Genomic DNA, 53040 nt, shown 5'->3' on the forward strand with positions numbered 1-53040 from the left:
AACCGATTGGCAAATCACGCTCCAAGACCCAAACTCGGGGAAAGCTGGGCAACACCAGCCAGTTTCCACACAGCCTCTCCTCGGGGCTGCCGCGATAGGGGATGTAGCTGTCCCGGTGCCGCCAGAAGGTGCTGTCGCCCGCGTTGAAGCCGACCCGCCAGACCGCGCAGCCCGCCGCGCGCAGCATCTTGCCCAGGCCATTGAAGAACGGCCCATGCGGCCCCTGCAGGAACAGGAAGCGGCGGTTCGGCTCCGGGCGGGCCTTTGCACTGGCCTTTACACTGGCCGGTGCGCTGGCCTTTGAGCTGGGGTCTGGGCGGGTCTCGGGCATGAGAAGTCTCTGGTTTTCCGCGATACTACTGCCAATTGGTTAACCAATGACTGGGGCGAAACTATGACCTGCCCGCGCCGCAGGCAATCCGCTTTGCCGCGACAGGTATTCGCCCCTTGCAGCGGGGGAGGGACTTGTGAAGCCGCAGGCCAGGCGCTACCTCTGGGCGTCAGGAACGACAGGAACAACTGGCACGGAGCATCCCCCATGTTCACAGGTATCATCACCGACGTTGGCACCATTGCCGAGCTGGACCAGCAGGGCGATCTGCGGGCGCGGATCAAGACTGCCTATGATACCTCGGGGATCGACCTTGGTGCCTCCATCGCCTCGGATGGGGTGTGCCTGACGGTGATCGAACTGGGGCCGGACTGGTATGATGTGCAGATCTCGGCAGAAACCGTCTCCAAGACCAATATCGACGCCTGGACCCTGGGCAAGCGGGTCAACCTGGAGCGCGCCCTGAAGGTGGGCGACGAACTGGGCGGCCATATCGTGTCGGGCCATGTGGACGGCGTGGCCGAGGTGGTGGAGATCCGGGACGAGGGCGACAGCACCCGCGTGACCCTGCGCGCACCGAAAGAGCTGGCCCGTTTCATCGCGCCGAAAGGATCGGTTGCCCTCAACGGCACCTCCCTCACGGTGAATGATGTGCAGGGCTGCGATTTCGGCATCAACTTCATCCCGCACACCAAGGAGGTGACCACCTGGGGCGATGTGAAACTGGGCGACCGGGTGAACCTCGAGATCGACACCCTGGCCCGCTACGTGGCGCGGCTGGCAGAGGCCGGGTGATGAGTGGCGCGGGGATCGCCGGGATCGGTCACAACAACGGGCCCAGCATGGAGGCCGGGCGCGTCTGGCGCATCCATGCCTGGAAGAAGGCTCAGAAAAAGCTGATGCCCAACACCATCCCGAAGCTGGTCCTGCAGATGCGGATCCGCCGGGCGGCCGAGCTGGGCATGGATTACAAGACCTATGCCCGCGTGCGGCAGACTTCGGGGCAGGACATCACCGGGCTGCTGTTTTCCTCTAACGCGCTGCGCATAATTTCCTACGGCGCCCATATGCCCGAGGCAGAGCGCCGCGCGCTGAAAATGGTACGGAATTCCAGCAAGCTTGCCCTGGTGCATAGGCCGAACAGCCCCGAGGCGGTTCTGGCCGCGCATCCGGTGCTGGATGCAGCAGGGCCTGCGCCGAAGTTCAATGAAAGCTGGTCGCAGATGCGCGCTCGCGTGCAGGATCTGATCAAGAGCCAGGGTCTGCCGGGGTCCTCCGTGGTGGTGATCGGCGATGCGCCCTTGGAAAGCGAGTGGAGCACGGCCGCCCGCGCCGCCGCCTATCTGTCCGCAGCGGAGTATTTCCGACATACTGCGGTCTGAGGCGGTTTCTTTTCGAACAGCGGGGCTCTCCCGCCCCCTGAACCTGCATCGAAGATGCAGGCCCGAGGCGTTGGGCAGGGCGCGCCGCTGGCGCGGCGCGGATCACCACATGTCGCCGACGGTGTAGCCCTTGGGAAAGGGATCGCTTGGATCCAGCGTGTAGCTGGAGAGCCCGTAGATCCAGCCCTGACCGGAGAGTGTCGGTACGATGGCCGGGTAGGGGCCGACCTTGGTTTCCTCGACAATGCGACCGGTGAATGTGGTGCCGAGGGGGCCTGCATTCACGTAGTCCTGACCCAGGCCAAGCTGCCCCTTTGCATGCAGGACCGCCATCTTGGCACAGGTGCCGGTGCCACAGGGGGAGCGGTCGAGGATGCCGCTGGCCTCCTGCGGGCGGGCGGGATCAAAGGCGCCGGTTGAGATCGTGATCGCACCGCGTCCCTGGGTTCCTGCGGCAATGGGCGCGCCCCAGAGATTGGTGATCGTGGGGCCGGTGATCGAAGGGTTTTCCGGGTGGCTGACGGGCAGCTGTTCGACCGTGGCGTGGCGGATGGCTTCGCTCACGCGGGTGATCTCCTTGCCGTTCTCTGCCGCAAGATTCACGCCCAGCCGGTCCGCATCGGCCAGAACGAAGAACATGCCGCCCCAGGCCACATCGACGGTGACGGTGCCGAGGCCCGCGACCTCGACATTTGCGTCCAGATGCATGGCAAAGGCGGGCACATTGCGAAAGCTGACCTTCGTCACCTTGCCATCGCGGCAGTTGGCCCGCACGCGGATCAGCCCGGCGGGGGCCTCCAGTGTCAGCTCGGTCACCGGTTCCACCATCGGCAGGATCCCGGTTTCAAGCAGCACGGTGACCACGCAGATGGTGTTTGACCCTGACATGGGCGGGTATTCGGTCTGCTCGAAGATGATGAAGCCCGCGTCGGCCTCCGGGTGGCAGGGGGGCACCAGCGCATTGCCGCAGAGGCCGGGATTGCCACGCGGTTCGCGCAGCATCATCAGGCGGATCTCGTCGTGGTTGGTGGCCATGTCCTGCATTTTCTCAAACACGCTGGCCCCCTTCAGCAGCGGCATGCCGCCGGTGATGACACGGCCGGGTTCGCCCTCGGCGTGGACCTCATAGGTTTGCAGGATACGGGAGGCACGCATGGGCTTGGCTTTCACTGATGTCAGGTAACGGGACGCTAGCAGCCTTCTGCGCATCTGCAAACGTCGCGTCCCGAATTTCAAGAGAGCCAAGCGGGCTGGCCTTTGGCGCGCGGCTGGGCTATCCCGGCTGGCAACGCGGCAGCGCCATTCGAGGGCCTGCGACACGGATCATGAAAGGCCATGACATGAGCTTTGAAACACCGGGGCCGGTCGAAGCCCGTCTGCGCGACGCGATCAGCCCGATCGAAGAGATCATCGAAGAAGCCCGCCAGGGGCGCATGTTCATCCTGGTGGATCACGAGGACCGCGAGAACGAGGGCGATCTGGTGATCCCGGCCCAGTTTGCCGATGCCGAGGCGATCAACTTCATGGCGACCCACGGGCGCGGGCTGATCTGCCTGCCGATGACCGCCGAGCGGATCGACAGCCTTGGCCTGCCGATGATGGCGGTGAACAACTCCTCGCGGCACGAGACCGCCTTTACCGTCTCGATCGAGGCGCGCGAAGGCGTGTCCACGGGCATCTCTGCCGCCGACCGGGCGCTGACCGTGGCGACCGCGATCAACGATCAGAACTCGATGGCGGCGATTGCCACGCCGGGGCATGTCTTCCCGCTGCGGGCCAAACGCGGCGGTGTCTTGGTGCGCGCGGGTCATACCGAGGCGGCGGTGGATATCTCGCGCCTGGCGGGGCTGCATCCGTCGGGCGTGATCTGCGAGATCATGAAGGAAGACGGCACCATGGCGCGGCTGCCCGATCTGGTGGAGTTCGCCGCCAAGCACGGCCAGAAGATCGGCACCATCAGCGACCTGATCGCCTACCGCGCGCGCAACGACAACCTGGTGACCGAAACCTCGCGCGAGACGGTGACCTCGGAATTCGGTGGCGAATGGGAGATGCGCCTGTTCACCGACCAGACCCATGGCGTCGAACATGTGGTGATGATCAAGGGCGATATCACCACGCCCGAGCCGGTTCTGGCCCGCACCCATGCGCTGCATGAGGCGACCGATATTCTGGGCCTTGGTCCCAAATCGGCGCGCCAGCTGCCCCGCGCGATGGAGGTCATCGCCGCCGAAGGGCGTGGTGTGGTCACCCTGTTCCGCCAGCCGCGCAATGCGCTTTATGCCCATGAGGATGACGGGGCGCGCACCGTGACCATCAAGCAGACCGGGATCGGTGCGCAGATCCTGTCGAACCTGGGGCTGAAGGATCTTATCCTGCTGACGGATTCGCCCTCGACCAAATATGTGGGCCTTGATGCCTATGGGCTGTCGATTGTCGGCACCCGTCCCATTCTGAAGGAAGAGTGATATGGCCGGACATGAAAGCCACTACATCCTGCCGCGTCCCAGCTTTGACAAGCCGGTCAAGCTGCTGATCGTGGTCGCGCCTTACTACAAGGACATTGCCGACAATATGGTCGCCGGTGCCAAGGCCGAGATCGAAGCGGCGGGCGGCACCTGGGATCTGGTCGAGGTGCCCGGCGCGTTGGAGGTGCCCACGGCGATCTCCATCGCGGACCGGACCTCGAACTTTGACGGCTACGTGGCGCTGGGCTGCGTGATCCGCGGCGAGACCACCCATTATGATACGGTCTGCAACGACAGCAGCCGCGCGATTCAGCTGATGGGGCTGCAGGGGCTGTGCATCGGCAATGGCATCCTGACGGTGGAAAACCGCCCCCAGGCCGAGGTGCGCGCGGATCCTGCGGATCAGAACAAGGGCGGTGGTGCTGCCGCTGCGGCCTTGCATCTGATCGCGCTGACGCGTAAGTGGGGCGCCCAGACCAAGGGAGTCGGCTTCAAGGCGCCTTCCGACGCCATCCAGCTGGCTGGCACAGACCTGGCGATCACAGACAACGGACCCACCACGGCATGAGCACCTCAGGCGGCGCCCGCAAGGGCAATGGCAAGACCCAGATGAAATCGGCAGCGCGGCTTTATGCGGTGCAGGCGCTGTTCCAGATGGAACACAGCGGGCAGACCTTTGACCAGGTGATCGTCGAATTCGAGGATCACCGGTTCGGAGCCGTCTACGATGGTGATGAATTCGCCGAAGGCGACCCCAAGCTCTTTCGCAAACTGGTCGAGGATGCCGTGAACTACCAGGCGAAGATCGACCAGATGACCGACCGCGCCCTGGTGGCGAAATGGCCGATTGCCCGCATCGACCCGACCCTGCGCGCCCTGTTTCGTGCGGCCGGTGCCGAAATGGTGCAATCCGACACGCCGGTGAAGGTGGTGATCAACGAATTCGTCGATGTGGCCCGCGCCTTCTTCCCGGAAGGCAAGGAGCCGAAATTCGTCAATGCGGTGCTGGATCACATGGCCCGCGAGGCGCGCCCCGAGGCCTTCTGACCGGGCAAGCCCCATTGCGACATCCATGGACCAAGGCGCGCCGCTGGCGCGTCTTTGCCGTTTTTGCGGGCACAGTCTGGCAATGGCTGGGGGCGGGCCGGTCGAATTCCGCCGATTGCATGTATTTTTGCTATTCGGCGCTGGACGATCGGGATTTCGCTGATACCATCCCCTTGCATCCTACCGGAGGGGGAATCCGATGCCCAAGCTCGTTCGTCTCTATATCCGCAATGTGGCCCTGGGCTTTGCGATTGCGGCGGTCTTTGTCGGGCTGCTTCTGTGGTTCAACGTGATGAACCTGTGGGGGCTGATCAGCACCTCTGACGTGGGCCTTCTGGCGGTGGGCATCCTGTGGTTCATGAACGGGATCGTCTTTGCCGGGGTGCAATTTGCCTTTGCGGTGATGTCCCTGGCCGACAAGGACGACGGCCCGCGCCGCGGCACCCCCGTCGTGAACCTGTTCAAACCCGTCCCGGTGGAAGCGGTTGCGCGCAAGAAGCAGCGCCGCCCGGGTGCACCGCGCGATTGAGCTGCGCCGCGCGATCGAGTTTTGCCGCCTGGCTGGGGCGGTTTCCCTTGTCGGTATTGCACTGGGCCGAAACTGGCCCGAAACTGGCCTGAATACATCGGCCCCAACGCGCTGGGGCGCTGGAATCTGACCCAGATCAAGGCGGTACATTCCGAATCCAAGATATATGGTCGCTGACCGTTTTATGGTATTTGGAGAGATTGCCACATGTATCGTCTAGCCTTCATCCTGCACCTGTTCATCGGCTCGACTCTTGCGGGCAGCGCGGTCGTTGCCGCCCTTGCCATGGGGCAGGACACCCTGCAGCCAATCCTGATTGCCGCCCTGGTCGGTTTCCTGGCCGCCTTTCCGGTGACATGGCTGGTGGCGCGTAAGCTCTACACTCTGCGCTGAGACCACCAGCCGGTTGTTCCGATTACAGCTTTTTCTGAACGTCAGAAGCCGCCTGTTCGATGGCGGTGCCTGCCTTGTTGATGTCGCGTCCCGCGCCTTTTGCGGTTTCGCAGGCGGCAAGGCCCAAGAGGGCAATGCCGATCAGGATGTGTTTGGTCATGCTATTCTCCGTTGTCCTGTTCTATACAGGGGCAGGGCTGGGTTTAGCACCCTGCACCGGCCACAGCCAGAGGCCAGGGGCGCTCCGGCAATACATCGCCATTTCCTGCGAGTTTGTTGATAAAGGTCAATGTCCTATCCTCGGATCCAAGGCAAAAGCCTTCGAATACGCAGTGGGAGGAAACACGCGATGACATTTGAGAACCGCAAACTGGCGCTTGAAGCGCGGCGCAAGGCCTTGTCCGGTCATCTGGTCGAGGTTGAACACGCGTTGGATGAGCCGATGCCCAAGGATTGGGAGGATCGCTCCTCTGAACGCCAGGGAGATGAGGTTCTGGAAAGCCTTGGAAAGGCCGAGCTGGACGAGCTGCGCCAGATCGATGCGGCGCTGGCGCGCTTGCAGGAGGGGACCTACGGGTTCTGCCAGATCTGTGGCGATGAGATTTCGTCCGAGCGGCTGGACCTGCTCCCGGCGACCCCGTTCTGCAAGGCATGCGCCAAATAACCGGATGATCCGGCGCCCCGGATCGCTCTGCCTGCTTGCCGGGCGGCATGGGGCGCTCTAAAGGCTTGGTCGACCATTTCTTGTCGGAGACCTCACCCATGCCCTGCGCCCTCTGTTCGGCCGATGCGCCGCTTGCCTTTTATGACGTCACGGGTGGGCCGGAAGGTGCCGGGGCCGAGATCTGCGCGGCCTGCGCGGATCAGATCGCCGGGGAGCTGGATCCGAACCATTGGCGCTGCCTGTCGTCCTCGATGTGGTCGGAAAATCCAGGCGTGCAGGTTCTGGCCGCGCGCCTGCTGAAACGGCTGGCGGATCAGGACTGGGCGCGTGACCTGGCCGATCAGCTGTGGCTCGACGATGAGACCCGCGCCTGGGCGGAGAACACCGCGGAGGCGAGCGCGCATAAGGACAGCAATGGTGCGCCGCTGGCCCAGGGGGATACGGTGGTATTGATCAAGGATCTGCCGGTCAAAGGGGCCGGGTTCACCGCCAAGCGGGGCACTGCCGTACGGGGCATTTCGCTGGTTCAGGACAACCCCGAGCACATCGAAGGGCGGGTGGAAGGCCAGCGCATAGTCATCCTTACTAAATACGTGAAGAAGAAGTAGCCGCATCCCCACATATGCCGCGCAATTTCACAAAGCGACCGTTGCCGCGCCTGATCTGATGTGTCACAACCGATAGCAACAGACTGAACAGACGAGTTTAGCATATGACTGACTTCGCCGAACGCCGCCGCATGATGGTCGATACCCAGATCCGCCCCTCGGATGTGACGAAATACCCAATCATCGAAGCCATGCTTGCGGTGCCCCGCGAAAGCTTTGTGCCGGATGCGCAGCGCGAGGCTGCCTATGCGGATCAGAACCTGGATCTGGACACTGGCCGCGTGCTTTTGGAGCCGCGCACCCTGGCGAAAATCCTTGATGCGCTGGATATCCAGAACGACGAGCTGGTGCTCGATGTGGCCTGTGGGCTTGGCTATTCCACTGCGGTGACAGCCCGCATGGCGCAGATGGTGATCGGCGTCGAAGAGGATGAAACCATGGGCGGCGATGCCCAGGCGCAGCTCTCTGAAGCGGGCGCCGACAATGCCATCGTGCATATCGGTCCCATGGCCGATGGCGCCGCCGAACACGGCCCCTATGACGTGATCCTTGTGCAGGGCGGCGTGGAAGAGGTGCCCGCGGCCCTGTTGGAACAACTGCGTGACGGTGGCCGCATTGCGGCGATCTTCATGTCCGGTGCGCTGGGCGAGGTGAAGATCGGCTACAAGACCGGCGATCAGCTGTCCTGGCGATTCGCCTTCAATGCTGGTGCGCCGGTCCTGCCCGGCTTTGCCGCAGCGCGGGAGTTCGCGCTCTGACCCCCTGATGAGGGAGAAAGACCCCTGCGTCCGATTGGGCGGGCGCGGGCCAAAAAACCAACCGCGGCTGGCGGCGCGGCAAACGATAAGGCAACCGATGCGAAAGAATTCCCCGGTGAAGTTTCTGAAAACGTTTGTATGTGCTGGCGCGATGATGATGGCCCTCACAGCGCCGAAGACCGCTGCGGCGGACAACCTGTCTGACGCCATGATCGGCGCCTATAAGACCAGCGGACTTCTTGAACAGAACAGGGCGCTGTTGCGGGCGACGGATGAAGGGGTTGCGGTTGCGGTCGCGCGCCTGCGCCCGATCGTCGATTTTGCGATGACGGCAAGCCATCGATACAACCGGGGGCTCGGGACCTTCGGTTTTCGCGATCACGACACCAATACACTGGAAACGGGCATCAGCCTGGAATGGTTGCTGTATGATAGCGGCGCATCGCGGCTGAGCCAGATGGCGGCTCAGGAAACCGTTCTGGCCACCCGTCAAAGCCTGCTCGACATCGAGCAGCAGGTGCTGTTTTCCGCCGTGCAGGCCTATGTGAATGTGCTGTTGCAGCAGGACACGGTGCGCCTGCGCGGCAATAACCTGCGGCTCTTGCGGGAAGAGCTGCGCGCTGCTCAGGACCGGTTCGAAGTGGGCGAGGTCACCCGGACCGATGTCGCCCTGGCCGAAAGCCGGGTCGCCGGTGCCCAGGCCAGCCTGACCCAAAGCCAGGGTGATCTGCTGGAAGCCAAGGCGACATATATTCAGGTCGTCGGTCGCCCCATCACGGTGGTCGCCGGGCAGCCGCCGCTGCCGCAGCGCGTGGCATCCCTGAACGCGGCTGAGGCGGTCGCCATGCGCAACCACCCCAGCCTGTTGGCGCGTCAGCATGCGGTGAAGGCCGCTGAACATACCGCGGCAAGCACCGACAGAAACCTGGGCCCCAGTCTGCGGCTGCGCGCCGATGCGGGCCATTCGATCGATCTGAACAGCAGCAGCTCTGATTCCGATACCTCCGGAGTGAGCCTCACCCTGTCGCAGCGGCTTTACAGCGGCGGGTCCCTGGCTGCGGCGCGGCGCGCCGACATTGCCCGGATGGACGCCGAGAAGGGCGCCTTGATTTCGACCCAGCGGGCGGTGTCACAGTCCGTTGCGGCCGCCTATGTCTCGCTGGAGGCGGCGCGGGCCAGCCTTGTGTCCTCGGGCGAACAGGTGCGCGCGGCGCAGGTTGCCTTTGACGGCATCCGCGAGGAGGCCACCTTGGGGGCGCGCACCACGCTGGACGTGTTGCAGGCCGAACAGGAGCTGCTGAATGCCCAGACCGGCCGGGTGCAGGCGCGGGCCAATCAGGCGCTGGCCGCCTATCAGTTGCTGCAGGCGCAGGGGCTGCTGACAGCCGAGCATCTGGGCCTTGCGGTCGAGATCTACGATCCGACCCTGTACTACAATCTGGTCAAGGATGCGCCTGCCGCGCTGAGCAAGCGCAGCAGGGACTTGGACCGGGTGATGAAGGCTCTGGGCCGCAACTGAGCGCCTCGGCAAAGGCCAGTCGCGCCAGGGAAGAACCGGTGAACAGCCGGGGAAGAACTGAAAATTTACCCTAATTGTTGTGCGGCAGCCGCCGTGCGGCTACACTTGCGCCATTGGGAAGAGTGGTACTGAAGAAATGTCCGAACCGGTGACACAGGCAGAAATCGAAGACGTGCTGTCCTCCATTCGCCGTCTGGTGAGCGAAGACGCCCGAGAGGCCCGTGGAGAACCCGTGGCTGAAAGCGCCCCTGCCGAACCGGAGGCGACAGCAGCCTCTGCAGCTGTTGAGGCCGCGCCAAGCCCGAAATCCGTGACACGTCTCGTGCTGACGCCTGCGCTGCGGGTGAATGACGCAGAGGCGCAGCCCGAGCCAATCCAGCCGCCTGTCAGTACTGCTGCCGCCGAGGCGGCTGAAGACGCTGTCGCGCCGTCTGTCCTCACGGAGGAAGCGCTGGAATACCCGGTCCAGGAGGAGGATTCGGTCCAGTCCTTTTCGGAAACCGACGCTATCCCTGAGCCGGAGACTGATCTGGAAGACGCAGCACCCTGGAAGGACCCCTGGGCGACACTCTACCAGGCGGCAGGCGTGTCCGGGGCAGAGGAAGCAGATGCAGAGCTGATTGATGTGCCGGATGGGGAGGCTGCGCCGAGCGAGGCGTTTCAGGAGCCTTCGGATCGCGTCTCTGCGGTGGTTCAGAAGATCACCGAGCTGGAGGTCAAGGTTGCCCGCTCTCAGGAGCAATGGGAGCCCGACGGGCGCACGGCAGATCCCTTTGCGGGCAGCAATATCGAGACCTTGCAATGGCATGATCATTGTGAGGAGGAGGAGGTCGAGGAGGCCCATCTGACGCAGCAGGAGCCGCAGACAGAGGTGCAGTTCCACCATCATGAGCCTCAGCAGCATGAGCCGTCACAGAGCCCTTCGCAGAGTGGAGAGGATCTGCTGGAGGCGGCGCTGGCGGGCAGCGAAGAAGAGATCACCGCTCAGGCCTTGGAAGCCCTTGCGGGTGAGGAGGCCTTCATCGACGAGGAGAGCCTGCGGGAGCTGGTCGCCGATATCGTGCGCGAGGAGCTTCAGGGCGCCTTGGGGGAGCGGATCACCCGCAATGTGCGCAAACTGGTCCGCCGCGAAATCCATCGCGCCCTGGCGGCGCAGGATCTGCTCTGACCGGGTGCCTGGGAGTGCGCCCGGGGGTGCGGTGGCGCTCCCGCCCGGATCGGGCATTTGTTAAAATCCCCTCTCCCGTTGGGCCTGGCGCCGCGCGATGCGCGGCGCGGTCGCGCCTGGTCAATTGTCCGGTTCCTATTTCGGCGGGCTGACCGGCTGTGACAGGGCCAGCAATTGGTCGAGATCCATGTAGCGCTCCAGATGCGCAGCAAGATCGTCCAGCGTGGCATCGACGCCCTCCTCATAAGAGGTGCGGCTGTCATGGCCCAATCCGGCGAGGAAGGAGGCGCGGAAGGCATCGGAGCTGAACAGCCCGTGCAGATAGGAGCCGCGCACGCGCCCATCGGGCGAGGCGGCGCCTTCGGACCTGCCATCGACGCTGAGCCAGGCCTGGGCGCAATCGGGCCCTGAGGTGCGGCCCATGTGGATTTCATAGCCAGAGACGGGCAGGGCGCCCTCCAGCGTTTCGGCTTCGGTCAGGGTGACGCGCTTGTCGCCTGCCATCGTGGTGTGTACGTCCAAGAGCCCCAGGCCTGCGACCTTGCCGGGGCGCCCGTCGACCCCTTCCGGATCGTCGATGGTCTTGCCCAGAATCTGATAGCCGCCGCACAGGCCCAGCACATGGCCGCCGCGCCGATGATGCGCCAGGATGTCGATATCCCAGCCTTGGGCGCGCAGAAAGCTGAGATCCGCGATGGTTGACTTGCTGCCGGGGATGAGGACCAGATCCGCATCGCCGGGCAGGGCGCGGCCGGGTGGCACGATCTCAACCGTGACATCGGGTTCGGCGGCCAGCGGATCGAGATCGTCGAAATTGGCCATCCGTTCCAGCTGTGGTACCACAACCTTGCAGGCGCCGCCCTTGCGCGATGCGATATCCATCATGTCCTCGGCCGGCAATTTCCAGGCCTCCCAGAACCAGGGGATCACGCCCAGCGACGGCCAGCCGGTGCGTGCCGCGATATCGTCACGTCCGGCATCAAACAGGCTGAGATCGCCCCGAAAACGGTTCACCGCAAAACCGACGATATGGCGCTGATCCTGCGCATCAAGCACCGCCTTGGTGCCGACGATCTGCGCGATGACACCGCCGCGGTGGATATCGCCGACCAGGACCACCGGCACATCGGCGGCGCAGGCAAACCCCATGTTGGCAATGTCGCCCTTGCGCAGGTTGGTTTCTGCCGGAGAGCCTGCGCCTTCGATCAGCACAAGGTCGGCATCTAGGGCAAGGCGATGGTAGCTTTCCAGCGCAGCCTCCAAGAGACCGGATTTGTCGCGCATGAAAGAGGCTGCCGCACGGGTGCCGCGCCGCTTGCCCTGGACGATGACCTGGGCGCCGGTGTCGGTTTCGGGCTTCAGCAGCACCGGGTTCATATCGGTATGGGGGGGGCGCAGGGCGGCGCGGGCCTGCAGGGCCTGGGCGCGGCCGATCTCGCCGCCCTCGGGGGTGACAGCCGCGTTGTTGGACATGTTCTGCGGCTTGAAGGGGGCCACCCGCAGACCGCGCCGCGTATAGGCACGGGCGAGCCCCGCTACCAGAAGGGATTTGCCGACATTGCTGCCGGTGCCCTGGATCATGAGTGCCCGTGCCGTCATGCGCTATGTCCTGCTGTTCGCCGCGGTTGGGGCCGACAGTTGCAATGGGGGCGGGCAGAGGTCAACGGCAATCGCAGGGTTTGCCGGATAGGATGGGACCAGGCCTCAGGGGCGTGCATCGGGCGGTGCACAGGGGGTGTACGGGTGGTGTACGGATGGCACCGGCAGAAAACACGTCTCTGAAAAAGAAAAACGCGCCCCCCAGGACGCGCTTTTCTCTACCTCACAGGCAGCTTTTTGGCAGGCAGCTATGCTCAGGCAGCCTCGGCCTGGGCTGCATTGCGGCGTTCGCTTTCCTCGCGCGACAGCGCAACGGATGTGCGTACACCACGACCAACGAATTCCATCAGACCGGAGACCACACGCTCGTTCGGGTCGATCCCGGCGCAGGAGAGAACCTCACGCCCGTCACGCGACCGTGCCCAGCGGGCGATCTGCTCGGGGCCGTTTCCATATTTCTTGTCGTCGGCGATGGCGTCATCCAGCGCTGCCAGGACCACTGCGGCAAAAAGCTTGCGTGCGCGGTTGCCCTGTTCGTTGTTGTAAGCTGTGCCGTCAACGAAATCTCGCATCCCGTTTCCTTTGTTGTTCTTGCTATTGCAGTTTCGGCGTGGCGCTCCTTATGACGGAAGTGTGACGATTCGGGTAGCCCACAATTGCATAGCTTTCATGCAAATTGTGCATAGCTTTCCGGTCTTGCACACGACATATCGTTGTCTTGCCAGCCGACTCATCGCCAGATATAGGGGCGCTTAAGAGTTCATCAACCACCCGAGAGGGAATTTTCCGATGCCCAAGATCAACGGTAACGAAATCCGCCCTGGCAATGTTCTGGAGCACAATGGCGGTCTGTGGGCCGCTGTGAAGGTCGATCACGTGAAGCCCGGCAAGGGCGGCGCCTTTGCCCAGGTTGAGATGCGCAACCTGCGCAACGGTTCCAAGCTGAACGAACGCTTTCGCAGCGCCGACAAGGTGGAACGCGTGCGCCTGGAGCAAAAGGACCAGCAGTTCCTTTATGAAAGCGATGGCATGCTGGTCTTCATGGATGCCGAAACCTACGAGCAGATCGAACTGCCCGCGGATCTTCTGGGGGATCGCCGCCCCTTCCTGCAGGATGGTATGACCATCGTGGTGGAATTCTACGAATCCGAAGCGCTGAACGCGACCCTGCCGCAGAAGGTCACGTGCCAGATCGTCGAGACAGAGCCGGTGGTCAAAGGCCAGACAGCAGCCAATTCCTTCAAACCGGCGATTCTGGACAATGGGGTCAAGGTGATGGTGCCGCCCTTCGTCGGTCAGGACGAGATGATCGTGGTCAACACCGAGACCATGGAATATTCCGAGCGCGCCTAAGGTCGCCGCTGATCCAAAGACAGACCCCGCGCTGCCCGGCGCGGGGTTTTTCGTGTCTCAGTCCAGGGACAGGCTGAAGCCGCAGCTGTCCATCATCTTGCCATAGGCGGCGGTGAAACCGGCCAAAGAGGCACGAAAGACCATGTTACCCCCGGTGCGGATCTCCATGTGGCTGCCCTGTTTCATGGCCTGCAGGGTTGGCAGGTTATCGGTGAGATTGAGCACGGCATGGGCTTCGAACAGGCCTTCCTCGTTGAACCGTGCCTCCGCCGTGGTCGAGAAGACCGCGCCCGTATCGGTCACGAACTGAACGTGCTGACCATCCTGCATCTGCGTTTTGTAGTGCCGTGGCGCGGTCTCGCTGAGGCTGGGATAGGGGTAGACATAGGGAGGCCCCGCATCGCCATTGGAGATTTCGAGGCGCAGCACCGGCTCTCCGTCGCCGCCGGTCCAGGCGGTGCAACTGCGGCGCAGGTCCTCTCCGGTGTCAGTCTCTTCGACCCAGACCTGCCAATCATCGTATTCCCAGTAAAACTGCGCCTGGGCCTGCAGGGGGAGGGTTGCAAGTGCCAGAATGAGAAGCCTGAGCATTCCAGGATCCTTTCAGGATGTCTGCCGACCGTAGTGGTGCGGCTTGGAGGCGTTCTAAGCGTCAGAGGTTAAGGGTATATTGCCTCATTTTTGTGCGCTTGTCTCCTCCATTGGTTGTGAAGGCGCCGCCCAGGGCCGCATTGTCTGGCCTGGCACTGGGGTCATCCCTGCCAGGTGAGCCGGGCTTCTCCGGCCTGCATCTGCTTGTCCTTGGCCCGATCATAGCGCAGGTAGGCAATCGCCTGGGAGCCGCTCTGTGTGAACAGGGTGCCCACGGGCTTGCCGTCTACGGTGATATCGCTGCCTGCCGGGGCCGTGCCTTCGATCGCGACCACCTGCAGCCCCTTGCGCAGCTCGGTCTTGTGCTTCATCCGGGCGGTAACCTCCTGGCCCACATAGCAGCCCTTTCGGAAATCGACGCCATTCAGGGCCTCAAAGCCGGCCTCCAGGATGTAGCTGTCGGGGGATAGTTCTCGGCCGGTTTCGGGGATGCAATGGGCAACGCGCAGGGCGTCCCAGTCGCTGCCATCGTCGCCCTCTTCGCTTCCATAAAGGCGCCAACCCATATCCGCATGGCGCGGATCGGCAAAGGCACCTTCCGGGGCCTCACCGGTGCCGCGCCGCAGCTTCAGGTCGCTGACCGCGATCTGCACATCGGCGCGCAGCCGGTACATGGTCAACCGTTTCATCAATCCGTCAGCCAGATCTGCCGCCACATCGAGCAGCACCTCCTCGCCCCAGGGAACCAGGAAGAAATCGGCGAGATACTTGCCCTGCGGCGTCAGCAGGGCGGCATAGACCAGCCCGCCCTGATCCAGTTTCCGCACATCATTGGTCACCAGCCCTTGCAGAAAGTCACGGGTATCGGGGCCGGACAGGGAAAGGATCGTGCGGGTGCTCATGTCTGTTCTCCTCTGGATGCGGCGGATGCGCTCTGGGCCATGTTCTTGGACGGCCAAGTGATATAGGCCTGCACGTGATATAGGAATGACAGCCGAGTTGAACAGGAAACTGCCCATGCCAGCGCCGATCAGTATCGTGATCCCCACACTGAATTGCGAAGGCGAGCTGCCGAAATGCCTTGAGGCCCTGATGGAGGGGCTTTCTGCCGGGCTGATCCGCGAGTTGATCGTCACCGATGGCGGGTCAACGGACCAGACATGCGCCATGGCCAGGCAGGTTGGCGCCGAAGTGCTGACCGGGCCGCCCTCGCGGGGCGGGCAGCTGCGGCGTGGCTGTCAAGCGGCTGCGGGAGAGTGGCTGTTGATCCTGCATGCGGACAGCCGCCTGATGCCGGGCTGGAGCGAGGTGGTGGCACAGCATCTGGAAGAGGGGCAGGGCAGGCCTGCCTATTTCCGCCTGGCATTTCGGGCGCTGGGCATTCGCCCCGCTCTGGTGGCCGGATGGGCCAATCTGCGTTCGCGCCTGTTCGGGCTGCCTTACGGCGATCAGGGTCTGCTGATCCGCCGGGGGGACTACGATGCGTCGGGTGGCTATCCCGATCAGCCGCTGATGGAGGATGTCGCGCTGGTGCGCCGCCTCAAGGGGCTGGTGGAGCTGCCCGCTACGGCGGGCACCTCTGCCCTGCGGTATCAGCATCAGGGTTGGCTGCGGCGCGGTGCCCGCAATCTGCTGTTGTTGACCCGCTACGCCTTGGGCGCCGATCCGGAACGACTGGCGCGGGCCTATCGGAAATAGGCGCCGTCAGCCCTTGTTGGCGGTCGATCCGACGAAGATGCGCCGCAAGAGGCGGCGGAACGGCCCGCTGTCGTCCTCGGTCTGGTCGGCCGAGGCCGGAACTTTGGTGGCGACTTCTTTCCGTTCCACCAGGGTTTTGCCGTCCTGGAACTGCAGCCGGTAGAGATCGGCGTAGATGCCGCCGCGCTCCAGCAGTTCGGCATGGGTGCCCTGGTCCATCACCTCGCCGCGTTCCATCACCACGATCTTGTCGGCGTTGCGGATGGTGGAGAGGCGGTGGGCGATGACCAGCGTGGTGCGCCCACCCGACAGCCGGTCCAGCGCCTGCTGGACCACCTTCTCAGACTGTGCATCCAACGCCGATGTCGCCTCGTCCAGAAGCAGGATGGGGGTGTCACGCAGCAGGGCGCGGGCAATCACCACCCGCTGACGCTGCCCACCCGAAAGGGCCGAGCCGCGCGGACCCACCAGCGTGTCCAGACCATTGGCCAGTTTCGGCAGGAAGTCCGACACATGCGCCGCATCCAGCACCTCTTTCAGACGCTCCTCACTGACATCGGTGCGGCCCAGCAGGATGTTTTCCCGCAGGGTTTCATCGAACAAAAGCGCCTCTTGCGTCACCACAGAGAAGAGACCGCGCAGACCGTCAAAGCTGAGGTCTGAGACGGGAACGCCTCCGATGCTGACACGTCCGGCACCGGGATCGACCAGCCGGGTCAAAAGGTTGAAGATGGTGGATTTCCCCGCTCCTGACGCGCCGACAAGGGCAATGGTCTTTCCGGCCTCGGCGGTCAGCGACAGATTCTTCAGGATGGTGGTCTCGCCATAGTTCAGCGTCACATTCTCCAGCCGCACCTCGGGCAGACCCTTCGGCGGCTGCACCGGTTTTGCGGGTGGCTGCAGCTTGATCGGCGCATCCATCAGCTCCTTGATGCGCTCCATCGCGGCGGCGGCGCTTTGCCAGATGCCGCTGATCGAGGCCAGACGCCGCATCGGATCGAAGGCCAGGCCGATGGCGGTGAAGAAGCTCATGAACTCGCCCACGGTCTTTTCGCCGGTGATGATCTCCTGGCCGCCATAAAGCACCACCCCCATGACCCCGAGACCGGCCATGATATCGATCATGCCGGTGATCGAGGCGGTGCCGAAGGAGGCGCGCACTTCGGAGCGTACGAACTGGTCCATATGGGTGCCGAAGCGCTGGGTCTGATAGCTTTCCAGGCTGTTCAGCTTGATCGGCACGATGCCGTGGAAAATCTCATCCAGCCGGGTGGCCAGGGAGGCGCCCAGGTCCCGCGCGGCAGCGGCTTTCTTGCGCACATAGCGTTGCAGGGCGGAAATCGGCAGCAGCAGCAGCGGCAGGCCGATCAGCATGATCAGCGTCCAGCGCCAATCGACGCTGATGGCGACCCCCAGAACCGCGATCATCTGCGCCATGTCGCGCCCGGCGCCGGTGATCACGGCCTGCCAGACCTGGTTGATGGCCATGACGTCGCTTTGCACCCGTTGGATCAGGAAACCGGGGGGGTGCACCTGGTGAAAGGCCGGATCCTGCCGGATCAGCCGGTCAAGCATATCCTTGCGCATATGCGCCGCCGAGGTCTGGGAGATCTTCGACAGGATCACCTTCTGGCAGACGCTGGCGATGCCGCGCATCGAGAAGATGATCAGAAAGGCGAGGCTGACCCAGAACAGCGCATCGGTGTTGCCGGCCACGAAGACCAGATCGAACATCGGCTGCATCATGTAGCTGAGCGCCCCGACCGTGCCGCCCTCGATCAGCATGAAGATCAGCGCAAGCCCCAACAGGCCCATGTAGTGGCGCAGATAGCCCCGCCACAGCCAAACAATCAACTCGCGTGAGGAGGTGTGCTCTTTTTTCATGCGGGGAGGTTCCGGCTGTAACATCTGCAGGGCATTTGAGAACCGGATTCGATTTCCGGAATTGACCTTCCATAACCGAATTGTAGGGTGACGGCAATTTCGAGAGCAGACCGCCGCACGGGTGGTCCCGATTTGCAAGGATACCACGACATGAGCGGTACAGAGCTATCCAAGGGCACTCTGGCAGCGGGCCGATCCTATCTGGCCATACCCGGACCTTCGGTTATTCCGGATCGCGTCTTGCAGGCGATGCACCGCCCGTCGCCGAACATTTACGCGGGCGAATTGGTGGATATGACCGCGACCTTGATCCCGGATCTGAGAAAGGTGGCGCGCACGGCCCATCACGCGGCGATCTATATCTCCAACGGCCATGGCGCCTGGGAGGCGGCGCTTTCGAACACGCTGGCGCCGGGCGACAGGGTGCTGGTGCCCTCTTCGGGGCGGTTTGCGATCGGTTGGGCGGAGATGGCCGAGGGGCTGGGCATCGATGTCGAGGTGATCGATTTCGGCAACCACGCGCCCTGGGATCTGGCCCGCGTGGCCGAGCGGCTGCAGGCCGACAATGCCCATCAGATCAAGGCGGTGCTGGCGGTGCATGTGGATACCTCCAGTTCGATCCGCAACGATGTCCCGGCGCTGCGGGCCCTGCTGGATGAGGCCGGACATCCGGCGCTGTTGATGGCCGATTGCATCGCCTCGCTGGGCTGTGACCGTTTCGAGATGGACGATTGGGGCGTCGATGTCATGGTCACCGGGTGCCAGAAGGGGCTGATGGTGCCCGCGGGGATTTCCTTTGTCTTTTTCAACGATAAGGCGGCAGAGGCGCGCGCGGCTGTGCCGCGTGTCAGCCGCTACTGGGACTGGACACCGCGCGCCAACCCGCAGGAGTTCTACCAGTATTTCGGGGGCACCGCGCCGACCCACCATCTTTATGGGCTGCGGGCGGCCCTCGACATTCTGAACGAGGAGGGGATTGAGAACACCTGGGCGCGCCACGCACGCCTTGCCCGTGCAATCTGGGCGGCCTGCGAGGCCTGGGGGCAGGGCGGTCCATTGGCGATGAATGTCAGCGATCCGAGCCTGCGCTCCCATGCGGTGACGGCGCTGCGCCTTGGGGACTCCCGTGCAACTGAACTCCGGACCTGGCTGGAGCAGAATCTGGGCCTGACGCTTGGGATCGGTCTTGGCATGGCGCCGCCGAACAGCCCCGAATGGCATGGTTTCTTCCGCCTTGGCCATATGGGGCATCTGAACGGTCATATGGTGATGGGCCTGCTGGGCGGCATCGAGGCAGGCCTGCGGGCGCTGAAGATCCCCCACGGCGAAGGCGCGTTGGATGCGGCCGCTGCGGTGATCGCCGAGGCAGGCACCCCCTCTTCCTGACAGGCAGGCGGGATCAGCAGGTAGGCGGGGTCAGGCCGGGCGCTGGCCCAGCTTGATCTCGAGCCGTGTGATCAGGTGGTTGATGAAAAGCGCCAGCAGCAGCACCGGCACCATTCCGTATAGAACCCAGATGGCAAAGAAGACCCACATCAGGTTGATGCCGATGAAACTCAGCACCGTTTCCAACAGGTCGGGGGTTGTCTTCTGCTCGTGGAAGTCGGGGTCGTCGTAGTCCTTGAACTCTCGCATGACGCAGCTCCTCGGTCGCTATCCGAAGGAGCCTAGCGAAAAGCGGTGAATTTCGGGTAAAGCGCCCCGCGTGGGCCCTGAGCCTAGCTGCTGCGCGCCTGCTCCAGGGCGATCGGTAGGGCCTTGGCAAAGGCTTCCAGATCCTGCGGGCGGCCGCAGCTGACGCGGATGCAGCGGTTCTGCGGCGCCGCAAAGGGCATCCGCACAAAGACGCCCTGAGCCACCAGCCCGTCCAGCACGGCCTTGGCAAAGGCGCCGTCCTGACCGCAGTCGATGGCGACGAAATTGGTGGCCGAGGGCAGGGGGGTGAGGCCGTTCTCCGCAGCGATCTCGGCAATGCGTGCCCGTGCGGTGGTGATCTCAGCCTTGATGTGATCCAGCCAGTCCTGATCCAGCAGCGCCGCAAGGGCGCCTGCCTGGGCGGCGCGGTTCATGCCGAAGTGGTTGCGCACCTTGTTGAAGGCCGAGATCAGCCTGGCCTCGGCCATGGCATAGCCCACGCGGGCGCCGGCCATGCCGTAGGCCTTGGAGAAGGTGCGCATGCGGATGACGCGGGTGTCGTGGATGTCTACCGGGGCGGCGGTGCCTTCCGGGGCGCATTCCACATAGGCCTCGTCCAGCAACAGCAGGCAGCCCTCGGGCAGGTGATCCAGTGCGGCCACAATGTCTGCGCCCCGGTGCCAGCTGCCCATGGGGTTGTCGGGATTGGCAAGATAGACCAGTTTCGCGCCCACTTCGGCTGCCTTGGCAAACAGGCTCGCGGGATCTTCGTGGTCGTCCTTGTAGGGCACTGTATGCAGCGTGCCGCCAAAACCCGCCACGTGGTAGTTGAAGGTGGGATAGGCGCCAAGCGAGGTCACCACGTGATCGCCACTCGTGATCAGCAGGCGCACCAGGTAACCCAGCAGACCGTCGATGCCTTCCCCCACCATGATATTGTCGGCCGAGACCCCGTGATGCGCCGCAAGCGCCATGCGCAGGTCGTGGCTTTGGGCATCGCCGTATTTCCAGATCTCCGCCGCTTCGGCCTGCATCGCGGCAATCGCCTTGGGCGAGGGGCCAAAGACGTTCTCATTGGCACCAAGCCGTGCGATGAACGGCGCGCCACGTTCGCGCTCCTGCGTTTCGGGGCCGACGAAAGGCACGGTTGCGGGCAGGGATTGGGCAAGCGGGGTGTAGCGAGGTGTGGTCATGGAAGGGAAATAGCGTGAAGCGGCCCCTGCCATCAAGAGTTCAGGTAAGGCTTGCAGGCAGGTCATGCTGGGCGCAGACTGCCGACCATTAAGGGAGAGATACTGATGCGTATTGTTCTGGGGGTGCTGGCGCTGGGGCTGGCTTATCTGTTGTTCTGGCCGGTGCCGGTGGATCCGGTGGCCTATCATCCGCCCAAGGGGCCGGGCTTCACCGGGGAGTTCGAGGAAAACAACGCATTACAGGCGGCGCAGAAGGTGGTGCTGCCCGATGGGGCCATCGGCCCCGAGGATCTGGCGGTGATGCCGGATGGGACGGTTTACACCACGGATCTGGCGGGTACCCTCTATCGTATCGATGGCGAGGTGCCGGAACGGGTAGAGGCGCTGGGCGGGCGGCCACTGGGGTTGAAGGCGGGACCGGATGGCGCGCTTTATATTGCTGACAGTTTCCGCGGGATCCTGCGCTGGAATGGGCCGGGGACATTGGAAACCCTGGTAAGCGAAATAGATGGCGGGCCGGTGATCTATGCCAATCAGCTGGATGTGGCGCGCGATGGCACCATCTATTTCTCCAACTCCTCGGATCGGTTCGATCCCGAAACCATGGGCGGTACCAAGCCCACCTCGGTGCTGACCATCTGGGAGCAGTCCGATACCGGCTATGTGGCGCGGCGAACGCCGGATGGCAAGGTCGAGAAGATCGCCACCGGCTTTGTCTATACCAATGGCGTGGCCCTGTCGCAGGACGAGGATTTCCTGCTGATCAATGAAACGGGGCGTGCGCGGGTGCATCGCCTGTGGCTCAAAGGGCCGGAGGCTGGCAAGCAGGAGCTGTTCCTGGGCAACCTGCCGGGCTATCCCGATAACCTGGAGGCGCAGGGCGATGGCACCTTCTGGCTGGCCTTCGCCAGCCCGCGTGTCCCGTCCGAGGTGCTGATGCCCTATCCCTTCCTGCGCAAGGTGCTGTGGCGGCTGGGTCCAAAGGTGCGTCCGGCGCCGATCCATCGCGGCATGGTCATGCAGTTCGATCAGGATGGAAACATCCTGCGCACGCTGCAGGATCCGGCCGGGGGGCTCGGCATCACCACGGGCGCGCGCCTCGTTGGCGATCAGCTCTATGTGATGACGCTGGACAGTGACGGCTTTGCCCGGTTGCCACGCGCCTATATGCCGCCCATCCGGCGCTAGGCCAATCTGCCCCGGCGTTAGTCTGGATCACCGGGGCGTTCCGGGGCAGTCTGGCGCAAACGGGATTTCAGGAGGAGCCGCAGATGGCACGGGTATCCGTCGAATATAAGGATCACATCGCCCATGTGACGCTGACGCGCGGGGACAAGATGAACGCGCTGGATGACGAGATGATCAAGGGGATCGTCGCGGCCGGACAGGAGGTTGCCGCCTCCAAGGCGCGCGCGGTTGTGCTGACGGGAGAGGGCAAGGGCTTTTGCGCCGGTCTCGACCTGATGAGCTTTGCCAAGATGGGACAGATGGACCCCGAAGAGTGGCTGATGACCCGCAGCCATGAGGATGCCAACGAGGTACAAGAGGTCGCCATGGCCTGGCGCCGCGTCCCTGTGCCGGTGATCGCGGCGGTCAACGGTGTCTGTTTCGGGGGGGGGCTGCAACTGGCGCTGGGCGCCGATATCCGAATTGCGGCACCGGATGCGCGGTTTTCCGTGATGGAGATGAAATGGGGCATCGTTCCCGACATGGGTGGCATGGCGTTGCTGCCGCGCCTCCTGCGCTCCGACGTGCTGCGCCGCCTGACCTATACGGCTGAAATCTTCGAGGCGCCGCAGGCGCTGGACTGGGGATTGGTGACTGAAGTGACCGAGGATCCCCTGGCGCGGGCGCAGGCCCTTGCGGCAGAAATCGCAGGCAAGAACCCCGAAGGCATCCGCGCGGCCAAGCGGCTGATCGAAGTGGCCGAGTCATCGGATCGTGCCACCGTGCTGATGCAGGAAAGCCGCGAGCAGGTTGGCCTGATCGGCAGACCCAACCAGATGGAGGCCATCGCCGCCCAGATGCAAAAGCGCGCGCCTCAGTTCAAGGATTGAGACGGCGTCATTCGATCCGTTTGGGCCAGATCGCCTGACCGGCGGTCTGGTCCTGCACACCAGGCCAAACCGGCAGATCGGTTCAGCTGCTGGCAGCTGGTGGCGCCACAAGCGCGCCGTTTCCGACGAAAGAGACTTCTCCGGTGACGGTGACACGGGTGATCCCCGCCGCACTTCCGTAGGGGGTCACCCGCAGCTTGCTGGGCCGATCCATGAAGTGCCCCTGCTGCAGGGAAAAGCTGCGGTCTGCAGGCACCAACCCGTGTTTCAGCGCATAGGCGCCGATGACCCCGGCGGCACTGCCGGTGGCCACATCCTCCATCATCCCGTCATTGTTCCAGTGGCGCCCCTCAAGGCGCGTGACATCAAAGAGATAGGCGAATTCGGCGCCGAGTATGTGAAGCCGTGTTTCAAGATCGGGAATGGTGATCCGGGCCTGCTCCAACCCGCCCTTCACAGGGATCACGAGGTATTTCAATCCGGTGGAGATGACCTCCAGCGGCAGATCCGCCAGGTCTGACGGGGCCAGGTTGAAAGCGCGGGCGAACTCCGCGCGGCGGCTGTCGGGCACGGTGGCAAGGAAACAGGGCCGCCCCTGGTCGAGCGTGCCGAAATACCGCCCGGCACGGGCCGTCGTGGTGATGCGCACCCTGCGGTCCCCGCGCAGAGTAAAACGCCACTCTTTCGTCCCTTGCGCGCCGCTGGCACGGTGCAGGCTACAGGCGGCGCCGATGATCGGATGGCCGGCAAAGGGCAATTCCTCAACGAGGTCAAAGACCCGCGCTTTGATATGTCCTTCGTGCTCATCCAGAAAGATCGATTCGAAGTGGCGCAGCTCTTGGGTCATGGTCAGCATCTGCGCAGGTCTCAGGCCTTTGCTGTCTGGAAACACCGCAAGACTGTTGCCAGCATAGGGACGGGCGGCGAAGACATCGCAGTGGATGAAGTTGTACAAGGGGGGTAGCTGTGGCATGAATGCCTGCATAGTGAGGTGTCTATATAGATGATTGACTATACGCCTGCCAATCTTCTGTCAATCGCCGCGCCGCTCAAGGCGTTGGCGAATGAAAACCGGCTGCAGATCCTGCATTGGCTGAGCGATCCTGAATGCCACTTCCCGCCGCAGCAGGATGGGGATCTGGTGAAGGATGGTGTCTGCGTCGGCTTCATCACAGAAAAGATCGGCTTGCGGCAGCCGACGGTGACCAATCACATGCGCCTGTTGCAAGAGGCGGGCCTGGTGACCAGCAAGAAGATCAAGAACTGGGTGTTTTACAGGTTGGTGCCCGCCCGTGCCGACGAGATACTGCACCAGACCGCCGGGCTGTGGCAGGCGCCGGACCGGGCCAGAGGGAAGAAGGCCGATGCCGCAGGTTGAGCAGGATCAAGGACCAGGGCTGCTCATGCGCGCAGGAAGGATCCCATGACATCATTTGCCCTCTTGTTGCTATACGTGCTTGTGGTCACGCTTCCCTTGGGCGTTTCCTGGATCTTTGGCGGGCCGCCGCGACCGTTCTGGGCAGAGCTGGGCAGCGGGTTTGGCATGTTGGCCTTCTCCATGATCCTGGTGGAGTTCGTCCTGTCGGGCCGGTTCCGGCGGGTGTCCTCGGGGATCGGCATGGATGTGACCATGCGGTTTCATCAGGTCATGGCGCGGGCGGCGCTGCTGTTTGCCCTGCTGCATCCGTTCTTCTACGGCGGAAGTGCGGTCGGAGGGCCACGGCCCTGGGATCCCACGCGGGTTCTCACCGTCAGCACCGATCTGACCGCCATGGCCGGGGGGATCCTGGCCTTTGTCCTGCTGCCCGCGCTGGTGGCGCTTGCGGTCTATCGCAGCGATCTGGACTACAAGTACGAGACCTGGCGCCTGATGCACGGGATCGGCGCGGTTCTGATCGCGGGCGCTTTGTTGCATCACGCGCTGAGTGCCGGGCGCTACAGTGCCGAAGCCGAAATGGTCTGGCTCTGGGCGGCGATGGTGGCCGCTGCCATCGGTTCGCTGATCTGGGTCTATCTGATCGAGCCAGCCCGCGCACGCCCCTGGCGGGTGACGGAGATCAAGCGTCTCACCCCCCGCCAATGGAGCGTAACGGTCACGCCCGAAGGGCACGCGGGGCTTGACTACAAGGCGGGGCAGTTCGCCTGGCTCAATATCGGCCATTCGGCCTATTCCCTGCATGAAAACCCGTTTTCGATCAGTTCTGCGCCGGATGCCGGAGCTGATGTCTCCTTCGTGATCAAGGAACTCGGCGATTTCACCGGGGCGCTGGATCAGGTGGCGCCGGGAACCCGTGCCTATCTCGACGCGCCCTATGGCAGCCTCACGGTAGAGGGCCGCGATGAGCCGGGCATCGCCCTGATCGCGGGCGGAGTTGGCATTGCGCCCATGCTCAGCGTCCTGCGCCAGTTGCGGCTGACCGGGGATCCGCGCAAGCTGCGGATCATCTACGGCAACCGGGCCGAGGAGCAGATCGTCTTCCGCGAGGAACTGGCGGCCGAGGACACGGTTCTGGTGCTGTCCGAACCGCCCAAAGGCTGGGCGGGAGAGCATGGAATGATTGACGGGGAGCTGCTGGATCGCTGTTTCACAGAAGAGGAAATCCGCAGCTGGCTGTTTGTCCTTTGCGGTCCGCCTGCCATGATGGACGCGGTGGAGGATCACCTGATTGCGCGGGGGGCGGCCTCTGATCGCATCCTGTCGGAAAGGTTCGACTATGGCTGAATTCCTGAAACACAGTTCCCTGCGTCGCCGGATTTCCCTGGCGATCCGAGGGGTGATCTTGGTGATCGTCCTGGTGCTGGTGATCTTTCTCTTTCGCTGAGGCGAGGCAGCGCAGATCGGCCGGTCCAGGTAAGTCAGTCCAGATCGGTCCAGGGCCAGGGTTTCACATTGCTGGCGGCGGTCTGGTATCGCGCGGCCTTGGCCATCCAGATGCCAAGATCGGTGCCAAAATCGGCGATACGTTCATTGGGATGCTTGTTGTTCAGGGCCATGACGAGGAATTGCAGAACAGTGACAACGCCCAGAACGGTCTGGGCGAATTGGATCATCACCCAGATCATCACCATATAGACCAGGCGCATCGGCAGGCTGTCTTCCCCGTCCGGCTCGAACTGTTCGCCATGCAAGCGGCCATCGATCTTGTCGTCGTCACCCTGTGCCATGATATTCCCTGCCTGAAATGCGCGTGCCAATGAATGTCACAGGCAATATAGGCAGAGATCCACCGGGACAAAAGGAAAAGGCCGCGCCCGGTGAAAGGCACGGCCCAAAGATGTGACGTAAAACGGCTTTACAGCGAAGCGTCGTAGATCTTTGCGATATTGGCACCCAGGGCTGCGTTATACTCCGCATCGCTCATGGAGGCATTCAGCCCCTCGGTCAGCGCGCGGCTGAAGGAGGCGATCATCTTGGTGTTTTGCGAGAGCTTGGCGCAAGCATCATCGGTGCTGTAGCCGCCCGACAGAGCCACCACGCGCACGACTTCCGGATGATCGGCCAGCTCGTCGTAGAGACCGGGTTCGGTGGGGATGGTGAGTTTCAGGGCAACCTTGGTGCCGGAGGGCAGGGCATCCAGGGCGGCTTTGAGTTCGGTTTTCAGGATGGCCTCTGCCTCGGCTTTGGTGGCGGAGTGAATGTCCACCTCGGGTTCGATGATCGGCACCAGACCGGCCGCGGCGATCTGCTTGCCCACTTCGAACTGTTGCGCCACGACATTCCGGATGCCGGCTACATTGGCCTCTTTCACGACCGAGCGCATCTTGGTCCCGAAGATACCCGCCTGCACGGCGCGTGCGAGAAGGGCATCCAGATCCGGCATCGGTTTCATCATCTGGGCGCCGTCCTGTTCATCGGCCAGACCCTTGTCCACCTTCAGGAAGGGCACTACACCGCATTTCTCCCACAGGTACTGGGGCACCTGGATGCCGTCGATGGCATTGTCCATGGTCTTTTCAAACAGGATGGCACCAAGGATCTTGTCGCTGTTGAAATCCGGTGCGGTGATGATGCGGGCGCGCATCTTCTGGATTTCGTCGAACATCTCGTCGTCGTTGGAATAGGCATCTTCCATCACGCCATAAAGCGTCAGTGCCTTGGGCGTGGAGCCACCCGACTGATCCAGAGCCGCAATGAAGCCCTTGCCATTTGCAATACGGTCAAACTGTTCCTGCTTGGTGGACGTCTCTTGCGTCATGAGTTGGGGTCTCCACGAATACTGTTGGACTATTTCAAACCGTCTATACCGTGCCCGTGTGCAGAAACAACTGGCGCCACGACCGGTTGCGCTAACAAGCGTGGGGATTTCGCCCGTGTTGCCGAATAGCAAAACGGCAGGCGCGATGGCCTGCCGTTTCAATCTGCGGGATCAGAGGGGTTACACCAGGCGCGAGGTTTCCTTGGCGGCGCGCACGAAGTCCTTGAACAGGGGGTGCGGCGCAAAGGGTTTGGACTTCAGTTCGGGGTGGAACTGCACGCCGATGAACCAGGGGTGATCGCTCCATTCGACGATTTCCGGCAGGCGCCCGTCCGGGGACATGCCGGAGAATTTCAGCCCGCAGGCCTCCAGCTGATCCTTGTACTTGGTATCCACCTCATAGCGGTGGCGGTGGCGTTCCTCGATATGGGTGCTGCCGTAGACCGCGGCCACCTTGGAGCCTTCGGTGAGCGTCGCATCATAGGCGCCCAGACGCATGGTGCCGCCCTTGTCGTCATCGGCCTTGCGCTGCACCTTGTGGTTGCCCTGCACCCATTCCTTCAGGTGGTAGACCACGGGTTCGAAGCGTTTCTCGCCCGCCTCATGGTCGAATTCCTCGGACCCTGCTTCGGCGATACCGGCCACGTTGCGGGCGGCCTCGATCACCGCCATCTGCATGCCGAGGCAGATGCCCAGATAGGGCACCTTGTGTTCGCGCGCATATTGCGCCGCCTTGATCTTGCCCTCGGTGCCGCGTTCGCCAAATCCGCCGGGCACCAGGATCGCGTGGAAGCCCTGCAGATGCGGGGTGGCGTCTTCGCGGTCGAACAGTTCCGCATCGACCCATTCGATCTTGACCTTGACCCGGTTGGCCATGCCGCCATGGGTCAGCGCCTCGGCGATGGATTTATAGGCGTCTTCCAGCTGGGTGTATTTGCCGACGATGGCGACCTTCACTTCGCCTTCGGGGTTGTAGATGCGGTCGGCCACATCGTCCCAGCGGCTGAGGTTGGGTTTGGGAGCGGGCGCGATGCCAAAAGCATCCAGAACCGCCTGGTCCATGCCTTCGCGGTGATAGGCCAGCGGCGCCTCGTAGATGGATTTCAGATCCTGCGCGGCGATCACGCTGTCGGGGCGCACGTTGCAGAACAGGGCCAGCTTCTCGCGTTCCTTCTGCGGGATCGGTCCTTCGGAACGGCAGACCAGGATGTCCGGTGCGAGACCGATGGAGCGCAGCTCCTTCACCGAGTGCTGGGTCGGCTTGGTCTTCAGCTCGCCGGAGGCCTTGATGTAGGGCAGCAGCGTCAGGTGCATGAAGATACACTGACCGCGCGGCTTGTCCTGGCTGAACTGGCGGATCGCTTCAAAGAAGGGCAGGCCTTCGATGTCACCCACGGTGCCGCCGATCTCGCAGAGCATGAAGTCGACCTCATCCTCGCCGATGGAGATGAAGTCCTTGATCTCATTGGTGACGTGCGGGATCACCTGGATGGTCTTGCCAAGGTAGTCGCCCCGGCGTTCCTTCTCCAGCACGTTGGAGTAGATCCGCCCCGAGGAGACCGAGTCGGTCTTGCGGGCGGCCACGCCGGTGAAACGTTCGTAGTGGCCCAGGTCCAGGTCGGTCTCGGCGCCATCGTCGGTGACGAAGACCTCGCCGTGTTCAAAGGGGCTCATCGTGCCCGGATCGACGTTCAGATAAGGGTCCAGCTTGCGCAGCCTTACGGAGTATCCGCGTGCCTGCAACAATGCCCCCAGGGCCGCCGATGCCAGCCCCTTGCCAAGCGAAGAAACAACGCCGCCAGTGATGAAGATAAATCGCGCCATGAGTGTTCGGCTGCTCCCGTGAGAAGTCAGATTTCAGCTGCCCGGCGGCTTGTGAAAACCGCAGCACCACGGGACTTTACGTATAAAGGATTCGGCCAAAAGGCGCAAGGGAACCGCAAGATGCTGTTACGGCTCCTTTTCTGTGTTCTAGGTGTAGTCGCTTTACGTGTCGTCGCTTAGTCGGCGCTCGGCACCAGCGGGGCATTGTCACCCTCTGCCGGCGGCAAAAGTTCGCTGCCCAGGGGCGCGGCCGGTGTCTGCACATCCGTCTCATTGCCAGCGGGGGCGGTGATCCGGTCCGTGACCGAAGAGCCTGCCGATTTCTGTGCGGCGAGCACGGTCAGGGTGATCGAGGTGATGATGAAGGCAATGGCCAGGATCCAGGTCACCTTGCTGAGCGCCGTTGCTGCGGCGCGTCCGGTCATTGCGCCACCGCCGCCACCGCCGCCCATGCCAAGACCGCCGCCTTCGGAACGCTGCAGCAGCACCACGGCAATCAGGCCGAGGGCCAGAAGAAGATGGATGATCAGAACAACGTTTTCCATGGGTCCCTGCAGCGGTTGGCTCAGTATCGGGCGGTAAATAGGCAAGAATACCGACAGGGGCAAGGGCGGAGTTGCCCGGGGCGGAAACTCATTGCCCGGGGGAGGTGAAACAGGGCGCTGCCGTTGCGGGGAAATTCTGCCCCGTAAGCGACATAGAGCAGAATGTGACTGGACAGGCGATGTATCGCGGGGGCACTCTTTCTTCATGCCACATGATCATTCCGATCACCCACACGCCCTGTTGCCGCCCGATCCCGCCCTGCGCGTGAAGGCGCTGGAAACGATTCTGACCCGCAAGGGGCTGATCGATCCGGCGGCGCTGGATGAGATCATCGACACCTACCAGAACAAGATCGGGCCGCAGAATGGCGCCCGTGTCGTTGCTCGCGCCTGGAGTGATCCGGCCTTCAAGGCGGTGCTTCTGGCGGATGCCGACCCGGTGCTGGCCGAGCTTGGCTATTATGGGCGGCAGGGCGAACATATGGTCGTGGTGGAAAACACGCCCGAGCAGCACAATATGGTCGTCTGTACCCTGTGCAGTTGCTATCCATGGCCGCTGCTCGGGATCCCGCCCGGCTGGTACAAATCCGATGCCTACCGCGCCCGCGCGGTGCGAGAGCCGCGCGCGGTTCTCCTGGATTTTGGCGTCATCCTGCCCGAAGGCACCCGCGTGCGGGTCTGGGATTCCACCGCAGAGGTGCGCTACCTGGTGCTGCCGATGCGTCCCGAAGGCAGCGAAGGGCTCAGCGAGGATCAACTGGCCGAGCTGGTCACCCGCGACAGCATGGTGGGGACCGGCCTGCCCAAATCCCCTCCCGAGGCGCCATGAGTCGATTGCATGACATGGGCGGGCGATTCGGCGACGGGCCGGTGCGGCCCGATACCCCAAAGGCGCCGGTCTTTGCCGCCGAGTGGCACGGGCGTGCCCTGGCGGTGACGCTGGCCTGCGGTGCCCTGGGGCAGTGGAACCTCGACACCTCCCGCCATGCGCGCGAAAAGCTGTCGCCACAGGATTACACCCGTTTCACCTACTACGAGATCTGGCTCGCCGCGCTTGCGGATCTGCTGGTGCAGAAGGGTGTGCTGAGCGAGGACGATCTGGCTGGGCAGGGCAGCGATGCGCCGCATCCCCTGGCCGAAAAATGCCTGCATGCCGATGCGGTGGCCGGTGTTCTTGCCCGGGGAGGCCCGGCCACGCGGGAGGGCGGGCCATCGCCTGCGTTTGTCGAAGGCCAGACCGTGCGCACGCGCCACCCCGGCGGCAACCGGCTGGTGAATGGCGGCCATACCCGGCTGCCCACTTATGCGACCGGGGCGCAGGGGCGGATCCTGCGCCTGCATGGGACCCATGTTCTGCCCGACAGCTCCGCGCATGGGCTGGGAGAGGCGCCAGAGCCGCTTTATGCGGTGGCCTTCCCGGCGGGCGAACTCTGGAGTCACCCGGAACACCCGGAAGACGAGGTGGTTCTGGACCTCTGGCAAAGCTATCTGGACCCGGTCTGATGTGTCGCCATGGCTGATTGCACCCCCCATACCGCGCCGGAACCGGCCTTCGAACAGCCCTGGCATGCCCAGGTCTTTGCCCTGACCGTGCATCTGAACGAAACCGGTCGCTTCACCTGGGGGCAATGGGTCGAACGCTTTGCGGCCACCCTGGCTCGCCATGGCCTGTCGAAAGAACTGAATGGCGGCGAAGACTATTTCGCCGCATGGCTCGAAACGCTGGAAGCGATTCTGGCGCAAGAGGGCATTGCCGCCCCGCAAGAGGTCGAGGCCACGCGAAACGGATGGGAAAAAGCCTATCTGGACACGCCGCATGGCGCTCCGGTGCGCCTGGCAGAGGGCTAACAGGCAAGAAACGCCGGGGCGATGGTCCTTAGTGGTGAATTTCCGGTTTCACTGGACCTGCAGCGCGGCTATACCGGCCCGGGTTTGAACGAGACAGCTGTAAAGGACCTGATATGGCCAATGTCGTCGTAGTCGGCGCCCAGTGGGGTGACGAAGGAAAAGGCAAGATCGTGGACTGGCTGAGCGAGCGCGCCGATGTGATCGCGCGCTTTCAGGGCGGCCATAACGCCGGCCATACGCTGGTGATCGACAGCAAGGTCTATAAGCTGCACGCGCTGCCCTCTGGCGTTGTGCGCGGCGGCAAGCTCTCGGTGATCGGCAATGGCGTGGTGCTGGACCCCTGGCACCTGGTCAAGGAGATCGAGACCGTGCGTGCGCAAGGCGTCGATATCACGCCCGAGACCCTGATGATCGCGGAAAACACCCCGCTGATCCTGCCGCTGCACGGTGAATTGGACCGCGCCCGCGAAGAGGCCGCCAGCAAGGGCACCAAGATCGGCACCACCGGTCGCGGCATTGGCCCGGCATATGAGGATAAGGTCGGCCGCCGTGCCGTTCGCGTTGCCGATCTGGCCGACCCGGCCACTTTGGAGGCCCGCGTAGACCGCGCCCTGCAACACCATGACCCGCTGCGCAAGGGGCTGGGCGTCGAGCCGATCGATCGCGATGCGCTGATCGCGCAGCTGAAAGAGATCGCACCTCAGATCCTGCCCTATGCGGCGCCGGTCTGGAAGGTGATGAACGAGAAACGCAAAGCCGGGAAGCGGATCCTGTTCGAAGGCGCCCAGGGCGCGCTCCTGGACATCGATTTCGGCACCTATCCCTTTGTCACCTCCTCCAATGTGATTGCAGGCCAGGCGGCAACGGGGGTGGGCATCGGTCCCAATTCCATCGACTACGTGCTGGGCATCGTCAAAGCCTATACCACCCGCGTCGGCGAAGGTCCGTTCCCGACCGAACTGCTTGGTCCGGATGGCAAGCCCGATGCGGATGGCGCCCGTCTGGGTGAGCGCGGCCACGAGTTTGGCACCACCACCGGCCGTCAGCGCCGCTGTGGCTGGTTCGATGCCTGCCTGGTGCGCCAGACCTGTGCCACCTCGGGTATCAACGGTATTTCGCTGACCAAGCTGGATGTTCTGGACGGGTTCGAGACCCTGAAGATCTGCGTCGGCTATGATCTGGACGGCGAACGCCTGGATTACCTGCCCACCGCCGCCGATCAGCAGGCGCGCTGCACACCGATCTACGAGGAAATGCCCGGCTGGTCCGAATCCACCGAAGGCGCGCGCAGCTGGAACGATCTTCCGGCCAATGCGATCAAATATGTCAAACGCGTGGAAGAGCTGATCGAATGCCCGGTGGCACTTCTGTCCACCAGCCCGGAGCGGGACGACACCATTCTGGTGACCGACCCGTTTGCGGACTGATGGCGGATAAGCCCGGTCTCAGCTACAAGGCGCGCCGCCGCTGGTCGCTGGTGCTGCTGCTGGTGGGCATGCCGCTCTATATCGTGGTGGCGGTGACCATCCTGAACCTGCTGGGGCGCCCGCCGCTGTGGCTGGAACTGGTGGTCTATGTGGCCCTTGGCATTCTCTGGGTGCTGCCGTTCAAGTTCGTCTTCCGGGGCGTCGGCCAAGCCGATCCGGACGCTGAGGACACTCCGCCGCAGCAATAGGGCAGGCACCAGTCATGACATAGAAAAGGCGGACCACTGAGGGTCCGCCTTTTTACGTTCTTGGGAGGGACGGTTCGGCCCGCTTAGCCCGCCGCACGTTTGGCGGGGCGAAAGCCGATGTCCTCGGTGGCGACAAAATGGCCGTTCTCGGAACGCTCGATCTTGCCCTCGCGCAGCAACTGGCCGAAGGAGCGCAGCCCGTCCTCGCGGTTGAACTCGGCGGCTCCGGTGCGGCGAACCGCGTTCATCAATTGCGGGCGAGAGAAGAAATCGCGCCCTTCCACAAAACTCATATAGGCGGCGGCGGCCTCCAGAAGGTCTGGAAGCTCCACGGCGCCGCAGTCGCGAACATAGGCCGCAAATCCCGCCTGTGCCTCTTCGGCTGAACGCTTGTCCTGCGACAGTACAGAGATCCGGCGCGGGCGCACCGGGGCCTTTGGGGCTGCGCTCTCCTGGGCTGCGGGCATGGGATCGATCCGTTGTTCGGCGACCAGTTTCAGCGGCGCCGGGCGTCCGGTGGATACGGGCTTGCGCGCCTCCCTGTCGCCGCGGACGCGGGGGCGCCGAGGTTTCACCACATCGGCCAGATCCTTGCGATAGGCGGCCTTGCTGTCTTCGCCATCGCCAGCGGCGCCTGCGGATCCATCTGCCTGTGCCGCGGCAACGGCGGCGCGCAGCTGATTGTAGGTTTCCCGCGAAGAGGCGGTTTCGGGCGCGCCGAGTTTTTCATCGGCTGCGGCCATCAGACGTGAAACATCGCGGTCGGCGAGATCGGGCGCGGGGCGCTCCGGGCGGCCACTGTCGGACGGTGTCTGTACTGCCTCGACCTTGGTGTCTTCAATCTCTTCACCGGACGCGGCTTCCTGGTTTGCCGTTTCCTGGTCTGCAGCGGGCGTTTCGGCCTCCGGTTCCGAGGAGGCTGCCAGCAGATCGGCCTCGACCGCTGCCAGTTCGCGCATCAGGTCATCTTCATCCTCGTCCGAAAGCGAGCTTTCGAATTCCGGCTCGGCGGGTTTTGACGCCTCTTCCAGCGCGCCCGAGGCAACCGCTTGCTCCAAGTCGGCGCGTTTGACTTTGACAATGCGTGCGCGGCGGCGCGGGGCCGTCTTTTCTGGCTCGGCAGCGCTTTGCTCGGCTGGCGGTTCGGGGGCCTCGGCTTTGGCTTCGGCAGCGGTCGCTTCGGCTTTTTCCGCGCTGAGCTGCGACAGGACGCGGCTGATCTCGTCATCCTCGTGGGTCGCACTTGCCGCTTCAGGCGGGGTCTCAGCCTCTGCGATCTGTTCCTCTGCCGGGTCCGGGGCTTCGGCAGGCTCTGCGCTGGTATCCACAGAGGCTTCCGGCGCTGCGCTATCGGGCAGGATGCTGTCGGCGTGCTCGTCCTCGGAGAAATCCTCTTCCGGTTCCGGCGACTTGGCGACCACGGCCCGGATGCGGCGCAGCTTGGCGGCGATGCTTTCGCTATCCGAGGGTTTGTGTGCCGCCGGTGTAACCGGTTCCGCTTCGGTTTCCTGCAGCTCTCGCTCTTCAGCGTCCTGAGCGGTAGCTGCATCCGTGTCATCAGTTTCTGCCGCTTCGGCTTCGTCTTGCGTCTCTACAGCTTGAGCCTCGGCAGCATGGGCGGCAACGGCGGCTGAGATGGCCGCGATCTTGCTGGGATCGGGGGTGGGCGCATCGGGGCGGGGCGCCTGCAGCTCCTCCTCGGGGGTGGCTGCTTCGGGCGTTACTGCTTCGGGTGTGGCGGGCTCTGCCTCTGACGATACGTCTGCGTCGCTCAAACCCGCATCATCTGCTGGTAGGTCATCTGCTGGTACAGGGGGCAGCGGTGTCGAGGTGGCGGCGCGCAGGTGGATGCCGGTGTCGCTGGTGCGGGCCTCGACCTGGCGGGCGATTTCGCGCTGGGCGATCCGGGCGAGCATATCCGCATCGGGCTGCGGCGGTTCCGCGCCAAAGTATCGGTCGTCTGCGGCAAGATCCCGAAAATACTCGGCAATTGCCTTCATGGTGTCGAAGGAATCCTCGAACCCTTCTAGCGTGCAGGAGAAGGTCCCGTAGGAAACGGTCAAAACTTTGTTATTTTGTACCATGGGCAGCTCGTCCTCACCTAAGTCGTCGCCGTTCACACTATGGAGCAGCAACGACAAATTCTGCGCGAATCCGTGCAATTGATCGTATCATTTTGTGTTTAGATTGTGACCTGTTTCCAGATCTGCGAGAAATCCCCGCATGAAGAAGCTGATTGTTGACGAGGCCGGGCCGGTGACATTGGTCGGCGGTGGCCATCTGGAAAAACGGGATCTGCAGGAGGCTCTGGCCCTGGCGCCGGTGCTGGTGGCGGCCGACAGCGGCGCGGCACAGGCGTTGGAGCAGGGCTATGTGCCACAGGCGGTGATCGGGGATTTCGATTCGCTGCCAGAACCTGTGCACCGGGGGATGCCGCCGGAGGTTCTCTTTCATCTGCCCGAACAGGACACCACCGATTTCGACAAGGCGCTGCGCTCGATCCGGGCGCCGGTGGTGCTGGGCGCGGGCTTTCTGGGCGCGCGGGTCGATCACCAGCTGGCGGCCTTCCACACGCTGATCCAGCCGGGGCGAAGCCCCTGCATCCTGATTGGCGCCAATGAGCTGGTGTTTCACCTGACCCGGCGCATCGACCTGCCGATGCAGCCGGGAGAGGTCGTCTCATTGTTTCCGATGCAACCGGTGACCGGGCGTTCGGGCGGGCTGGTCTGGCCCATCGAAGGCCTGAAGATGTGCCCGACCAGCCGGATCGGCACGTCGAACCGGGCCGAGGGCGCGATCTGGCTGGAACCGGATGGGCCCGGTCTGCTGGGCATCGTGCCACGGCGCTATCTTGCGCCGCTCATGCGGGCGATTGCGGCATAGCGTCTTTTGCGGCCCGGCGGGCCACGGCCTGTTCACGCAGGATCACATATAGCCCGGCGGCCACCGTGATGACGATCCCGGCGGCGGCCATGCTGTTGGGGAATTCGGAGAAGATCAGCCAGCCGAACAGGGTGGCAACCGGGATCTCCAGGTATTGCATCGGGGCCAGCGTGGCGGCGGGGGCGTAGCGCAGGCTCCAGGTCATCAACAGATGCGCGCCGGTGCCAAGCACCCCGATGCTGGCCATCAGAAAGCTGATCCACAGGTCCGGCGCGACGATCTCCAGCCCCTCGATATCAAAGGCATCGCCGATCAGCAGCAGTGGCGCCAGCAGGGCACAGGCCATGGCGCCAGACACCGCCTGCAGGCCGATCGGATCGGTTTCCTTGGCGATCTGCCGGGTCACCATCATGAAGAAGGCAAAGATCACCGCAACGGCGAGGGGCCAGAGTGCGTGCAGGCCAACCGCGGCGAAACTCGGTTGGATCACCAGGAGGGTGCCGCCAAAACCGACGATACAGGCAATGATCCGCCGGGCACCGACCTCTTCGTCGAGGATGAATTTGCCGATCAGCAACATGATGAAGGGCATCACAAAGGCAATCGCCACCGCATCCGCCAGAGGCAGGTGTTTGAGCGCGGTGAACATCGCACCGATGCCGCCGATATGTAAAAGCGTGCGCAGAAAGGTCAGCCGCAACACGCGGCCCTTCATCCGCCACAGGCGCTGCCCGCCCCAGACCAGGGGCACCAGCAGGATGACTTGGGCGGCAAACCGGACAAAGATCAGCATTCCCAGCGGCATATGCCCACCCAGCAGCTTCGCCACCGCATCGCCCAAGGGCGCGAGGACGCAGAAACCAAGCATCAGGACAATGCCAAGGAGGGGGCGATCTTCAGTCATGCGGGCACGCTAGGCGCGCGCCAAGACAAGGACAAGGTCAGGAATGCCTGTCGCTCAACAATTGGGCACGTTGACCGCAAGCCCCCCGAGCGAGGTTTCCTTGTACTTCTCATTCATATCGGCGCCGGTCTGGCGCATGGTCTCGATGCAGGCATCCAGCGGCACGAAATGCTGCCCGTCGCCACGCAGGGCCAGCGAGGCCGCCGAGACCGCCTTGATCGCGCCCAATCCATTGCGCTCGATACAAGGCACCTGCACCAGGCCCTTGACCGGATCGCAGGTCATGCCAAGGTGATGCTCCAGCGCGATTTCAGCGGCGTTTTCCACCTGCTCCGGGCTGCCACCCAGAATGGCGCAAAGGCCTGCCGCAGCCATGGCGGCGGCAGAGCCGACCTCGGCCTGGCAGCCTGCTTCGGCGCCTGAAATGGAGGCGTTGAACTTCACCAGCCCGCCAATCGCGGCGGCGGTGAGCAGGAAATCCTCGATATTGCGCTCGGTCGCGCCGGGGACGTGATCCAGATAGTAGCGCAGCACTGCCGGCAGAACGCCTGCCGCGCCGTTTGTGGGGGCGGTCACCACTTGACCACCGGCGGCGTTTTCCTCGTTCACGGCCATGGCGTAGACGCTGATCCAGTCGTTGATCGTATGCGGTGCCGAGAGATTCATGCCGCGTTCGGCCAGGAGCGCCTGATGGATACCCTTGGCGCGGCGGCGGATGCTGAGGCCACCGGGCAGAAGGCCGTCCCGGTCCAGACCGCGGTCGATACAGTCGTTCATCACCTGCCAGATCCGCGCGGTGCCGTTGGTCAGGTCGATCGCGCTGGAGCGCGAGATCTCGTTGGCGCGTTTCATGGCGGCGACGCTCTTGCCGCTTGTCCTGGACATCTCCAGCATTTCGGCGGCGGATTTGAACGGGTAGGGGACCGGGGCGCCCTCATCGGTGGCCTTGCCTGCGGCCAGCTCCTCTTCGGTCAGCACGAAGCCGCCGCCGACCGAGTAGAAGACCTGCTGCAGGATCACGTCGCCCTGTGCATCGGTGCCCATCAGGATCATGCCGTTGGCATGGCCGGGCAGGGCGTGATCATAGTCGAAGATCAGGTCCGCCTTGGGGTCAAACTGCAGCTGCCCCAGCCCCTCGGGTGCGATGGTCTTTGTCTCTTCTATGGCGGTCAGGGCAGCTTTGGCCTTGTCGTCGTCATAGCTGTCGGGCGTGAACCCGGCGAGGCCCAGGATGGTGGCGCGGTCGGTCGCGTGGCCCACCCCGGTAAAGGCGAGCGAGCCATGCAGCGACGCGCGCAGCCCATGAAAAGCGAAGGGGGCGGCACGCATCATGTCGAGAAACCGCGCCGCGGCCACCATCGGCCCCATGGTATGAGAGGACGACGGGCCGATGCCCACTTTGAACATATCAAATACGGAGAGGAACATTCAGGTGGCCGATCCTTCGGGAGGGTTTGCATACACAGGTTGGGTGAAGGGCGTATCCCCCAACCCTTCTGCGGCTTGTGCGAGAGCAACAGAGGGGCGTTGCTCCAGACGCGTGAGCATGTCCTTGAGCCGGGGAGTTGCGGCCAGATCGAACCAGCTGCGGTCGCGTCCCTCTGGATACAGCGCCATCCAGCGCATCATGCAGGCCAGGTACAGGTCCAGTGCCGACGGCCTGTCACCGGCCAGCCAAGGCGTGTTCTCGGCGGCGGCGGCTTCGATGGTTGCAAGATGGGTGACAAGCCGCGCTGTCACCCCCTGGCGCAGATCCTCCTGCCGGGCGGGATCCGGCCCCATATATTTCTTTGGATAGAACAGGATCCTCAGATCCGCATGCAGGGTATTGGAGAGGAAGAACAGCCACTTGAGGCACCAGGCCCGATCCCGGCTGGTCGCATCGGGCAGCACTGAGCCATGGCGATCTCCCAGCCACAGCAGGATGGCTGCGGTTTCAAACATCGGGCCATCCGGGGTTTCCAGCACCGGGATCAGCCCCTGCGGGTTCAGGGCCCGGTAGCCGGGGCTGTCCAATGCGCCACCGCGGCGGTCGACCAGAACCGTTTCAAAGGGTTGATCAAGCTCCTCCAGCGCCAGGCGGATGATCAGCGAGGCGTTGTCCGGGGCGTAGTGCAGGCGATAGATCGGTGTCATGGGGTCACTCTAAGTGTCTCCCCGATATGGGTAGTGTCCGTTTCCGGCGTTTCCAATAGGAAACACGCCTTGGTGATCCCGAACCGGTCTAGCGTGCCATGGCTGCCTTGCGGCGGCGCGACAGGGCGATCCCGTCCCGCATGTTGAGCGACAGTAGCGTGATGTTGAGGGCTCCGGCGCAGAGTTCCAGCAGCTGCACGGCATAGAACAGCCCTTCAAATGACCCCGCCTGTGCCTTCATCGCCAGAAAGATGGCGCTGGGCAGGAGGATCCCCAGGCCGTTCAGGGCGATGAGCTTCATGCGCCTTGTCTTGGCCTGGACCTGTGGCAGTTTCATGCCCTTGCCAAGCGCGGCCCCGGTGACGCCTGTCGTGGCCAGGGCCGGGATCAGCAGGATCATTCCGTATAGAACGGCTGTCTTCACGGTCGTTATGGCGGCCTGGCTCAGAAACAGTTCGGAGATCAGCGTGGAGAGCCAGAAGCCGGAGATGGTCACAAGGGCGATGGATCCGGCTGCGGCGTGGATGCGAGTTTTCATGAGGGCTCCTGAATGTAGATAGCATGCTATTGAAATGGAGTTGCACAGCATGCTATTCAAGTGCTTTCTGTCGCTATGTCCGATTTCAAGCAAAGCTCGGCCGGGTTTCTGGCCAATCACATGGCGCGGCTGTTTGCATCAACGCTGCACCGCAAGATCGCGTCTCTGGGGATTGCGCCTGCGCAATTCATGGTTCTGCTGGAATTGTGGCAAGGGGATGAGCGCACCCAGGCGGATCTGACGGCGGCCCTTGCGGTGGAACAGGCGACCATGGCCAATACGCTTGCCCGGATGGAGCGGGATGGGCTGATCGAAAAACGCCCCTCACAAACCGACAAACGCTCAAAGATGATCTGCCTCACCGCCAAGGCAGAGGCCTTGCAGGAGGCCGCGATTGCGGCCGCGGCGGGTGTCAACGACACGGCCCTGGCCGGGCTGACCGCCAAGGACCGCCAGCAGTTCCTGGTCCTGATGGCCCGTGTCATCCGCAACCTGCAAGCGGGGTGAACCGGCGATCTACTGTGAGGTTTCAATTGTCCCTCGCAGTTGCGCGCGGCTTTGCTTATAAGGCCTGCAAACCTCTTGTTCGGAGCCGATGACATGACCGGGGACCTCTCTCCCATCGACAAGGCCAAGTTCGTTGCCGCCAAGCGGGCGGCCGATATGGTCGAGGATGGCATGCGCGTCGGCCTGGGGACCGGCTCGACGGCCGCCTGGCTGGTGCGATGCCTGGGCGAGATGGTGCGTGAACAGGGGCTGAGGTTCACCGCAGTGCCGACTTCGAGCCGCACCGCGGAACTGGCGCGCGAGGTGGGGATCTCCGTGATCTCTCTGGACGAGGCCAAGTGGCTGGATCTCACCATCGATGGCGCCGATGAGTTCGACGAGGATCTCAACCTGATCAAGGGCGGCGGCGGTGCGCTCTTGCAGGAGAAGATCGTCGCCACCGCCTCTGATCAAATGGTTGTTATCGCCGATGCGGGCAAGGAGGTGGAAACCCTGGGTGCCTTTCCCCTGCCGGTGGAGATCATTCCCTTTGGCTGGCAGACCACACAGGCCATGATCGAGGAAACCCTTGTTTCCATGGATGTTCTGGGCCGAAGCGCGACCCTGCGGATGAATGGCGATGCGCCCTTTGTCACCGATGAGGGCAATTACATTCTGGACCTGCATCTGAAGCGGATCGGCAATGCGCGCCAGCTGGCGATGGTCTTGAACCAGATCCCGGGCGTGGTTGAAAACGGTCTCTTCATCGATATCTGTGACACCGTCATCATCGGCTACGGCGATGGCACGGTTGAAACACGAGACATAAACGAAGGCACGGTGGAGCAGGACAAGCTGGATTTCGTCGAAACCGACAATCTGTTCACCGACCTTGCGGACTGAGAAGGCAGCAGTTTCATGAGCTTTGATTACGATCTCTTTGTCATTGGCGGCGGCTCCGGCGGCGTGCGCGCGGCGCGGGTTGCGGCAGCGGGTGGTGCCAAGGTCGCCCTGGCCGAGGAAGACCGCTATGGCGGCACCTGCGTGATCCGGGGCTGCGTGCCGAAGAAACTGATGGTCTTTGCCAGCGAGTATTCCGGCATGGTCGAGGATGCCCAGGCCTATGGCTGGGACATCCAGCCGGGCGCCTTTGACTGGGGTGCCTTCAAGGGCAAGCTGGAAGCCGAGCTGGATCGGCTGGAAGGTATCTACCGGAACCTGCTGAAGAACAGCGGCGTCGAAAGCTTTGATGCGCGCGCCAAACTCTTGGATGCCCATACGGTCGAACTGTCGGACGGCAGCCGCAAGAGCGCCAAGCATATCCTGATCGCCACCGGCGGCCGCCCCATCGTGCCCGAGTTCCCCGGCAGCGATCTGGCGATCACCTCGAACGACATCTTCCACCTTGAGAAACTGCCCGAAAGCATCCTGATCGTCGGCGGGGGCTATATTGCCTGCGAATTTGCCGGGATCATGAACGGGCTGGGTGTGAAGACCACGCAATACTACCGCGGTGCGCAGATCCTGCGCGGTTTTGATGACGAGGCGCGCGGCCTCGTGTCCGAGGAAATGTGCCAGTCCGGCATCGATCTACACCTGGGCACCAATGTGATCGAGATGACCAGCGAGGGGGACAAGATCCGCGTCAAGGCCACCAATGGCGACGAGGCGCTGTTTGATCAGGTGATGTATGCCACCGGCCGCGCCCCCAATGCGGATGATCTCGGGCTTGAGGATCTGGGGATCGAACGCGGCCGCAAGGGCGAAATCGTCGTGGACAAATACAGCCAGACCGGCATGCCTTCGGTCTATGCCATCGGCGATGTGACCGACCGGGTGAACTTGACGCCGGTCGCGATCCGCGAAGGCATGGCCTTTGTGGAGACCGTGTTCAACGGCAACCCCACCAGCCCCGATCACGACCTGATCCCGACGGCGATCTTCACCCAGCCGGAAATGGGCACCGTGGGTCTGAGCGAGGAAGAGGCCGCCAAGCAGGAGCCGATCGAGGTTTATGCCACCTCCTTCAAGCCGATGCAGCAGGCCTTTGCCGGGCGTGCCCAGCGGGTCCTGATGAAGCTGATCGTCAGCAAGGCCAGCCGCAAGGTGCTGGGATGCCATATCGTCGCACCGGGCGCGGGCGAGATGATCCAGCTGGCGGGCATTGCGGTCAAGATGGGCGCAACCAAGGAAGACTTTGACCGGACCGTGGCGGTACACCCGACCATGTCCGAGGAACTGGTAACGATGAAAACACCTGTGCGGACGGCTTGAAAAACCGGCCAAAAGCTACAGGTTAGGGCACAGTAAAACTCTTGCCGCGAAGCTGCGGCAGTAAAGGGATAGGAGACATATGGCTGGCAATAGCGGTGGTCCCTGGGGGGGCGGAGGCTCTTCCGGCGGTGGCGGAGGCAACCGGGGAGACAACAATGGCGGTGGCGGCGGTGGCCGACGCCCCGAGGATCCCCAGATTCCCGAGATCGACGAGCTCTTGAAAAAAGGGCAGGAGCAATTCCGCGTCCTGATGGGCGGTCGGGGCGGCAATGGCACCGGTGGCGGTGGTCGTGGCGGCTCTGGCGGCGGCGGCGCGCCCTTATTCACCAAGGGCACCCTGGCCATCGGCGCGGTTGCGGCTGCGATCCTCTGGGGGATGGCCAGCTTTTACTCGGTGAAGACCGAAGAACGCTCGGTCGAGCTGTTCCTGGGCGAATATCACGACACCGGCCAGCCGGGTCTGAACTTTGCCCCCTGGCCCTTTGTCACCTACGAGGTGATCCCGGTTCTTGTCGAGCAGACCGAGAATATCGGATCCGGCACGCGCGGCGTGGATGCAGGCCTGATGCTGACCGGCGATGAAAACATCATCGACGTCGATTTCCAGGTGGTCTGGAACATCAATGATCCGGCCAATTTCCTGTTCAACCTGCGCGATCCGCAGGCCACGATCCAGGCGGTTGCGGAATCGGCCATGCGCGAAATCATCGCACAGTCGGAACTGGCGCCGATCCTGAACCGGGATCGTGGCGTGATCACCGCGCGGCTGGAAGAGCTGATCCAGGAGACGCTCGACAGCTATGACAGCGGCGTGAACATCGTGCGCGTCAACTTCGACCAGGCCGACCCGCCCGAACCGGTGAAGGATGCCTTCCGCGAAGTGCAATCCGCCGGTCAGGAACGTGACCGTCTTGAAAAGCAGGCCGATGCCTATGCCAACCGCAAACTGGCGGCCGCGCGTGGTCAGTCGGCCCAGACCCTGGAAGAGGCCGAAGCCTATCGCGCCCAGGTCGTGAACCAGGCGCGTGGTGAGGCCAGCCGTTTCTCGGCGGTTCTGGAAGAATACGAAAAGGCGCCGGAAGTGACCCGCAAGCGTCTTTACCTGGAAACCATGGAAGAGGTTCTGGGCAATGTGGACAAGGTGATCATCGACCAGTCCACCGGTGAGGGCGGCCAGGGTGTCGTGCCCTATCTGCCGCTCAACGAATTGCGCCGGACGGAGGGCAACCGATGAACAAGTCGACCCTTATTATCCCGCTTCTTGTCGTGGCGGTCGTCGCGGCCCTCTCTGCGATCTTCATCGTGGATGAACGCCAAAAGGCGCTGGTCCTGCGCTTTGGCCGTGTGGTTGCGGTTCAGGAACAGCCCGGTCTTGCCTTCAAGCTGCCGGTGATCGATGAGGTGGTGCGCTATGACGACCGGATCCTCAGCCTTGAGGTCGGTCCGCTGGAAGTCACCCCCGAGGATGATCGCCGCCTGGTGGTCGATGCCTTCGCCCGCTACCGGATCACCGATCTGCGCCAGTTCCGCGAAGCGGTGGGTGCCTCCGGTATTCCGGGTGCGGAGAACCGCCTGGACAAGATCATGCGCGCTCAAACGCGAGAGGTGCTTGGTTCGGTCAGCTCCAATGATATCCTGTCCTCGGATCGGGCCGCACTGATGCTGCGGATCCGCAATGGCGCCATCAGCGAGGCCAGCGGGTTCGGCATCGAGGTGATCGACGTGCGTCTGAAGCGCACCGACCTGCCGCAGGCCAACCTCGAAGCCACCTTTGCGCGGATGCGCGCCGAGCGTGAGCGGGAGGCCGCCGACGAGATCGCCCGTGGTGAGGAAGCCGCCCAGCGGGTTCGCGCCCAGGCCGACCGGACCGAGGTGGAACTGGTTTCCGAAGCGGAACGCGAAGCAGAGATCATTCGTGGTGAAGCGGACGCTGAACGTAACCGCATCTTTGCCGAAGCCTATGGCCGCGACCCTGAATTCTTTGACTTCTATCGCAGCCTGACCGCCTATGCGCGCTCGATGCAGCAGGGCAATTCTTCCCTCGTGCTGTCGCCGGATTCCGAGTTCTTCAACTACCTGAAGTCCTCGACCGGGGTGTCTGCCTCGCGGTAACCGCACAGCCAGGTTTATTGACATCTGGAAGGGGCCGACCTGAGTGTCGGCCCCTTTCGCGTTTCAAAAGCACCAGAAAAGCGGGCGCCAGAGGCGACAATGGATTTCACATCGATTTGAAGACGTGCAACATTCATTGCAGCACGCAGGGAAGCGCCTACATTAGGTGCAGTCTGCAGTTCTGCCCTTCCCGCAGAACCACAGCGACAGGCCAGGAGGAGAAACCGGAATGGCGATGACCGGAATGGCGACAACAAGGAGTAGTGCCGTGCAGTCACAGGCAATTTCTTATTTTGACTCGGAAAGCAGGCAGGACGCCCCTTGGCGTCTGTTCATGCTGGCCCTGATCAGCAGCGTTATGGTTTTGGCGCAGGCTCTGATGGCTCAGGCCCGCCCCGAAAGCCTGGCGCCCCTGGCGGAAAAGGTCAGCCCGGCGGTGGTGAATATCACGACGACAACGGTGATCGAGGGCCGCACCGGCCCGCAGGGTATCGTGCCCGAGGGATCCCCGTTCGAGGATTTCTTCCGCGAGTTCCAGGATCGCAATGGCAATGGCGCCCCTGAACGCCCGCGCCGTTCGTCTGCGCTGGGGTCCGGTTTCGTGATTTCCGAGGATGGCTATATCGTCACCAATGATCACGTGATCAAAGAGGCCGACGAGATCGAGATCGAATTCTTCCCGGGCGATGGTCAGCCTGCGGAACTGTTGCCGGCCAAGGTCATTGGCACCGATCCCACCACCGATATCGCCCTTCTGAAGGTCGATGCCCCGATGCCGTTGAAATTCGTCACCTTCGGCGACAGCGACACCGCCCGTGTGGGTGATTGGGTCATCGCCATGGGCAATCCGCTGGGACAGGGGTTCTCGCTCTCTGCCGGGATCGTCTCGGCGCGCAACCGGGAACTGTCCGGCTCTTATGACGATTACATCCAGACCGATGCGGCCATCAACCGGGGCAACTCGGGCGGGCCGCTGTTCAACATGGATGGCGAGGTTGTCGGCGTGAACACCGCGATCCTGTCGCCCAATGGCGGCTCGATCGGGATCGGCTTTTCCATGGCCTCCAACGTGGTCAGCAAGGTGGTCGATCAGTTGAAGGAATACGGCGAGACCCGTCGCGGCTGGTTGGGTGTGCGTATCCAGGATGTGACCGATGACGTGGCCGAGGCCATGGGCCTGGAAGCCGCCAAGGGCGCCCTGGTCACCGATGTGCCCGAAGGTCCGGCCAAGGAGGCCGGCATGCTGGCGGGCGACGTGATCCTCAGCTTTGATGGCGCCGTGGTGGATGACACCCGCGGGCTGGTGCGCAGCGTCGGCAATGCCGAGGTCGGCAAGACGGTACGGGTTGTGGTCTACCGCGAAGGCAAGACCGAAACGCTGAAGGTCGTCCTGGGGCGGCGTGAGGATGCGGAACGTCAGGCCGGGCGCTCGGACGATGACAAAAGCGCGCCCGAGCAGACCGAGAAACAGCTTCTCGGCCTTTCCGTTGGCATCCTGACCGACGAGCTGCGCGGCGAGTTGAACGTGCCCGAGGGCACGGACGGTCTGGTGATCCTCTCTGTGGACGAGACCTCCGAAGCCTGGGAAAAGGGCCTGCGGGCAGGGGATGTGATCACCGAAGCCGGTCAGCAGAAACTGTCCGGAATCGGCGATCTTGAGGCCCGCATCGCGGAGGCCAAAGAGGCCGGGCGCAAGTCTCTGCTTCTTCTGGTGCGCCGCAGTGGCGAGCCGCGCTTTGTGGCCCTGAACCTCACCGAATGAGCGATCAGGTCACGCCCGCACGTGGGTGAATTCAGGAAAAGGCCGGGCGATGTCCCGGCCTTTTTCCGTTGGGAGGGGCAGGCAGGAAAAGAGGGACAGGCGGACAGGAAAAGAGCCATGCGCTGGCGGGCACATGGCTCTTGATAAATGGGTCAGGCATTGGGATGGAACGATAAATGCCTGACCTGTGAGTGACCATGACAGCTACGGGTACACGTTTCTGTGATCCAGTTCACATAGGCGTCAGAAATCCTGGGCGTCAGACATCGTGAAGGTGGTGAGACATCCTGCCAACCGCGCTTCAGCGATCAGAGCAGTTCCGGCTCCGCCAAGAGACCAAGGGCCTTGCGGTCGATGATTTGCAGCGCGCCACGGTTGATCTCGATGATGCCGGATCGTTTCCAATGCGACAGCGTCTTGGAGACGGCCTCGCGGGTGGCACCGACAAACTCCGCCAACTCGCTTTGTGACAGACCCAGCCGACCATTGCCGCCTTCCGGTGTGAGGTACAGCAGCTTGCGCGCCAGGCGCACCGGCATGGGCAGGAAGACCTGTTCGTTCAATTGCGCGCTCATCCAGCGCATGCGTTGCCCGGCAAGCCGCAGCAGGTCTCCGGCAAGTTCCGGGTGCCGTTCGATCTGGCCGAGAATATCGCGGTTGCGCAGGCGGCGCAGGCGGCTGGGTTCTGTCGCGGTCACCGTGGCGGTGCGCTCACCGGGGTCGAAGAGGGCAATCTCTCCAAAGATGGCGCCGGGGCGCATCAGGTCCAGCGTCAGCTTGCGCCCGGCGACCGACAGGATGGAGAATTCCAGCGCGCCTTCGACAATGGCATAGAGCGCACCTCCGGTGTCGCCCTGTTCGAACAGGGTTTCGCCCTGGGACAGGCGGATATCACTGGCTTGGCTTTCCAGCATCTGCCGCAGCGGAGCCGAAGCTCCGGAAAGAAAGCCGGTATCCGGCAGGCGGTCATGTTCCATGATCTATCGTGCTCCAGAGCGCATTTGCCCACAGCGCCTGTGGGCCGGTCTGTGTTTCCGGCTGGACCCTAGCAGAGCCGCCGGGCTGGGTGAACCGGGGAGAAGGGGCGTGGCATATGCGTCGGGGGGCTGTTGCTGGCGCTAGTTTGCAACGGAGATCAGCCCCAGGCGGCGGGCGCTTTCGAGAGAGAGCAGCTGGCTTTCCAGCCCATAGCGGCGCTGGTAGCGCAGGATGGCCTGGCGGGTCGGGCGATCCAGTGAGCCGGTAATGGCGCCGGTGTAGTCGCCGCGCACCGCAAGGGCGCGTTGCAGGGAGGCGATGAAATCCGGTGTCATATCCACCGGGCAGGTGATCTGCAGCCAGGTCTGGCTGCGCGGGCGCACGATGTCCTGGCGGGTTTCGGTGCGAAAGACGGCGGGCTGCAGGATCTGCCCATCGGGCGCGCGCAGCTCCGGCTCGACCAGGACCTGGACAGTCACCGTCTCAATGACCGCCGGGCTGATGTGGCGATCCCAGCAACTGCCCGGCTCGGCGCCCGGCGGGGCCGTCGGCGCGAGGGGACGGTCGCTTTCGGAAGGGGCGGTACAGGCGGTCAAGGCCACCAGCAGGGCCAGGGCGGCGGCGCGGAACGGGAAGGTGGATCGGCTGCTCATATGCGCGCACCTCTTGTGGTCTTTTGGTCAGACCGGCGGGTTTTGCGGCAGGCTAGTGTATTTTTGCTAGGGGCGCAAAGGCCGGATCTTTGCTGCGCCCTTGCGGCACAAGCAACAGGTCCAGCATGCCGGATATATCCTCGATGGTTTCCGCGATCACATGGGTGACCGAATGGCTCCGCTGCAGCCGTCCGGTGATCCGCAGGAGGCGTCCGGAAATCACGGCGCGCCTGTAAGCCTCGTATATGTTGCGCCAGACGATCACGTTCACCACGCCGGTTTCATCCTCCAGCGTGATGAAGATCACCCCCCTTGCGGTGCCGGGCCGCTGCCGCAGGATGACCAGCCCGGCCACGCAGACACGGGCGTTCTCGGGGCGTTGCTGCAACCGGTCGGAGGTCAGGCAGCTGGGCGGAGTGCGGGAGGGGGCAGGCTTGCGGTTCATCTTTGGCATCCAGAAATCTCAACTGGAACAAAAGTAGAACAAATGGCGAGGGTGTCCAGCCGGGACGCAAGGTTGCATAGATTGGGCTGGCACAGCGACGGGGGCTTGGCTAAACAGGCTTGCAAGTACCGAAAAAGGGAAGACGCGACCATGGCAAAGATCACCTATGTCGAACACAATGGCACCGAGCATGTTGTCGAGGTGGCCAACGGGCTGACCGTGATGGAAGGCGCTCGGGACAACAATATCCCGGGGATCGAGGCGGATTGTGGCGGCGCTTGTGCCTGTTCCACATGCCACGTCTATATCCATCCCGATTGGGTCGAGAAACTGCCCGCCAAGGATGACATGGAAGAGGATATGCTGGATTTCGCCTATGAGCCCGATCCGGCCCGCTCGCGCCTGACCTGTCAGCTGAAGGTGACGGACGCGATGGACGGTCTGATCGTGCAGCTGCCTGAAAAGCAGATCTGATGGCTCTGCGGGGTCAGGGGGCGCGGCGTCGACCGACTGCTTTCTGGCCGCGTTCCTTGCGCCGCGCCGCGCAGGCGATGTGCCTGTGGCTGGCGGTTCCGGGCGCGCCTGTCGAGGCGCAGACGGACGCCCAAGACCGTTCGAGAGCCGCTGTCGCGCTCACGGAAGCCAGCTTTTACGGCCCGACCACGCGCTATGCCCATGCGGTGCTTGGCGACGCGGTTGAATGGACCGGTCTGTCCTTGCGCCTGAGCGGATCCGATGGGGCGATACGTCAGTTCAAGATCGATCTGCCTGTGGACCATGTGTTCGAGGATCTGGCCCCGCGTCCGGTGGATCTGGATCTGGATGGGCGCCCGGATGCGGCTATGGTCGTTGAGACGGATATGGGTCTGGGCGCAGCTTTGGCGCTTTATGGGGCAGAGGGCAAGATCGCCGAGACGCCGCATATAGGCCAGCGCAATCGCTGGCTGGCTCCGATCGGAGCTGCGGACCTGGACGGCGACGGATATGTGGAACTGGCCTATATCGACCGTCCCCATCTGGCCAAGACCCTGCGCATCTGGCGTTTCAAGGATGGGGCACTGGAGGCCGTCGCCAGCTTGGCCGGGCTGACCAACCACCGGATCGGTCAGGATTTCATCACCTCCGGCATTCGCGACTGCGGCGAGGGGGTGGAGCTTGTCACCGTCGATGCCAATTGGTCGCGGGTGATGGCCACGCGCCTGACGGCTTCGGGGATCAAGACGAGGGCAATTGGCGGCTTTGTCGACAGCAGTTCGGTCACCAGGGCCTTGAACTGCGCCTAATGTGATACAGCAGCGGCGGACCGCTGAAGTGCCGCGCGCAGCGCGGCGCCTGGCCCAACGGCCAAGCGCCTTCTTTGAAGGCCGCGCAGCGGGCGGGAGGGCTTTTTCGATCTTCAGGCAGACCGGCGAAACACCAGCGAGGTCGGCCGATCAAAGCCGGGATGCGCGGTGCTGCCTGTTTGCACGAACCCCAGCCGGGCAAAGGCTGCGTGGTTCTCCACTAGTTCCACGCGGGTCTGCAGCTCAACCGCGGGCAATCCCAGATCCCGTGCGCGGCGCAGGGCATGATCGATCAGGCTGCGGGCAAGACCCATGCCGCGACTGCTTTCGGCCACCGCCAGTTTGCCCAGATAAAGGCAGTCCTGTTTCGGTGTCAGGAACATGCAGGCCAGAGGCGGCGTGCCAATGACCCAGATTTCGCCCTTGCGGCACTGTTCGGCCAGGCTCTGTGGCGTCAGATCCCGCATCGAAGAGGGCGGATCGATACGCCCCTCCATGAAGGCAAAGCTGCTCCGGATCAGATCCAGAACCGCCTCAAGGCGCGGCTCCTCCGGGTTCAGGCGTTCCACTCTCATCTGATCATCACGGGCTATTGCTGCGCACCACGTGGTCGCCGCCGATATCGCCAAGCGAGGAAAACAGGCTGGCGGTATTGTTGGCGCCAACCTTTTTCAGCAGGCGCGCCCGATGCACCTCTACCGTGCGATAGCTGAGGTCTAGGATCCGCGCGATTTCCTTGCTGGTCTTGCCCTCGCGCAACAGCGAATAGACCTCGCGCTCGCGCCGGGTCAGCGGCTGATAGGGGCGCACGCCCGACAGATCGGCGAAACTCCAGACCGCGCGCCCCAGGGGCTCGTCGGGCGTGAAGGTGTGGCCGCGCACGCGCACCCAGAACAATTCGCCCGTCTTGCGCTTCATCACCCGTTCGTCCCAGTAAGGATTGCCCTGGCCGAGGCTGGTATCCCCGCGGTTGCGCAGATTTTGAAATTCCTCGTCCGACGGATAGAGAAAGGCAAACAGCCGGTCCAACATCTCTTCGCGGGCATAGCCGAACATTTCGCAGAAGCGCTGATTGCACTCGCGCAGCACGCGGTTTTCCGTCACCACGATGCCGACGGGTGAGAATTCAAAGGCGAGCTGTGCCAGGTCACGGTCGGCATAAAGCTGGTCCAGAGCGGCTTGGTCCGGGTAATTGTCCATTTTGCCTCCAAGGCTTGGCGAACGTAGTAGCCTACGGCAAGGGCCGTGAAAACACTTATGAATATCCGACGGTTCGGATCGGCAGGGGTCTGAGCTAGCTCAATACAAAGGCCTGAGGCGCCATCGGTGGCGGCGGCGGCAGGTCCAGATGCGCAGAGAGGGAAATCTCGACCGTCCGGCAGAGGGCATCCAGCGGCAGCCCGTTTGCGGTTTCGGCAAAGGGATCCGACAGCTCTTCGGTGACCTCTGCAAGGCCGAAAAAGACATAGGCCACAATGGCGACAAAGACGGGTGTCATCCAGCCAGCCCCTTCGAGCAGGGCAAAGGGAATGAGCAGGCAGTAAAGGTAGGTGGTGCGAAACACCAAGAGCGAATAGACATAGGGCAGCGGCGTGCTGGCGATGCGTTCGCAGCCTGCCTGTGCCAGGGTGATCGCGGCGAGCCGCTCGGACAGTGCCTTGCGGGCAAATCCATCGGGGGCCGTGTTGCCAACCATGCTGGCCATCTCGTTCAAGGCGGCGCAGGGGGGATGTGGCGCAGCAGAGAAATCCTGCCCGGCCCATTCCGCGGCTTTGGCGAAATCCCGCGACTTTCGCAGGTTGATCCGGTGCAGGTGCAGAAATCCGAGCGCGAGGCGCAGCAGCCGGTGCCTGTCGCGGCGGTCCGGCAAAAAAATCTCTGCCTCGCGGCCAAGGGTGCGCAGATCCGCGACAAGCTGCCCCCACAGGCGGCGGCCCTCCCACCAGCGATCATAGGCGGCATTGTTGCGAAATCCGAGAAACAGCGACAGGGCGACCCCGAAGACGGCAAAGGGCGCGGCATTGGTATGGGGCAGGGAATAGATGTGACCATCCACCCAGACCACCGCAGCCGCCAGGGCCGACACGGCCAGGATGCGCGGCAGGATCCGGGGCAGGACCGATCCCTGCATCGCAAAGATCAGCGCCCAAAGCCCCGGTTTTTCCCGCAATATCATCGCGATGGCCCTTTCGCAGGTGCAGGTGTCAAAGATCGGCGGGCTCAGGCGCCTACTTCAGGGCACGCCAGCCGATGTCGCGGCGGAAGAAGCCATCCGCCCAGTCGATCCGCTCCACCATGGCATAGGCGCGTTCATGCGCTTCGGCCAGGGTTTCGCCGCGGGCGGTGACGTTCAGCACCCGGCCGCCATTGGCGAGGATCTTGCCGCCCTCGGCCTTTGTGCCCGCGTGGAACACCATATTGCTGCTGTCTTCGGGCAGGGCCTCAAGGCCCTGGATCTCGGTGCCTTTCTGATAGGAACCGGGATAGCCCTTGGCGGCCATGACCACAGTGATGGCGTGATCGTCACCCCAGTTCACCTGAGCCTCGCCCAGGCGCCCTTCGGCGGCGGCATGCATCAGGTCCAGCGCCTGCGCGCCAAGGCGCATCATCAGCACCTGGCACTCGGGATCGCCAAAGCGCACGTTGTACTCGACCAGGCGCGGCTGGCCGTCCTTGATCATCAGGCCCGCATATAGGACGCCCTGGTAAGGCGCGCCGCGCTTGGCCATTTCCGCCATGGTCGGCTTGATGATTTCTTCCATGGCGCGGGCTTCGATCTCGGCCGACAGGACCGGCGCCGGGGAATAGGCGCCCATGCCGCCGGTGTTGAGACCGGTGTCGCCTTCGCCGACGCGCTTGTGGTCCTGGGCGGTGCCGATCGACAGCACCTCTTCGCCATCCACCAGCACGAACAGGGAGGCTTCTTCGCCCTCCATGAATTCCTCGATCACCACTTCGGCGCCCGCACCGCCGAAGCTGCCGCCGAACATGTCGTCGATGGCCTCAAGCGCGGTTGCCTCGTCCATTGCAACGATCACGCCCTTGCCTGCGGCCAGGCCATCCGCCTTGACCACGATGGGCGCGCCCTGCTGGCGCACATAGTCCTTGGCGTCATCCGCATCAGTGAAATGCCCATAGGCGGCGGTGGGCGCCTTGGCTGCATCGCAGATCTCCTTGGTGAAGCTTTTGGAGGCTTCCAGCCTTGCCGCCGCTTCCGAAGGGCCGAAGACCAGAATGCCTGCCTCGCGCAGCCGGTCAGCAACGCCAGCGGCCAGCGGCGCCTCGGGGCCAATGATGACGAAATCGATGGCGTTTTCCTCGGCAAAGGTCACCACGGCGCCGCCCTGTTCGATATCAAGGCTGGCGCAATCGGCGATCTGCGCGATACCCGCATTGCCGGGGGCCACGATCAGCTTGTCGCACTTGGGGTTCTGCATCACCGCCCAGGCCAGAGCATGTTCGCGCCCGCCGCTGCCAAGGATAAGGATATTCATCGCACTGTCTCCGATCTGCCCGCCCCGGCGTTCGGGGCGTGTCTTGTCCTGCGGCAGGGGCTCCGATGCGCGAGGCCGATGGACCGGCGCCGGGGGCTTGCCATGCTTGTCGCGCCTTCTATGCTGC

General features: G+C 63.3%; 59 protein-coding genes and 1 pseudogene. 33 read left to right on the forward strand and 27 right to left on the reverse strand.

The annotated features are described in order from the left end of the window. Nucleotides 1-331, reverse strand: a pseudogene (locus PXK07_RS01650) (hypothetical protein); the annotation flags it as partial. 207 nt (nt 332-538) lie between these two features. Between PXK07_RS01650 and PXK07_RS01655 the strand changes: the two are divergent. Together PXK07_RS01655 and PXK07_RS01660 are read left to right on the forward strand one after the other, a co-directional pair. Beyond that, on the forward strand, nt 539-1126 hold the full coding sequence (locus PXK07_RS01655; protein WP_274846449.1) for a riboflavin synthase: 588 nt from the start codon (nt 539-541) through the stop codon (nt 1124-1126). After that, complete coding sequence (locus PXK07_RS01660) at nt 1126-1713, forward strand: hypothetical protein (protein ID WP_274846450.1); 588 nt, start codon at nt 1126-1128, stop codon at nt 1711-1713. Before PXK07_RS01655 ends, PXK07_RS01660 begins: the two co-directional genes overlap by 1 nt. Nucleotides 1714-1815: 102 nt before the next feature. Here the strand turns inward: PXK07_RS01660 and PXK07_RS01665 are convergent, their stop codons facing one another. Continuing rightward, a complete protein-coding gene (locus PXK07_RS01665; protein ID WP_274846451.1) occupies nt 1816-2868 on the reverse strand; it encodes a proline racemase family protein in 1053 nt (350 codons plus the stop codon). 185 nt (nt 2869-3053) lie between these two features. Here PXK07_RS01665 and ribB point away from each other — a divergent pair, with 185 nt between their 5' ends. The 5 genes from ribB to PXK07_RS01690 all read left to right on the forward strand — a co-directional run bounded on the left by ribB (nt 3054) and on the right by PXK07_RS01690 (nt 6150). Next, a complete protein-coding gene (gene ribB / locus PXK07_RS01670; RefSeq protein ID WP_274846452.1) occupies nt 3054-4181 on the forward strand; it encodes a 3,4-dihydroxy-2-butanone-4-phosphate synthase in 1128 nt (375 codons plus the stop codon). Nucleotide 4182: 1 nt separating this feature from the next. Further along, nucleotides 4183-4749 carry a 6,7-dimethyl-8-ribityllumazine synthase gene (locus PXK07_RS01675; RefSeq protein WP_274846453.1) on the forward strand — a complete coding sequence of 189 codons (567 nt, stop codon included), beginning with the start codon at nt 4183-4185 and terminating at the stop codon, nt 4747-4749. Beyond that, nucleotides 4746-5228 (forward strand): transcription antitermination factor NusB, encoded by a 483-nt coding sequence (nusB, locus tag PXK07_RS01680; RefSeq protein WP_274846454.1) that lies wholly within the window; start codon nt 4746-4748, stop codon nt 5226-5228. The genes PXK07_RS01675 and nusB overlap by 4 nt, the downstream gene beginning before the upstream one ends. A gap of 199 nt (nt 5229-5427) precedes the next feature. Further along, on the forward strand, nt 5428-5757 hold the full coding sequence (locus PXK07_RS01685; protein WP_274846455.1) for a hypothetical protein: 330 nt from the start codon (nt 5428-5430) through the stop codon (nt 5755-5757). 207 nt (nt 5758-5964) lie between these two features. Further along, on the forward strand, nt 5965-6150 hold the full coding sequence (locus tag PXK07_RS01690; protein WP_274846456.1) for a CTP synthetase: 186 nt from the start codon (nt 5965-5967) through the stop codon (nt 6148-6150). A gap of 22 nt (nt 6151-6172) precedes the next feature. On the opposite strand, the gene PXK07_RS01695 is transcribed toward PXK07_RS01690, so the two are convergent. After that, on the reverse strand, nt 6173-6310 hold the full coding sequence (locus PXK07_RS01695; protein ID WP_274846457.1) for an entericidin A/B family lipoprotein: 138 nt from the start codon (nt 6308-6310) through the stop codon (nt 6173-6175). A gap of 189 nt (nt 6311-6499) precedes the next feature. On the opposite strand from PXK07_RS01695, the gene PXK07_RS01700 reads away from it, so the two are divergent. From PXK07_RS01700 to PXK07_RS01720, 5 genes are all read left to right on the forward strand, one after another. Continuing rightward, on the forward strand, nt 6500-6814 hold the full coding sequence (locus PXK07_RS01700; protein ID WP_274846458.1) for a TraR/DksA family transcriptional regulator: 315 nt from the start codon (nt 6500-6502) through the stop codon (nt 6812-6814). Between the two features lie 98 nt (nt 6815-6912). Beyond that, nucleotides 6913-7422 carry an alkylphosphonate utilization protein gene (locus PXK07_RS01705; protein WP_274846459.1) on the forward strand — a complete coding sequence of 170 codons (510 nt, stop codon included), beginning with the start codon at nt 6913-6915 and terminating at the stop codon, nt 7420-7422. Between the two features lie 104 nt (nt 7423-7526). Further along, on the forward strand, nt 7527-8180 hold the full coding sequence (locus PXK07_RS01710; RefSeq protein ID WP_274846460.1) for a protein-L-isoaspartate O-methyltransferase family protein: 654 nt from the start codon (nt 7527-7529) through the stop codon (nt 8178-8180). A 97-nt stretch (nt 8181-8277) separates the two neighbouring features. Beyond that, the gene (locus tag PXK07_RS01715) at nt 8278-9699 is read left to right on the forward strand and encodes a TolC family outer membrane protein (RefSeq protein WP_446728342.1); all 1422 of its coding nucleotides are present in this window, start codon (nt 8278-8280) and stop codon (nt 9697-9699) included. 148 nt (nt 9700-9847) lie between these two features. Next, nucleotides 9848-10867: a hypothetical protein gene (locus PXK07_RS01720; protein WP_274846461.1), complete on the forward strand. Its 1020-nt coding sequence runs from the start codon at nt 9848-9850 to the stop codon at nt 10865-10867. A 135-nt stretch (nt 10868-11002) separates the two neighbouring features. Here PXK07_RS01720 and PXK07_RS01725 read toward each other — a convergent pair whose 3' ends face one another. Together PXK07_RS01725 and PXK07_RS01730 are read right to left on the reverse strand one after the other, a co-directional pair. Next, complete coding sequence (locus PXK07_RS01725; RefSeq protein WP_274846462.1) at nt 11003-12466, reverse strand: cobyric acid synthase; 1464 nt, start codon at nt 12464-12466, stop codon at nt 11003-11005. Nucleotides 12467-12720: 254 nt separating this feature from the next. Further along, the gene (locus PXK07_RS01730) at nt 12721-13038 is read right to left on the reverse strand and encodes a DUF6280 family protein (protein WP_008562897.1); all 318 of its coding nucleotides are present in this window, start codon (nt 13036-13038) and stop codon (nt 12721-12723) included. 217 nt (nt 13039-13255) lie between these two features. On the opposite strand from PXK07_RS01730, the gene efp reads away from it, so the two are divergent. Further along, nucleotides 13256-13819: an elongation factor P gene (gene efp / locus PXK07_RS01735; protein ID WP_274846463.1), complete on the forward strand. Its 564-nt coding sequence runs from the start codon at nt 13256-13258 to the stop codon at nt 13817-13819. Between the two features lie 57 nt (nt 13820-13876). Here efp and PXK07_RS01740 read toward each other — a convergent pair whose 3' ends face one another. Both PXK07_RS01740 and ygfZ read right to left on the reverse strand, forming a co-directional pair. Further along, nucleotides 13877-14410 (reverse strand): hypothetical protein, encoded by a 534-nt coding sequence (locus PXK07_RS01740; RefSeq protein WP_274846464.1) that lies wholly within the window; start codon nt 14408-14410, stop codon nt 13877-13879. Nucleotides 14411-14571: 161 nt separating this feature from the next. Further along, nucleotides 14572-15312 (reverse strand): CAF17-like 4Fe-4S cluster assembly/insertion protein YgfZ, encoded by a 741-nt coding sequence (gene ygfZ, locus PXK07_RS01745; RefSeq protein WP_274846465.1) that lies wholly within the window; start codon nt 15310-15312, stop codon nt 14572-14574. A gap of 115 nt (nt 15313-15427) precedes the next feature. On the opposite strand from ygfZ, the gene PXK07_RS01750 reads away from it, so the two are divergent. Next, entirely contained in the window at nt 15428-16108 is a 681-nt protein-coding gene (locus tag PXK07_RS01750; RefSeq protein WP_274846466.1) for a TIGR04283 family arsenosugar biosynthesis glycosyltransferase, read from the forward strand. A 6-nt stretch (nt 16109-16114) separates the two neighbouring features. Here the strand turns inward: PXK07_RS01750 and PXK07_RS01755 are convergent, their stop codons facing one another. Beyond that, on the reverse strand, nt 16115-18016 hold the full coding sequence (locus tag PXK07_RS01755) for an ABC transporter ATP-binding protein (RefSeq protein ID WP_446728343.1): 1902 nt from the start codon (nt 18014-18016) through the stop codon (nt 16115-16117). 126 nt (nt 18017-18142) lie between these two features. On the opposite strand from PXK07_RS01755, the gene PXK07_RS01760 reads away from it, so the two are divergent. After that, nucleotides 18143-19378 (forward strand): pyridoxal-phosphate-dependent aminotransferase family protein, encoded by a 1236-nt coding sequence (locus PXK07_RS01760; RefSeq protein ID WP_274846468.1) that lies wholly within the window; start codon nt 18143-18145, stop codon nt 19376-19378. Nucleotides 19379-19408: 30 nt separating this feature from the next. On the opposite strand, the gene PXK07_RS01765 is transcribed toward PXK07_RS01760, so the two are convergent. After that, nucleotides 19409-19627, reverse strand: coding sequence for a histidinol phosphate aminotransferase (locus PXK07_RS01765; protein ID WP_274846469.1), 219 nt, complete (start codon nt 19625-19627; stop codon nt 19409-19411). 83 nt (nt 19628-19710) lie between these two features. Then, nucleotides 19711-20820, reverse strand: a complete 1110-nt coding sequence (locus tag PXK07_RS01770) for a pyridoxal phosphate-dependent aminotransferase (protein ID WP_274846470.1) — start codon at nt 20818-20820, stop codon at nt 19711-19713. 105 nt (nt 20821-20925) lie between these two features. On the opposite strand from PXK07_RS01770, the gene PXK07_RS01775 reads away from it, so the two are divergent. Beyond that, on the forward strand, nt 20926-22008 hold the full coding sequence (locus PXK07_RS01775) for an SMP-30/gluconolactonase/LRE family protein (RefSeq protein WP_274846471.1): 1083 nt from the start codon (nt 20926-20928) through the stop codon (nt 22006-22008). Nucleotides 22009-22091: 83 nt separating this feature from the next. Next, nucleotides 22092-22877 (forward strand): crotonase/enoyl-CoA hydratase family protein, encoded by a 786-nt coding sequence (locus PXK07_RS01780; protein ID WP_274846472.1) that lies wholly within the window; start codon nt 22092-22094, stop codon nt 22875-22877. 82 nt (nt 22878-22959) lie between these two features. Here PXK07_RS01780 and PXK07_RS01785 read toward each other — a convergent pair whose 3' ends face one another. After that, nucleotides 22960-23850, reverse strand: coding sequence for a PhzF family phenazine biosynthesis protein (locus tag PXK07_RS01785; protein ID WP_274846473.1), 891 nt, complete (start codon nt 23848-23850; stop codon nt 22960-22962). Nucleotides 23851-23880: 30 nt separating this feature from the next. Here PXK07_RS01785 and PXK07_RS01790 point away from each other — a divergent pair, with 30 nt between their 5' ends. Both PXK07_RS01790 and PXK07_RS01795 read left to right on the forward strand, forming a co-directional pair. Beyond that, complete coding sequence (locus tag PXK07_RS01790; protein ID WP_274846474.1) at nt 23881-24255, forward strand: ArsR/SmtB family transcription factor; 375 nt, start codon at nt 23881-23883, stop codon at nt 24253-24255. Nucleotides 24256-24300: 45 nt separating this feature from the next. Continuing rightward, nucleotides 24301-25599, forward strand: coding sequence for a ferredoxin reductase family protein (locus PXK07_RS01795; protein WP_274846475.1), 1299 nt, complete (start codon nt 24301-24303; stop codon nt 25597-25599). 134 nt (nt 25600-25733) lie between these two features. Here the strand turns inward: PXK07_RS01795 and PXK07_RS01800 are convergent, their stop codons facing one another. From PXK07_RS01800 to secG, 4 genes are all read right to left on the reverse strand, one after another. Beyond that, nucleotides 25734-26042, reverse strand: coding sequence for a DUF4389 domain-containing protein (locus PXK07_RS01800; RefSeq protein ID WP_274846476.1), 309 nt, complete (start codon nt 26040-26042; stop codon nt 25734-25736). 128 nt (nt 26043-26170) lie between these two features. Further along, the gene (locus tag PXK07_RS01805; protein WP_274846477.1) at nt 26171-27073 is read right to left on the reverse strand and encodes a fructose bisphosphate aldolase; all 903 of its coding nucleotides are present in this window, start codon (nt 27071-27073) and stop codon (nt 26171-26173) included. Nucleotides 27074-27253: 180 nt separating this feature from the next. Beyond that, nucleotides 27254-28897 carry a CTP synthase gene (locus PXK07_RS01810; protein WP_274846478.1) on the reverse strand — a complete coding sequence of 548 codons (1644 nt, stop codon included), beginning with the start codon at nt 28895-28897 and terminating at the stop codon, nt 27254-27256. Nucleotides 28898-29073: 176 nt separating this feature from the next. Continuing rightward, nucleotides 29074-29442, reverse strand: coding sequence for a preprotein translocase subunit SecG (gene secG / locus PXK07_RS01815; RefSeq protein ID WP_274846479.1), 369 nt, complete (start codon nt 29440-29442; stop codon nt 29074-29076). Between the two features lie 205 nt (nt 29443-29647). Between secG and nthA the strand changes: the two genes are divergently transcribed. From nthA to PXK07_RS01840, 5 genes are all read left to right on the forward strand, one after another. Next, complete coding sequence (nthA, locus tag PXK07_RS01820) at nt 29648-30271, forward strand: nitrile hydratase subunit alpha (RefSeq protein WP_274846480.1); 624 nt, start codon at nt 29648-29650, stop codon at nt 30269-30271. Beyond that, entirely contained in the window at nt 30268-30945 is a 678-nt protein-coding gene (nthB, locus tag PXK07_RS01825; RefSeq protein ID WP_274846481.1) for a nitrile hydratase subunit beta, read from the forward strand. The genes nthA and nthB overlap by 4 nt, the downstream gene beginning before the upstream one ends. A 9-nt stretch (nt 30946-30954) precedes the next feature. Next, nucleotides 30955-31290 (forward strand): nitrile hydratase accessory protein, encoded by a 336-nt coding sequence (locus tag PXK07_RS01830; protein ID WP_274846482.1) that lies wholly within the window; start codon nt 30955-30957, stop codon nt 31288-31290. A gap of 113 nt (nt 31291-31403) precedes the next feature. Further along, a complete protein-coding gene (locus PXK07_RS01835; RefSeq protein ID WP_274846483.1) occupies nt 31404-32717 on the forward strand; it encodes an adenylosuccinate synthase in 1314 nt (437 codons plus the stop codon). Next, nucleotides 32717-32965 (forward strand): DUF2842 domain-containing protein, encoded by a 249-nt coding sequence (locus PXK07_RS01840; RefSeq protein WP_274846484.1) that lies wholly within the window; start codon nt 32717-32719, stop codon nt 32963-32965. Before PXK07_RS01835 ends, PXK07_RS01840 begins: the two co-directional genes overlap by 1 nt. 83 nt (nt 32966-33048) lie before the next feature. Here the strand turns inward: PXK07_RS01840 and PXK07_RS01845 are convergent, their stop codons facing one another. Then, a complete protein-coding gene (locus PXK07_RS01845; RefSeq protein ID WP_274846485.1) occupies nt 33049-35049 on the reverse strand; it encodes a chemotaxis protein CheA in 2001 nt (666 codons plus the stop codon). A gap of 139 nt (nt 35050-35188) precedes the next feature. Between PXK07_RS01845 and PXK07_RS01850 the strand changes: the two genes are divergently transcribed. After that, nucleotides 35189-35848 carry a thiamine diphosphokinase gene (locus PXK07_RS01850; protein WP_274846486.1) on the forward strand — a complete coding sequence of 220 codons (660 nt, stop codon included), beginning with the start codon at nt 35189-35191 and terminating at the stop codon, nt 35846-35848. On the opposite strand, the gene PXK07_RS01855 is transcribed toward PXK07_RS01850, so the two are convergent. From PXK07_RS01855 to PXK07_RS01870, 4 genes are all read right to left on the reverse strand, one after another. Then, a complete protein-coding gene (locus PXK07_RS01855) occupies nt 35826-36752 on the reverse strand; it encodes a DMT family transporter (RefSeq protein WP_274846487.1) in 927 nt (308 codons plus the stop codon). The two genes, PXK07_RS01850 and PXK07_RS01855, sit on opposite strands and share 23 nt — an antisense overlap. A 54-nt stretch (nt 36753-36806) precedes the next feature. Continuing rightward, entirely contained in the window at nt 36807-38180 is a 1374-nt protein-coding gene (locus tag PXK07_RS01860; RefSeq protein WP_274846488.1) for an L-serine ammonia-lyase, read from the reverse strand. Continuing rightward, on the reverse strand, nt 38181-38888 hold the full coding sequence (locus PXK07_RS01865; protein WP_274846489.1) for a glutathione S-transferase family protein: 708 nt from the start codon (nt 38886-38888) through the stop codon (nt 38181-38183). It abuts the gene before it with no gap. Between the two features lie 88 nt (nt 38889-38976). Further along, nucleotides 38977-39426: a hypothetical protein gene (locus PXK07_RS01870; protein WP_274846490.1), complete on the reverse strand. Its 450-nt coding sequence runs from the start codon at nt 39424-39426 to the stop codon at nt 38977-38979. 75 nt (nt 39427-39501) lie between these two features. Here PXK07_RS01870 and PXK07_RS01875 point away from each other — a divergent pair, with 75 nt between their 5' ends. From PXK07_RS01875 to PXK07_RS01900, 6 genes are all read left to right on the forward strand, one after another. Continuing rightward, nucleotides 39502-39933, forward strand: coding sequence for a MarR family winged helix-turn-helix transcriptional regulator (locus PXK07_RS01875; RefSeq protein WP_274846491.1), 432 nt, complete (start codon nt 39502-39504; stop codon nt 39931-39933). Between the two features lie 93 nt (nt 39934-40026). Next, complete coding sequence (gene rpiA / locus PXK07_RS01880) at nt 40027-40815, forward strand: ribose-5-phosphate isomerase RpiA (protein ID WP_274846492.1); 789 nt, start codon at nt 40027-40029, stop codon at nt 40813-40815. Nucleotides 40816-40830: 15 nt separating this feature from the next. Further along, the gene (gene gor / locus PXK07_RS01885) at nt 40831-42186 is read left to right on the forward strand and encodes a glutathione-disulfide reductase (protein ID WP_274846493.1); all 1356 of its coding nucleotides are present in this window, start codon (nt 40831-40833) and stop codon (nt 42184-42186) included. Between the two features lie 79 nt (nt 42187-42265). Beyond that, nucleotides 42266-43420, forward strand: coding sequence for an FtsH protease activity modulator HflK (gene hflK, locus PXK07_RS01890; protein WP_274846494.1), 1155 nt, complete (start codon nt 42266-42268; stop codon nt 43418-43420). Further along, complete coding sequence (hflC, locus tag PXK07_RS01895) at nt 43417-44298, forward strand: protease modulator HflC (RefSeq protein ID WP_274846495.1); 882 nt, start codon at nt 43417-43419, stop codon at nt 44296-44298. The genes hflK and hflC overlap by 4 nt, the downstream gene beginning before the upstream one ends. Nucleotides 44299-44632: 334 nt before the next feature. Beyond that, nucleotides 44633-46060 carry a Do family serine endopeptidase gene (locus PXK07_RS01900; RefSeq protein ID WP_274846496.1) on the forward strand — a complete coding sequence of 476 codons (1428 nt, stop codon included), beginning with the start codon at nt 44633-44635 and terminating at the stop codon, nt 46058-46060. A 308-nt stretch (nt 46061-46368) separates the two neighbouring features. Here PXK07_RS01900 and PXK07_RS01905 read toward each other — a convergent pair whose 3' ends face one another. The 3 genes from PXK07_RS01905 to PXK07_RS01915 form a co-directional block, all read right to left on the reverse strand. Next, entirely contained in the window at nt 46369-47037 is a 669-nt protein-coding gene (locus PXK07_RS01905) for a Crp/Fnr family transcriptional regulator (RefSeq protein WP_274846497.1), read from the reverse strand. Between the two features lie 141 nt (nt 47038-47178). Next, the gene (locus tag PXK07_RS01910) at nt 47179-47691 is read right to left on the reverse strand and encodes a peptidoglycan-binding domain-containing protein (RefSeq protein ID WP_274846498.1); all 513 of its coding nucleotides are present in this window, start codon (nt 47689-47691) and stop codon (nt 47179-47181) included. 52 nt (nt 47692-47743) lie between these two features. Then, nucleotides 47744-48145 carry an OB-fold nucleic acid binding domain-containing protein gene (locus PXK07_RS01915; protein ID WP_274846499.1) on the reverse strand — a complete coding sequence of 134 codons (402 nt, stop codon included), beginning with the start codon at nt 48143-48145 and terminating at the stop codon, nt 47744-47746. A 141-nt stretch (nt 48146-48286) separates the two neighbouring features. Here PXK07_RS01915 and PXK07_RS01920 point away from each other — a divergent pair, with 141 nt between their 5' ends. After that, nucleotides 48287-48610, forward strand: coding sequence for a 2Fe-2S iron-sulfur cluster-binding protein (locus tag PXK07_RS01920; protein WP_274846500.1), 324 nt, complete (start codon nt 48287-48289; stop codon nt 48608-48610). Further along, complete coding sequence (locus tag PXK07_RS01925; RefSeq protein ID WP_274846501.1) at nt 48610-49419, forward strand: FG-GAP repeat domain-containing protein; 810 nt, start codon at nt 48610-48612, stop codon at nt 49417-49419. The genes PXK07_RS01920 and PXK07_RS01925 overlap by 1 nt, the downstream gene beginning before the upstream one ends. A gap of 113 nt (nt 49420-49532) precedes the next feature. Here PXK07_RS01925 and PXK07_RS01930 read toward each other — a convergent pair whose 3' ends face one another. The 4 genes from PXK07_RS01930 to purD form a co-directional block, all read right to left on the reverse strand. Then, the gene (locus tag PXK07_RS01930; protein ID WP_274846502.1) at nt 49533-49994 is read right to left on the reverse strand and encodes a GNAT family N-acetyltransferase; all 462 of its coding nucleotides are present in this window, start codon (nt 49992-49994) and stop codon (nt 49533-49535) included. Nucleotides 49995-50001: 7 nt separating this feature from the next. After that, nucleotides 50002-50619, reverse strand: a complete 618-nt coding sequence (locus tag PXK07_RS01935; protein WP_274846503.1) for a LuxR C-terminal-related transcriptional regulator — start codon at nt 50617-50619, stop codon at nt 50002-50004. Between the two features lie 94 nt (nt 50620-50713). Continuing rightward, nucleotides 50714-51595, reverse strand: a complete 882-nt coding sequence (locus PXK07_RS01940) for a bestrophin family protein (protein WP_274846504.1) — start codon at nt 51593-51595, stop codon at nt 50714-50716. A 52-nt stretch (nt 51596-51647) separates the two neighbouring features. Then, nucleotides 51648-52913: a phosphoribosylamine--glycine ligase gene (purD, locus tag PXK07_RS01945; protein ID WP_274846505.1), complete on the reverse strand. Its 1266-nt coding sequence runs from the start codon at nt 52911-52913 to the stop codon at nt 51648-51650. Nucleotides 52914-53040 lie beyond the last annotated feature (127 nt).

Origin of the sequence: Phaeobacter sp. QD34_24 (assembly GCF_028890115.1) — a bacterium.
Taxonomy (GTDB): Bacteria; Pseudomonadota; Alphaproteobacteria; order Rhodobacterales; family Rhodobacteraceae; genus Phycobacter.

What these genes read in the sequence shown, in the direction of transcription:
- nthA (WP_274846480.1), top strand. Translation starts at nt 29,648, where the DNA reads ATGCCACATGATCATTCCGATCACCCACACGCCCTGTTGCCGCCCGAT.
- PXK07_RS01655 (WP_274846449.1), top strand. Translation starts at nt 539, where the DNA reads ATGTTCACAGGTATCATCACCGACGTTGGCACCATTGCCGAGCTGGAC.
- PXK07_RS01935 (WP_274846503.1), bottom strand. Translation starts at nt 50,619, where the DNA reads ATGGACAATTACCCGGACCAAGCCGCTCTGGACCAGCTTTATGCCGAC.
- PXK07_RS01755 (WP_446728343.1), bottom strand. Translation starts at nt 18,016, where the DNA reads ATGTTACAGCCGGAACCTCCCCGCATGAAAAAAGAGCACACCTCCTCA.
- PXK07_RS01675 (WP_274846453.1), top strand. Translation starts at nt 4,183, where the DNA reads ATGGCCGGACATGAAAGCCACTACATCCTGCCGCGTCCCAGCTTTGAC.
- hflC (WP_274846495.1), top strand. Translation starts at nt 43,417, where the DNA reads ATGAACAAGTCGACCCTTATTATCCCGCTTCTTGTCGTGGCGGTCGTC.
- PXK07_RS01695 (WP_274846457.1), bottom strand. Translation starts at nt 6,310, where the DNA reads ATGACCAAACACATCCTGATCGGCATTGCCCTCTTGGGCCTTGCCGCC.
- PXK07_RS01855 (WP_274846487.1), bottom strand. Translation starts at nt 36,752, where the DNA reads ATGACTGAAGATCGCCCCCTCCTTGGCATTGTCCTGATGCTTGGTTTC.
- rpiA (WP_274846492.1), top strand. Translation starts at nt 40,027, where the DNA reads ATGACCGGGGACCTCTCTCCCATCGACAAGGCCAAGTTCGTTGCCGCC.
- PXK07_RS01850 (WP_274846486.1), top strand. Translation starts at nt 35,189, where the DNA reads ATGAAGAAGCTGATTGTTGACGAGGCCGGGCCGGTGACATTGGTCGGC.
- PXK07_RS01690 (WP_274846456.1), top strand. Translation starts at nt 5,965, where the DNA reads ATGTATCGTCTAGCCTTCATCCTGCACCTGTTCATCGGCTCGACTCTT.
- PXK07_RS01740 (WP_274846464.1), bottom strand. Translation starts at nt 14,410, where the DNA reads ATGCTCAGGCTTCTCATTCTGGCACTTGCAACCCTCCCCCTGCAGGCC.
- gor (WP_274846493.1), top strand. Translation starts at nt 40,831, where the DNA reads ATGAGCTTTGATTACGATCTCTTTGTCATTGGCGGCGGCTCCGGCGGC.
- PXK07_RS01780 (WP_274846472.1), top strand. Translation starts at nt 22,092, where the DNA reads ATGGCACGGGTATCCGTCGAATATAAGGATCACATCGCCCATGTGACG.
- PXK07_RS01930 (WP_274846502.1), bottom strand. Translation starts at nt 49,994, where the DNA reads ATGAGAGTGGAACGCCTGAACCCGGAGGAGCCGCGCCTTGAGGCGGTT.
- efp (WP_274846463.1), top strand. Translation starts at nt 13,256, where the DNA reads ATGCCCAAGATCAACGGTAACGAAATCCGCCCTGGCAATGTTCTGGAG.
- PXK07_RS01940 (WP_274846504.1), bottom strand. Translation starts at nt 51,595, where the DNA reads ATGATATTGCGGGAAAAACCGGGGCTTTGGGCGCTGATCTTTGCGATG.
- PXK07_RS01725 (WP_274846462.1), bottom strand. Translation starts at nt 12,466, where the DNA reads ATGACGGCACGGGCACTCATGATCCAGGGCACCGGCAGCAATGTCGGC.
- PXK07_RS01790 (WP_274846474.1), top strand. Translation starts at nt 23,881, where the DNA reads ATGATTGACTATACGCCTGCCAATCTTCTGTCAATCGCCGCGCCGCTC.
- purD (WP_274846505.1), bottom strand. Translation starts at nt 52,913, where the DNA reads ATGAATATCCTTATCCTTGGCAGCGGCGGGCGCGAACATGCTCTGGCC.
- PXK07_RS01705 (WP_274846459.1), top strand. Translation starts at nt 6,913, where the DNA reads ATGCCCTGCGCCCTCTGTTCGGCCGATGCGCCGCTTGCCTTTTATGAC.
- PXK07_RS01900 (WP_274846496.1), top strand. Translation starts at nt 44,633, where the DNA reads ATGCTGGCCCTGATCAGCAGCGTTATGGTTTTGGCGCAGGCTCTGATG.
- PXK07_RS01710 (WP_274846460.1), top strand. Translation starts at nt 7,527, where the DNA reads ATGACTGACTTCGCCGAACGCCGCCGCATGATGGTCGATACCCAGATC.
- PXK07_RS01685 (WP_274846455.1), top strand. Translation starts at nt 5,428, where the DNA reads ATGCCCAAGCTCGTTCGTCTCTATATCCGCAATGTGGCCCTGGGCTTT.
- secG (WP_274846479.1), bottom strand. Translation starts at nt 29,442, where the DNA reads ATGGAAAACGTTGTTCTGATCATCCATCTTCTTCTGGCCCTCGGCCTG.
- nthB (WP_274846481.1), top strand. Translation starts at nt 30,268, where the DNA reads ATGAGTCGATTGCATGACATGGGCGGGCGATTCGGCGACGGGCCGGTG.
- PXK07_RS01800 (WP_274846476.1), bottom strand. Translation starts at nt 26,042, where the DNA reads ATGGCACAGGGTGACGACGACAAGATCGATGGCCGCTTGCATGGCGAA.
- PXK07_RS01875 (WP_274846491.1), top strand. Translation starts at nt 39,502, where the DNA reads ATGTCCGATTTCAAGCAAAGCTCGGCCGGGTTTCTGGCCAATCACATG.
- PXK07_RS01785 (WP_274846473.1), bottom strand. Translation starts at nt 23,850, where the DNA reads ATGCCACAGCTACCCCCCTTGTACAACTTCATCCACTGCGATGTCTTC.
- PXK07_RS01925 (WP_274846501.1), top strand. Translation starts at nt 48,610, where the DNA reads ATGGCTCTGCGGGGTCAGGGGGCGCGGCGTCGACCGACTGCTTTCTGG.
- PXK07_RS01845 (WP_274846485.1), bottom strand. Translation starts at nt 35,049, where the DNA reads ATGGTACAAAATAACAAAGTTTTGACCGTTTCCTACGGGACCTTCTCC.
- PXK07_RS01805 (WP_274846477.1), bottom strand. Translation starts at nt 27,073, where the DNA reads ATGACGCAAGAGACGTCCACCAAGCAGGAACAGTTTGACCGTATTGCA.
- PXK07_RS01700 (WP_274846458.1), top strand. Translation starts at nt 6,500, where the DNA reads ATGACATTTGAGAACCGCAAACTGGCGCTTGAAGCGCGGCGCAAGGCC.
- PXK07_RS01730 (WP_008562897.1), bottom strand. Translation starts at nt 13,038, where the DNA reads ATGCGAGATTTCGTTGACGGCACAGCTTACAACAACGAACAGGGCAAC.
- PXK07_RS01910 (WP_274846498.1), bottom strand. Translation starts at nt 47,691, where the DNA reads ATGAGCAGCCGATCCACCTTCCCGTTCCGCGCCGCCGCCCTGGCCCTG.
- PXK07_RS01660 (WP_274846450.1), top strand. Translation starts at nt 1,126, where the DNA reads ATGAGTGGCGCGGGGATCGCCGGGATCGGTCACAACAACGGGCCCAGC.
- PXK07_RS01920 (WP_274846500.1), top strand. Translation starts at nt 48,287, where the DNA reads ATGGCAAAGATCACCTATGTCGAACACAATGGCACCGAGCATGTTGTC.
- PXK07_RS01775 (WP_274846471.1), top strand. Translation starts at nt 20,926, where the DNA reads ATGCGTATTGTTCTGGGGGTGCTGGCGCTGGGGCTGGCTTATCTGTTG.
- PXK07_RS01715 (WP_446728342.1), top strand. Translation starts at nt 8,278, where the DNA reads ATGCGAAAGAATTCCCCGGTGAAGTTTCTGAAAACGTTTGTATGTGCT.
- PXK07_RS01795 (WP_274846475.1), top strand. Translation starts at nt 24,301, where the DNA reads ATGACATCATTTGCCCTCTTGTTGCTATACGTGCTTGTGGTCACGCTT.
- PXK07_RS01865 (WP_274846489.1), bottom strand. Translation starts at nt 38,888, where the DNA reads ATGACACCGATCTATCGCCTGCACTACGCCCCGGACAACGCCTCGCTG.
- ribB (WP_274846452.1), top strand. Translation starts at nt 3,054, where the DNA reads ATGAGCTTTGAAACACCGGGGCCGGTCGAAGCCCGTCTGCGCGACGCG.
- PXK07_RS01665 (WP_274846451.1), bottom strand. Translation starts at nt 2,868, where the DNA reads ATGCGTGCCTCCCGTATCCTGCAAACCTATGAGGTCCACGCCGAGGGC.
- PXK07_RS01835 (WP_274846483.1), top strand. Translation starts at nt 31,404, where the DNA reads ATGGCCAATGTCGTCGTAGTCGGCGCCCAGTGGGGTGACGAAGGAAAA.
- PXK07_RS01765 (WP_274846469.1), bottom strand. Translation starts at nt 19,627, where the DNA reads ATGCGAGAGTTCAAGGACTACGACGACCCCGACTTCCACGAGCAGAAG.
- PXK07_RS01860 (WP_274846488.1), bottom strand. Translation starts at nt 38,180, where the DNA reads ATGTTCCTCTCCGTATTTGATATGTTCAAAGTGGGCATCGGCCCGTCG.
- PXK07_RS01810 (WP_274846478.1), bottom strand. Translation starts at nt 28,897, where the DNA reads ATGGCGCGATTTATCTTCATCACTGGCGGCGTTGTTTCTTCGCTTGGC.
- PXK07_RS01830 (WP_274846482.1), top strand. Translation starts at nt 30,955, where the DNA reads ATGGCTGATTGCACCCCCCATACCGCGCCGGAACCGGCCTTCGAACAG.
- nusB (WP_274846454.1), top strand. Translation starts at nt 4,746, where the DNA reads ATGAGCACCTCAGGCGGCGCCCGCAAGGGCAATGGCAAGACCCAGATG.
- PXK07_RS01905 (WP_274846497.1), bottom strand. Translation starts at nt 47,037, where the DNA reads ATGGAACATGACCGCCTGCCGGATACCGGCTTTCTTTCCGGAGCTTCG.
- PXK07_RS01760 (WP_274846468.1), top strand. Translation starts at nt 18,143, where the DNA reads ATGAGCGGTACAGAGCTATCCAAGGGCACTCTGGCAGCGGGCCGATCC.
- hflK (WP_274846494.1), top strand. Translation starts at nt 42,266, where the DNA reads ATGGCTGGCAATAGCGGTGGTCCCTGGGGGGGCGGAGGCTCTTCCGGC.
- PXK07_RS01840 (WP_274846484.1), top strand. Translation starts at nt 32,717, where the DNA reads ATGGCGGATAAGCCCGGTCTCAGCTACAAGGCGCGCCGCCGCTGGTCG.
- PXK07_RS01750 (WP_274846466.1), top strand. Translation starts at nt 15,428, where the DNA reads ATGCCAGCGCCGATCAGTATCGTGATCCCCACACTGAATTGCGAAGGC.
- PXK07_RS01770 (WP_274846470.1), bottom strand. Translation starts at nt 20,820, where the DNA reads ATGACCACACCTCGCTACACCCCGCTTGCCCAATCCCTGCCCGCAACC.
- PXK07_RS01915 (WP_274846499.1), bottom strand. Translation starts at nt 48,145, where the DNA reads ATGCCAAAGATGAACCGCAAGCCTGCCCCCTCCCGCACTCCGCCCAGC.
- PXK07_RS01870 (WP_274846490.1), bottom strand. Translation starts at nt 39,426, where the DNA reads ATGAAAACTCGCATCCACGCCGCAGCCGGATCCATCGCCCTTGTGACC.
- ygfZ (WP_274846465.1), bottom strand. Translation starts at nt 15,312, where the DNA reads ATGAGCACCCGCACGATCCTTTCCCTGTCCGGCCCCGATACCCGTGAC.